Genomic DNA, 57,137 nt, shown 5'->3' with positions numbered 1-57,137 from the left:
TGCCATAAAGCTCCTTAAGCTACCTTAACCATTGCACTTGAAAACAGATCACGTGTATCTAGCCAGCTATTTACTTTTACAACTGTGTTCCCCGTTTCTTTTTCAAGTTCAACAGCAAATGGAAAGTCATTTCCGCCTTCATAAATTTTATCACCAAAGAATGTAATAGGGCCTTGGTATTCTTTACGTAGCACGTTTAAGATCTGGCCTTTATCATTCCCCTCTTCAGAAATATCGATAGAAATCTGGCCACCGATTGTAATTGAAAGCTCTGGGAACGCACGGCGCAATTCATCTGCAATATGTGTACGTTCTTGTGCTATATCTTCAAATTCTACATAAGCTGCACGCTCTTCTGGGTTGGCGTTCTTACCAACCGTTGAAAAACACACCATTGTTGTGCGGTCTTGAATGTGATCTCCCGTACGTACTTCATACTTACTCGCTTCAAGCTGGCTTTCCAGCATAGATTTCAAACCTTCAGGCCATGTAAATGTGCGCTGGTATTTCATTTCACCATTCACCCACATTTCACCACCCATAACAGGAAAAAGCGCATAAGCGCCCTCTAAAAGATCAGCAGGAATTTGCGTTTTCATCTTCTTCAAATCACTTCCAGATGCAAATACGTATGGGTTATCGCCCACATACTCTTTAAAAAGAGCCGCCATTTCATCTGTCATTGTAAAGCTAGACTGAACAAGCGTGTTGTCCACATCAAATACGTACATCATTACATGTCCCTTTCATCAGGCGCGCGTCCAAGAATTGGAATGCGCACTGTTTGTGCTGGTGCATTTTTAAACTCAAGTGTCACAGGCACTTCTGCACCAATTGTTAAGGCGTCTTTTACACCTTGAAGCATAATATGTAAACCATTCTCATTCATGCTCACAAAAGAATTCGTTGGAATTTTCACCTCAGAAACAGGCTCAAGCATACGGCGCCCAAATGCGCCAAGCTCTGTTCTTTGAAGGCTTGCTTCTCTCCCCGCAGGAATAGACGCCCCAACAAGCGTTAAATCTTTATCACCCATATTAAGGAGATCCATTGAAACCACACCGCTCAAACCATGTTCTGATGGCTTCAACCATGCAGCACGTACATCAATTTCTGCAAATGCAGGTACCGATACAAACAAAGAAAGAGCAAGAATTAAACGCATCCGCAACCCTCCCCACATCCTTGCACACGTGGCAACTTGTGCTCTTTAAGGTTTGCCAGATACGTATCCATCATCGCAACATTGTTTTCTGCCATCTCATGCAGAAAATCCCATGTGTAAATCCCAGTATCATGACCGTCGTCAAACACGAGTTTCACCGCATATTGACCAACAGGCAAAACATTCAAAATTTTCACGTTCTTCTTCCCGTAAACAAGGCGCTTTTGGCCAACGCCATGGCCACGCACTTCTGCAGATGGACTTTCCACCCGTAAAAGCTCAGAAGGGAGAGCAACCTCTCCCATACCATCAAAACCGACCCTCAATGTTTTCTTATCAGCTGTCACTGTCAAACTTGTTGGTGCCATCATTACTTTTTCCCTTTTTGCCAAGGTTCAGATTCTTCAATCAACATAACAGGCACGCCATCCCTTATAGGATAAGCGCAACCTGCTGAAGGACTTATAAGACGATTGTTTTTTGAGTCATATTGAAGCCTACCTCCTGTTTGCGGACAAACAAGGAGCTCAAGAAGCTTCCCGTCGACACCGTGAACCTTCCGAGAGGAAGACTTAACCGGCATACCCGCTCTCTTTTTTCTCTTGGCGGCGTTTTGCCTCAATGCAAAGTGTCGCAATCGGACGCGCCATCAAACGACCAATACCAATTGGATCACCCGTTTCTTCGCAGTAGCCAAATTCACCATCCTCAATACGCTCAAGCGCTTCATCAATCTTGTTGATGAGCTTACGCTCACGATCACGTGTACGTAGTTCAAGGGTTTGCTCGTATTCAAGAGAAGCTTGGTCGTTAAGATCAGACTCAATCGTGCTGTTATTTTGAAGCTCTTTCATTGTCTCTTCAGACTCTTTCAAAAGCTCTTCACGCCACTTTAGGAGCATATCTCTAAAAAATGCCGACTGACGAGCACCCATGTACTCCTCGTCTTCAGTTGGCGTGTAACCTTCTGGGTATTCTTTTTCAGTTGCTTTTGCTGCGGCTTCAGCCATGTGTTTCCCTTTCTTAAAGTTCGGGCTTCTTATTATTAGTGGCGCTATTTTAGCGCAACTCTTTACCTTAGGCGAGTATAAAGAGTGATTTTACTTTGAGAACCTATCTGCAATAATATCTGTTGCATTTACAATAGCTTGGCTAAAGTGCGGCGCCCCCGTGCTATGAGATGCCGCTTGAACTTCTACTAACGTGCCCCCATGCCAAGCCTTTGAAACATCAAAAGCAGCCTTTGGTGGGCAGCACATGTCAAAGCGACCCTGAACCACAAAACCTTGTACATTTTTCAGCTTATCCATATCACGCAGAATTTGGCCTTCTTCAATAAAGAAGTCGTTCTGATCATAATGCGCAAACAAACGGTTCATTGTCACACCCGCAAGCACATCTTCCTCTTCCATCATTTCAGGATCAAAGTCACTAGCTTCCATGTTCATACCACAAAGGTGCCATTTACTAAACGCATTACTCACCTCAACCTGACGGGCCTGCCCCCCATTTAAGAGACCATCAATGACAGCCTGCCTTGTGCACCCTTCACCACCCTTTAGTACAACAGATCGAAATTCTTCATACTCCGCAGGGTAAATATAGTTTTGCCCTTCGCCGTTCATCCATTTGCTTGAAAACTTATCTGCTAAAAAGACAGCAGAAATCACAAGAGAATCGCTCACACTTGTATATGTTTGCGCATAAAGGAGCGCAAGTGTACTGCCCCAACTACTGCCATATACATGCCACTTATCAAAGCCAAGATGTTCACGAAGCTTTTCTGCATCAGCAAGCAGACGATCTGTTGAGTTATTCTCCAACTCACCAGATGGCAAGCTCTCCCCACAGCCACGCTGATCAAACTGAATAACATGATACTTTTCAGGATTAAAAATTTGCGCATGCTTAGGCTTGCTCTGACTACCAGGGCCACCATGGAACACAATAACAGGAAGACCATCTTTATTGCCTGACTGGGTGTAATAGATTTTATGCCCCTCACCTACATCTAAATACCCAACCTTAAATGGTTCAGAAAGTGGGTATAGTCCTGTCGCAAAGTCTCTCATCATTTTTCTTCTCCTTAAGCTGCGGCTAGCAGGATAGCACAGGACACAAAAAACTTGAGTAAAAGAATCTGATTCGGCATATTGAAACCGTGCGCGCCCTTAGCTCAGCTGGATAGAGCGTAGGCTTCCGGTGCCTGAGGTCATGGGTTCGACTCCCTTAGGGCGCACCACCAATAATGAGGAATAAAGATATGGCTGAACCAATTAAAGCAACAAATAAAGACGTAACTGAAGTAACAACAAAAAAAGTTCACTGTGACGGTCCTGAATTTAGCAAGCACCCTCGTGTTTACCTCAACATGGGTGACGAAAACACTGTTGTCTGCCCTTACTGCAGTCACGTATTCAAACTTAAAAAGTAGATCTTAAAAAGAATTTCCAGATAGTACTGATAAAATAAACTTATCCGCATCTTTAAGCGGGTAAGTTTGTGTACCTAAACGACGACCATTCAAAAAGTACGCATTCGGGCGGCGCACTTTCACAGCTTCAGCCAAATGAATATCCTTTTGCAAATCACGAATCATTAGACTCATACGCTCAGACATCATCACGCGCTGTGCTGCAAGGTCCAGCCCAGCCTCTTCAAGGTACTTGACGTAATCCCCAGGAAGAAGATCACCTTTATGGTTTAGAATCATAGGGAAGAAGCGCTGAAACACGCCACCATTCCATGCCATTTGCATAAAGATTCCCCCTCGAAACTCATCTGTTTCTTGAGGTAAGAATTTCAATACAAACCTTGAGGCATCACGATAAATATCAACTTGTTCCATAAACTGCTTTAAACGCAACCTACAATCCAAACAATCCACATCTGTGAAAATGACAATTTGTGCAGCACTTCCGCCACGGCCTACAAGTGGGTTAAAACTCTCAACAGTGAGATTGACACGTTCCGTCAAATAACGTGGTTCAACAGCTGCAGAAACCGCTGCAGGATCATACTCTTTCATAGAGTGCTCAACATCAGGTGTTACACCCAATTTCTGCTGGGCAAGCATGGCCTGCTCTTTATTTTTACGCACAGTAATAGGATGTGTTTCCACCATACGATCAAACCCTAAAGGCCCAATCTCAGGTGTTGGAACATTCCAGCCTGGGTTCAGCATTGTTGCGATCTGCATGGCAGCCATCACAACAAGCAAAACACCCGCAAGTAAAAACAAAGGAAAGGAAGGTCTCATAGAACCTTCCTTTCCTTAAATGTATGCTGGAGCAATTTATATATCACTATACTTTTCTAGCATCTCATCTAACATTGATTTAAATGAGTCAATTGGCTGCGCCCCTGAAACACCTACACCATTAATCAGGAAGAATGGTGTTCCACTACCGCCGTGTTTGTGGGCCAGCGCAGAAGAATAATCGATACGCTGTTTAATTTAATCAGACTCACGATCTTTTTTTAAATTTTCAATATAAAGGCCTACAGCTTCAGCAGCTTCTATGTAAAGCTCTTCCCCTAGACGGCTCTGGCCATCCCAAATCTTGCTATTGTATTCCCAGAACTTACCTTGCAGATGTGCTGCACTTACTGCAAGCGCTGCATTGTAAGATTCTTCACTCAAAATCGGGAATGCTTTGTATGTAAATAGAACACGGTCTTTGTACTCCGCACGAAGCTCTTTTAGAGTATCTTGAACACGACGGCAGTACCCACAACGGTAATCACCAAACTCAATCATCACAACTTTGGCATCTTTAGGGCCAATTGAAGGGTCAACAGCTGCAGCTTTATGTGCATCCTCTAGACCTTTTTTCATTGTGTAACGTTGGAGCGTATTTGCAAGTAGCTCTGGGTTATTTTTAATAAAGTTTTCAATTGCTGCATCCATATCTGTTTCAGCATGCGCAGACGTAACAGGTGCACCTTGTGTTAGTGCATAAGCACCAAGACCACCAACAATCGCTGCGCTCCAAAGCCAAGCTTTCATAGAATCACTCTTTCTTGTTATTTAATAATTCGTATAATATTGTGCATATGCTTACATACCCCTGCAAAAAATTCAATGGATAAAGCGAATGAACACACAACCCTTAAACGTTCCTACACTGACTTCTGGCCACGCAACAGCCGAGGCAACAAAAGCATTCGCAGATACCACATGGCAAAACCACACACAAACTAGCCCTGATGCTTGGCGCATTCTGGATGGACACACTATTAGTAAAATCACATTTGGCACTCTTGGGTTTCATAAAAACACATCTCCTGAAAAAACAATTCTTCAAGCCATCACCTCTGGCTGCAACACCTTTGATTGCTCTCTCAACTTTTCTGAAAAAGCTGATCTTAAAGCCTTTGGAAATGCGTTTTCAAAATGCATAAAAGACGGACAAGCTCAACGCGACCAGTGTGTTGTTCTCAGTAAAATTCAAATGGCTCCTCTTGAAACCTTTCAAGCTTTCTATACGGAGCACCTCCAAGCCTTGAACATTGAAAAGACAGATTACGTTCTCATTCAAGAGCCTGAACTTCTTATTTTGCAAGGCCTCTCACAAGAGGACACACAAAACATTGCCCTTACTCTTTTTGAATGGCTAGAGACACTCGTGATCAAAGGGGACATTCAAGGGTACGGCCTTTCAAGCCAAACCTTTGGCGCTCCTACAGATATGCAGGCGCATACATGCCTTGCTACATATGCAGAGCTTGCCCGCACAGCAGCACAAAACGCATGGGGGCGCAAAAAGCGCAGTAGCTTTAAACTTATCTCGGCGCCATTTAACTTGCTTGAAACAGAACTCCTCACAGAAAAAAGCACCTGGGAATTTGATAAAACAGGCGAAAAGAAAGAGTGCTCAACACTCGATCTTGCCTCTCGCATGAACATTGGCGTTATTAGCCAACGCCCTCTAAACGTTTTACACCCACACCTCGGCGCAATTCGCCTCGTTGAGTTTCCAGAGAGCACAACTGAAACACCTGAACACATTTCAAACCTAGCAAATCAAATGCAAGGTCTTGCACACTACGCTCAAATTAAAGAGCACCTTGCAGGTCACCTCTCAGAAGAAGAGCAAACCTCTCTAGAGCGCACACTTCAAAACATCAACAACCAAAAAACAAAACCTCTGCAAGCTCACCTGAACAGTTTTGACGCAGAAACAACCTTCCATATTGCTTGTATTAATGCGCTTTGCAGCACCCCTGGTATCACAAGTGTTGCACATAGCTTTAACACCCCCTCTTACACTCACGACATTGCAAACCTCATGCAAAGCGCTGACATGCACTATATCCATGAAATCTTCACCCCTTTAAAAGAGACTAAATAGCCCCTATTTCACCCTGTGGATAAATCTAATTATTTTTATCATTAGACCTTGACGCTCACGCCAAAAACACCTATTTTCAGTGCTTACCAGCGTTCACAACATGTGGATAACTGGAAACACCTCACTCAAAAGGGCTACATTTGTACCCCCGGGTCACTGAAAGACCACAGACTCAAGTGATGGTACCGAGCCTTAAACACGCTCAAATGATATGAACCAACCTAAATAAAGGATGACACAAGATGGCAAACAGCCCACAGGCGCGTAAACGTATCCGCCAAACTGAAAAACGTACTGAACGCAACAAAATGCTTCGTAGCCGCATGCGCTCTGAAGTGAAAAGATTTGAAAAACTTCTAGACTCAGGCTCTGCTAAGAAAGAAGAAGTTGGCCAAGGCTTCACTAAGGTTATGTCTGAGCTTCACAAATCTGTAAGCAACGGCATCCTTAAAAAGAACACAGCGAGCCGTAAGATCTCTCGTCTTGCTGCACGTGTTCGCACAATGAATGCTGGCAAATAACTTTTAGTTATTGCAAACGCCCTAGGGGGTGGCGTAATACCCCCTACCTTTTACCTAGACGCTCTCTAGACAAAAAAACGAGTATTTTTTGTTTAGAGTAAAGAATTTTATTTTGAAGAGCGCTGAGTACCGCACCGTACTTGAGCGATAAGAAATAAAATCGATTTGCTTTAAACAAAACATATAACAAGGAGCGAACATGACCAACACCCTCTGGAATTCTGTCTGCGATACTCTTAAAACAGATGTCGGTGAACAGAGCTTCAATAGTTGGATCGCCCCTCTTTCTTTCTCTCCAGAACATTCCACACCTAACAGCGCAACACTTGTTGTTCCAAGTGGCTTTATGCGTAACTGGGTTGAGCGTCACTACGCCGACACTATTTCCTCTGCTTTTAAAAGCACTGCCGGTACAGATGTAGAAATTACATATGTTCTTAAAGGAGAGCTGAACACAGCTCCACAAGCACAAGCAACAAGCACACCCTCTGCTGCTCAAGCAACTGGTGCTCTTGCTAATGTTGCAGCCCCAACGTCACTTGCTGGCCAAAAAGATAGCATGCACCAAGGCACCCCTCTTGACCCTCGCTTTACATTTGACCGCTACGTAACAGGAAAATCAAACGAGTTTGCCTTTGCAGCAGCCAAGCGTATTAGCGAAACAGATGATACGCAGTACAACCCATTTATTCTTTACGGAGGCGTCGGCCTTGGTAAAACACACCTCATGCAAGCCATTGCATGGGAGAAGAAGCGCCTCAACCCAAACATCAACATTGTTTATGTTTCTGCTGAGAAGTTTGTAAACATGTTTGTAAGCGCCCTTCGTAACAAGAAGAACATGGAACCCTTTGAAAAAATGTTCCGTGATGCAGACCTACTCATGGTTGATGATATCCAATTCATCGCTGGTAAAGAGCAAAGCCAAGAAAAGTTCTTCCATACATTCAATTCACTAATGGATAGCCGTAAGCAAATTGTATTTACGGCAGATAAACCACCTGCAGAGCTTGATGGCATTGAAGACCGTTTGCGCTCTCGTTTTGCATGGGGCCTCACAACAGCCATTCACAAGCCATCACTTGAAACACGCATTGCGATTCTTGAAGAGAAGGCACAAAGCCTAAGCGTTGATCTTAAACGTGATGTCGCACACTTCCTTGCTGAGAAAATTGACAGTAACGTCCGTGAGCTTGAAGGCGCCCTCAACCGCCTGATTGCACATACACAACTGGTTCAAAAAGATATTACAATTGAAACCACACAAGAAATTCTGCATGACATTTTCAAGTCATACGAGAAGACGGTCACAATTGATGATATCCAGCGCAAAGTGACAGATCATTTCAACATTAAGATGTCTGAGCTTCTTGGTACGCGTCGTAGCCGCGCCGTTGCACGCCCGCGTCAAATTGCCATGTTCCTTGCTAAAAACTGCACAACCAAATCTTACCCAGATATTGGCCGCGCATTTGGTGGGCGTGATCACACAACAGTTATGCACGCCGTTAAAACAGTTGAGAAACTCATTGATACAGACCCAGCAGTCAAAGAAGACGTGAAACTCCTTGAAAAAATCCTGACAACTTCAGCGTAAATTTCACTCTCAAAAAAAATCATTCAAAATCACTAAATATTGCGTTTAGGTCTTTCGCATTTCGCTCATTTTGTGGTAGTGTGTTTTTGTTACAACAATAGAAAAACAACTCTTAGAGAAGGGTGAACATTAATGAAGCTTTCAATTTCACGCGAGACGCTGCTTAAAAACCTAAAGCACATGCAATCTGTTGTGGAAAAACGCACCAGTATTCCAATTCTTTCTAACGTTCTTATTAAAGCTGAGAACAACCGTCTGATGACAACTGCAACTGATAACGACATGACCGTTAAAGGTGGCGCAGAAGCATTTGTTGAGACAGAAGGCGCAACAACTGTAAGCGCTCACAAGCTTTACGAAATTATTTCTAAGATTCCTGAAGGTGTTATGGTGAACATGGAACTTAAGGACAACGGTGGCCGCCTAGCGATCACTGCTGGCAAAGCAAAGTTCTCACTTGCTTGCCTCAGCCCTGAAGCTTTCCCAGACACTGACACACTTGCAGACGGTGTAACATTTAGCATCCCTTCTGCAGCTTTCAAAAAGACACTTGGTAAAGCGATCTTCGCTGCATCAACTGATGAAACACGTCAGTACCTCAACGGTGTTTACATGCACGTGACTGATGACGAAGAGCCAAAGCTACGCTTTGTCGCAACAGATGGTCACCGTCTATCACGTGTTGAAATGGACCTTCCTGAAGGTGCTAAAGAAATGAACGCAACAATCCTTCCTCGCAAAACTGTGGGTGAACTTCGCAAGCTTTGTGATGAAGCGAAAGAAGTAACACTTCGCGTAAGCGACAAGAAGATCCAGTGTGAAACTGAAGTTGTAACACTCACATCTAAAGTGATTGACGGCGCATTCCCAGATTACGACCGTGTGATTCCTTACGGTAACGAGAAAGAGATGGATATCTCTCGTCAAATGCTTATGCAAGCCGTTGACCGTGTTGCGATTCTTTCTCACGAGAAATCACGCTCAATCAAGTTTAGCGTAAAGCCAAACAACCTTATGATTACAGCAAACAACCCAGACCAAGAGAATGCGGTTGAAGACCTGAAGGTTGAGTACAGCGCTGACGAAGTAAGCATCGGTTTCAACGCGAAATACGTAAGCGAAATTGGTAACCACATCGAAAGTGATGACGTATCATTCTTCTTCAAAGATGGTACATCTCCAGTTATGGTGAAAGATCCTGCAGATCCTTCAGCACTGTTCGTTGTTATGCCAATGCGTATCTAACGAGACCTATTTAAGATAGCCAGCCTTCGGGCTGGTTTTCTTTTATCCATACATAGCCCACACAAAAGCGCCCCTCATGGGGCGCCTTTATAAATAAGACGGCTTATCCAGCAGCCTTCTTAAGATCGGCATTTACAGCGTAGTTAAGTTTATGCTCAGATTTCAGCTCAGCCATCAGTACACGACGGTTATCAGCATCGGTTACTGTCAGCTTACTACCACCTTCAAGATCAAAACTATCTCCTTTATCAGGCACTTTACCAGCCATATGGAAGATCAGGCCACCCACTGTATCAAAGTCACGGTCATCACTTTCCAGATCAGGCGTTAGGTTTACACCCAACTTTTCTTCTAGCAGAGCGATCTCAAGCTTAGGATCCACTTTATAGATCCCACCGCCCATTGGCATAATCATAACAGGCTCAGGCGTCTCATGTTCGTCATGCACTTCACCTACAAGTTCCTCTACAATATCCTTCAGCGTAATAATACCTGTTGTTCCACCGTACTCATCAACCACAACAGCCATCTGTACATGGTTCTTCTTCATCAGGCCAAGCACCATGGCAATATCCATACCTTCTGGTACAAATGTTGTCATATGAAGCACCTTCTCAAGTGAGAATTCATCTTGCTTTTCAATAAACGGCAGAATGTCTTTAATGGTTACAAAGCCAAGCATGTCGTCCTTGTTACCTTCAATTACAGGCAGACGAGAGTGGTTGCACTCCATAAACACTTTAAGGACTGTTTTAAAGTCATCAGACTTATCAACCGTCACAATATCAGAACGCGGTACGCAAATGCTCTCCGCTTCAATTTCATCAAAGCGAAGTGCAGCAGCAACAAGCGCCTTTTCTTCATCTGTCAAAGGCTCACCATCATCATGGTTTACCGCAATATCGTTTAGCTCCTTATGAAGCCCACGGCTAAAGCGAGACATCGCCCAATCCGAAAACTTAGTCACCATACGATTAATCATGCTCCCGTATCCTTTTCTTCGTAAGGGTTTTTAATCCCTAATGTTTGTAGAAGTTCAATTTCAAGTGTTTCCATTTCAACTGCTTCTTCCTCTTCCTCATGGTCATAGCCCATCAGGTGAAGGTAACCATGTAGCATAAGGTGCACCATGTGCTCTTCCACTGGCTTAAGCTGCTCTTTTGCTTCACGCATCATGGTTGGGATAGACATCATAATGTCCCCCAAGTAAAGCTCTTCACCGTCACTCTCCCCATCCGGGAATGAGAGCACGTTGGTTGGTGTGTCCTTGCCACGAAACTCAGCGTTTGCTTCCTGAATGACTTCATCATCCACAAACTTAAGAGCGGCTTTATAAAAGATCTCTGAACCAAAGTAGCCATCAAGGGCAGCCAATGCTGCATCAGCACAAGCCTCGACTTCAATTTCTGTTTCTGTTTCTAAAAGAAGGTCTAGCGCGAAGAACCCGCGCCTTCGACTCAGCGGGTCAATATCGTCAGATGAATAAACGTCTGTCATTGCATTCCTAGGTTTCGTTATTACATGTAATTTAAAGTATTATGAACTTGTGCACAAAATTGCAAGCAAATTCATGTTATCTCCCTATATTCCCATAGACTTTTTGGGGCCAGCGTGGCATTGTTAGTGCTCCAATTTGTGAGCAGATAAAAGATAAGGAAAAAACTCATGCCGAAGCGCTACTACTTCACAAGTGAATCCGTTTCAGAAGGACACCCAGATAAAGTATGTGACCGCATTAGCGACAGCATCCTAGATGCATTTCTTGAAAACGAGCCAGAAGCTCGTGTTGCTGTTGAAACTCTTGTAACAAAAGATCTTGTTGTAGTTGCCGGTGAAGTTCGTGCAACCAAAACGCCAGATTATGACACTGTTATTCGTAATGCGATTCGTGAAATCGGCTATGTTGGTAAAGATAACAGTGACTTTAACGCTGACACCGTTGAAATCATCAACCGCATCCACTCTCAATCTGCTGAAATTGCACAAGGTGTAGATGAAGGCGAAGAGAAAGAAGAAGGGGCTGGTGACCAAGGCCTTATGTTTGGTTACGCATCAAACGATACAGAAGACCTTATGCCCGCGCCAATTTACTATGCCCACAAACTGATTCGCCGCATGGCTGAAAAGCGCAAGAACGGCGAAAAGCGCCTTGGCCCTGATGCCAAATCTCAAGTGACATTTGTTTACGAAGATGGCAAACCTGTTGCTGTTGATACAATCCTTATCTCTCACCAGCACATGGATGGCGTCACTCAGGCCGATGTAAAATCAATTGTTCTTGAAACGATTGATGAAGTCATCCCTGCGAAATTTAATCCACGTGAAGCACAAATCTTTGTGAACCCAACAGGTTCATTCAACTACGGTGGCCCAGGTGCAGATACAGGTCTGACAGGCCGTAAGATCATCGTTGATACATACGGTGGTATGAGCCGTCACGGTGGGGGTGCCTTTAGTGGTAAAGACCCTACTAAAGTAGACCGTAGCGCTGCTTACATGGCACGTTACCTTGCTAAAAACATCGTTGCTGCTGGCTTTGCTGACTGCTGTGAAATCCAGCTTTGCTACGCTATTGGTGTTGCAGAGCCTCTCGCAATCTACCTTGATACATTCGATACAATGAAAGCCGGCCTTTCACATGACGAACTCATTAAGGCGATCCGTGAAACGGTTTCTCTTACACCAAAAGGGATCCGTACACACCTAGACCTTAACCGCCCAATTTACACACAAAGTTCTTCTTACGGTCACTTTGGCCGCACACCTACTGAAGCAGGACACTTCAGCTGGGAGCGCACAGACCTTGCAGAAAAACTTAAAGCTGCTGTAAAGGTTGCCGCTTAATGACATCAGATAAACGTCTCGTTAAAGACGGTAGCGCGCGCTCATTTGGGCGCGTTGCAAGCCGCATGAGTGTAGAAGCTCAAGAAAAGCTAGAAAAGCGTATTGAGCCTTTCCTGTTCGACCCAAAGAAGCTTCCTAAAGCTGAACGTGTCACACTTGAAATTGGCATGGGGAATGGCATGCTTCTATTTGAGCGCGCAAAAGCTAATCCAAATGAACTTTTCCTTGGTATTGAAGTCTATAAGAACGGTCTGCGTTCTCTTGTTTCCAAATGTGAAAAAGAAGGCGTAACCAATCTTAAAATTTCAAACCAGGATGCACGTGAGATTCTAGACGAGCTGCCTACAGGCAGTGTTGACCAAGTTTGCCTGCTTTACCCAGACCCATGGCCAAAGCGCCGCCAACATAAGCGTCGCATCGTCAACCAAGATTTCCTCAAAGCGGTTTACCGTGTCATGAAAGAGGATGGAGAATACTTCATGGCAACAGATATTCCATCATACCTGCACCACATGATTGCTCACGTTCATACATTTGATCTCTTGGAAGCGCCAGCAGTGAAGCCACAGGACTGGGCCACACCACCAAAATGGTGGATCAGCACTAAGTATGAGCAAAAAGCTTATAAAGAAGGTCGCTTCCCATGGTACCTCACGTTCCACAAACGAGAGATCACCTCTTGAAGATCATAAAAAACTCCCCATATATAAATAAACAAGGGGAGTTTTTTATGGATATTTCACAATTCACACAGCCACAACGAACAAAACGCTTTCATGATTCATATGGTTGGGATGTTGTTCAAACCGATGTTTACTCTGTTGAACATATGGATGATGAAGAACTGAAACAAGCTGTTGTTAGTGATCTCCTCACGGCAGGCTATGATAAAGACTCTGGCGCAGGCGAAATGCCGCTCACAGAGGAAGATGTTTCCCGCCTTGTTCAAGACCCTCAGCAAAAAGAGCGTGTCACACAAGCCTTAAATTCTCCAGAAGTACAAAGGCTCCTTGATTCAGAGCTTTTAGAAGCAGGCCAATATGCCATTAAAAATACGACAGCAACTCTGCAAAGAGCCATGGATTATTGCGGCGTGTATGTCATTGACAGTGATGAATACGAATACCCTGACGGACTTATTACTGGAGGTCCTATGATGGAAGCCTACAAAGATGTCATTGGTGACCCTGAAGAAGCTCGTGAAGCCATAGCAGAAGATATTATAGATGCATTAGGTGACGAGCTCGATCATTCACGCTAAACTAGCTGCATAACAATGAGAAAGTTTAAGCTATGCCGATTTGGCTTGCTGTCATGCTAGGTGGTGCCATTGGTGCTCTTGGGCGCCATAGCCTTAATACCATTATTCCAACACCTGCTTCAGGCTTTCCCCTTGCTACCTTCCTTGTAAATGTACTTGGCGCCTTTCTACTTGCTTGCCTGGTTGAATACCTTGCCCTTAAAGGCTATACCTCCCTACCTATGAAAGCCTTCCTTGTGGTTGGGTGCCTTGGTGCCTTTACTACTTTTTCAACATTTACAATGGAAACATTCCTACTTCTAGAACGCGGGGATTATACTCTCAGTCTTATTTATGTTAGCTTTTCCATTTTTGGAACACTCACCTCTTTTGTATCAGGGCTTTGGATTCTGCGTTTCTTATTGACTTAGTATACAGCGCAGGTTAATTTCTTTTGAAATCATACCTTTCTTTCCTCTTCTTTGCATAAGGCCTCTAAATGCTAACAGTCTTTCTGTTTATTTTGAGCGCAACTGGTGTCGTTATTGGCGCAGCCTTACCTTTAATGGGAGGCAGCCATTTTGTGCATAATCAAATCATGTTGCTATGCATTGCCATTGCAGGTATAGCCTTTTTAGGCCTTCTTGTACTGAGCACATTGACCACCCTCCCTTGGTGGGTTATTGTCTTTGGCCCGTGTGCGGCCGCTCTCACCACTCACGCATGGATATGGATTTCCTTGCGCTAACTTCCCCCTTAACCTCTAGGAGTTTTTCCCATGGAAGCAACTGGCTTCATTTTCTTTCTCATGGTTCTGTTCAGCCTTGCCGTAACCGTTATTGCATCATTCGCCATGATTGATGAACACGATACCGGCGTAGAGGGTTTTAAACCTCTTGGAACCTTTATCATGAGTATGATTGTTGGCATCATTGTGATGTTCTTCTTTTCAAGCTCTGCATGGTGGTTGTTTGTTTTTGGCCCTGGGGTTGCCGTTGTGGCTGTAAACCTGATCCTTGGCTTGTTCAGAAGCAAAAGCTAACCCTGATCTTGCCGCCGAAAAATCGACATTAAAAAGCCCCGCAGTTGCGGGGCTTTTCATTTATGGAATTGTGCGCTTATGCGTCTGGATTTGTAGCTTTTTCAAGCTCGTCCAGCTCATCTTTCTCACGTTTGTCTTTTGCTGCACGCTCAAGGTCAGCAACAGATTTTTCAATCTCAACAATTTCGTAAGCTTCAATGATATCACCTTCATGTACGTCATCAAACTTCGCAAGTGTAATACCACACTCGTAGTTCTCAGCAACTTCCTTAGCATCATCCTTAAAGCGCTTCAGGCCATCAATCTGACCATCTAGAATCACTTTACCATCACGGATCAGGCGAACCTTACCGTCACGGCGCATCACACCAGACGTTACCATACAACCAGCAATCTTCGTCTTACCAGCTTTGAAGATCTGACGGACTTCAGCCTGACCAATCACGTTCTCCATTTCATCTGGAGAGAGAAGACCTGCCATAGCGGCTTTAATGTCATCAATAAGGTTGTAGATCACGTTGTAGTAACGGATATCAATCTTTTCACGCTCTGCAAGAGTACGCGCTTGTGGGTTTGCGCGAACGTTGAAACCAACAACCGCAGCGCCAGCCGTCTGTGCCAGAGTAATATCCGTCTCAGTAATAATACCAACGCCACTGTGAACCACTTTCACTTTAGAGTCTGCTGTTTCAAGCTTGTTCAGCGCATCTTTAATGGCTTCTACAGAACCCTGTACGTCACCCTTAAGAACAACGTTAAGAATTGTATCTTCACCCTCCTTAATACGGCCAAACAGAAGATCCGTTGCAGATGGGCCAGCTGCAGCAATCGCTTCGCGGCGTTTTTCTTCACGGAAGTCAATAATTTCACGGGCTTTACGCTCATTCTCAACAACCACAAACTCATCACCAGCTTCAGCTGCCGCTTGAAGACCAACAAGCTCTACAGGTCTTGCAGGCTCAGCTTCTTTAACAGCGTTACCTTTATCATCAAGCATCATACGTACACGACCTTGTACCGTACCCATGACAAAGATGTCACCCTTCTTCAGCGTACCACCTTCAACAATCACCGTTGCCACTGGACCACGACCTTTATCAAGGCGAGATTCAATCACAATACCGTTTGCACGGCGGCTTGGGTTGGCTTTCAGGTCAAGCATATCAGCTTGTAGAAGAACCATTTCAATCAGTTCATCAAGGTTTGTACGTTGCTTGGCACTAATTGGCACACATACGATGTCACCACCAAAGTCCTCAGGAATAAGGTCATGGCTGAGAAGGTCTTGCTTGACACGGTCAACGTTTGCATCAGGCTTATCAATCTTGTTAATCGCAACAATGATTGGCACTTCTGCACTCTTTGCGTGGTTAATCGCTTCAATCGTTTGAGGCATAATACTATCGTCTGCCGATACAACGAGAATAACAACGTCCGTTACAGATGCACCACGCGCACGCATAGCAGTAAAGGCTTCGTGTCCTGGTGTATCTAGGAATGTGACGTGCTTACCAGCTTTTGTTTTCACCTGGTAGGCACCAATATGCTGTGTAATACCACCGGCTTCACCACCTACAACATCTGTTGTACGTAACGCATCAAGAAGCGTTGTTTTACCGTGGTCAACGTGACCCATAACTGTCACCACTGGTGGGCGACCTTTTAGGCTCTTCGCATCATCTTCAAATGTTGTTACTTCTTCTTCAAGAGCGTCATCGCTTACAGTTGTGTAACGGTGACCAAATTCTTCAACAATAATCACAGCTGTATCTTGGTCAATGCTTTGGTTCTGCGTCACCATCTGACCCATCATCATAAGCTTCTTCACCACTTCACCAACTTTCTCACTCATACGAGAAGCCAGCTCTTGCACTGTAATATTTTCTGGAATTTCTACATCACGGATTACCTTTTCACGCTCTTCCTGAACCACAGGGCCAGCGTTCTTTTTACCGCGACGTTTTGAATTAGGGATTGTACGGAAACGCTGGCCTAGACCACCTGTGTAAGCTGCACGGCCTGCACGCTTTTCAGATTGCTTTGGTTTACCTGAAGATTTACGTGTATCTTCACGCTTCGTTTCACGCTCTTTTTGCGCTTTCTCTTGGCGCACAGCTTCAAGAGCCGCTTCTTCTTTCGCAATACGCTCAGCTTCTTCCTTAGCAAGGCGATCTGCCTCAAGGCGTTTTGCCTCTTCCTCTTCACGACGCTTCGCTTCTTCAGCTTGGTCCGCTTTCATTTGAGAAAGCTGCTCAGCTTGCTTACGCTCTTCTTCGCGACGCTTCTCTTCTTCAGCAGCGTTTTTCTTCGCTTCTTCAAGTGCCTGAGCACGACGCGCAAGTTCGCTATCTTCTGACGTATCAATCTGTGCCGCAGCATCAGACCCTTCTGCAGGTGTGTTAAAACGACGACGACGTACCTCTACAGCAATCCCGCTCTTTGGTCGTGATTGACCACCACCCACACTGAGAGTTCCTCCCAGGCTTAGCGTTCCTGATGTCTTTGGTTTATCGTTCGTGTTGTCTTTATCGCTCATATGTCACCTCTTTTGTGTCTGTTGCCACTTTACGTAGCGGCGAATTTCAGTGCGTGCACTTTTTGCTTTAAAGCTAAGGCCGAGTACACTGCACTCCCCAAAGCCTAGGCATTCGCCAAGTGCATCTTTATCTAGAAGGTGGAAAACGTCAAGTTTTTCCGCCCATTTTTGGGAAAGGCGCTGTACGCTATTCCCTGCATTTTCTGCAATTATGACAAGAGCCACACCCCTGCCAGATTTAAATGCAAGATCAACTTCATCCTGCCCCACAATAATATGACCTGATTTACGGGCCATACTAATGGACTTCTTCACTTTCCCTAACAGAAAGCCATCCACTTTATGGGGGAGAGACTCTCCTTTTTCAAGGCTCTCTAAACACGCCCTGTTCAAGCACACATGTACCCCCTCAAAACCGTGTCCACTATGTGCTGGCCAATACGTGCCAGCAGGATCTTTGATAAGCTCTATAAAAGCAGATGCCCCGCACACCGCGCAGTTTTGAGCGATTGTACGGGGCACCAACTTGTGAGTCCTTATCTACATCGTTACAGGGGACGCTTACGCGTGCGCCGCTGTTGTTGATGCTTCATCCGCAAACCAGTGTTTGCGTGCTTCCATGATCATGCCTTCAGCTTTTTTCTCTGTTAGCATTTTCGCAGGAAGCATCTCAAGAAGCTCATCTGTCGCAAGCTCACCAAGGTCGTCACGTGTTGTGATTTCCTTTTCAGTCAGCACTGCAAGAAGCTCCTGCGTCATGCCTTCTAGGCTTTCAAGAGTTTCTTCAGATGTCTTAAGCTCAGTTTCAGCTTCTTCTTCGCCTTCAAACCAGTGCTTACGCGCTTCCATAATTAGCGCTTCAGCTTGAGATGTAGACAGCATACCTGATGGAATCATTTCCATAAGCTCATCTGTTGCAAGCTCAGCGAAGTCATCACGTGTTGTGATGTTCCCTTCAACAAGCGCCTGTAGAATATCTGGAGACATGCCTTTAAGTTCTGAAAGCTCAGACTCAACACCTTTTTTCTCCATTTCTTCTTTCAGAGCATCTACAGATGCCTGCGCACGACGTTGAAGTTCGCTCGCAATACCTTCATCAAAGCCTTCAATCGCAGCAATTTCATCTACAGAAACAAGGAGAAGTTCATCAGCGCTACGGAAGCCTTCAGACATAAGGATTTGAGAAATGTTCTCATCTACATCAAGACGCTTAATAAAGCCCTCAGTAATAGATTTTGTTTCTTTCTCACGACGCTCAGACTCTTCTTGCTCAGTCATAATATCGATGTCCCAACCTGTTAGGATAGAGGCTAGACGTACGTTCTGACCACGACGACCAATTGCAAGGCTTAGCTTGTCTTCTGGCACAACCACTTCAATGCGGTTTTCATCTTCATCAAGGACGACCTTGCTCACTTCCGCAGGAGAAAGAGACTGTACAAGGAACTGTGCTGGGTCTGGGCTCCACTGAATAATATCAATGCGCTCACCTTGAAGTTCGTTTGTTACAGCTTGTACACGTACACCACGGATACCTACACATGCACCAACTGGGTCCATGTTGTGGTCATGTGATTTTACAGCGATTTTCGCGCGGAAACCTGGGTCACGTGCAACGTTTACAACTTCAATCATACCGTTTGTAATCTCAGGCACTTCCTCATTGAAAAGAGCCTTCATGAACATTGGGTGTGAACGAGAAATAAATACCTGCGCGCCACGTGGGTTTTGCTCTACTTTGTAGATGTACGCACGTACACGGTCGTTCTGACGGAATGACTCACGTGGGATCATTTCTTCACGTGGAAGGAACGCTTCACCACGGCCAAGGTCTACAAGAATACCACGGTGATCTGTACGCTTAACGATACCACTGATAATCTCACCTTGACGGTCTTTAAACTCTTCGTACTGCTTTTCGCGCTCAGCGTCACGTACCTTCTGGAAGATCACTTGCTTCGCAACTTGTGCAGCAATACGACCAAAGTCCATTGGAGGCATATCTTCTGAAAGCTCATCACCAATCACGGCGCCTTTTTTGTGCGCTTGTGCAGCAGCTTCAGTCACTTGAATATCGTTCTCATCAAGTGGCTTGCCTGATTTACGATCAATCGCAAGGCGCATTTCTGGCTCGCGGTTTTCACGGATTGCAAGACGAACTTCATCCTCGCTTACGTATTCCATCACACGCTGAACAACCGTACGTACTTTACGTAGGGCCACATCACCTGTTACAGGATCTAGCTTTGCACGGATATCAAGGTGCTGACCGTATTTACGGCGAGCAGCCATTTGAATCGCGTCTTGCATTGCGTCCAAAATCATTTGTTTATCGATGTTTTTCTCGCGGGCAACTGCGTCCGCAACTTGGATAAGCTCTAGCGCCATGTCCTTAGTTTCCTTTTTCGGTTAAGGGTTTCATCAACTCAGCAAACTGCTCTTTAGAAAGAGCAACTTGCGCTTTATGCACGTTGGTGTAATCAAAAGAAACTGTCTCGCCTTTTGATTCTTCCGTCACAGTGATAGTGTCACCATCAATGCCGTCCAAAATGCCAAAAAATGTTTTGTGGCCGTCAACAGCGTCTACAAGAGACACCTTAATACGGTCACCTTTGTACCAATCAAAATCATGTGACAGCACAAGTGGGCGTTCCACGCCTGTGCTGCTCACTTCAAGTTCGTAAGCTGTGCTAATTGGGTCTTCTACATCTAGAATCACAGAAACTGTGCGCGATACTGCTGCACATTCATCCACATCCACAGATACACGGTTTTGTGCCGTGCATTCTAAAGGTTCAATCATAATTTGTAGCTTGTTTGATTTATCGCCACCGCTTAACTGAACACGTACCAAACGTAGGTCCATCGCCTCAATATCAGGGGCGATCATATCCCAAATTTTTTGCTCAACTGGTTTTAATGTCATATCTACTTTGTCTTACCTAAATTCATATAAAAAAATAAGGCCTCGCGCCTTCCCATCTTTCCACCAACACTGTCGGATTTGTGTGCCGCGGAAGGCGGCTGAGGAGAGTAACTCTCCATCACTGGTTGGGAATATAGGAGGGTTTTCTTTTAAATGCAAGGGGAAAGGCGAACTTTTCAGCAAAATAATGCAGCTCCCCCTTGCAAGGCGTATACATTTCACTATATATAGAACGGAAATAGTTAAAGGATTTAAACAATGAAACCACAAACAGATCGCCAAGTCCGCGTGAATGAACTGATGAAAGCCGAAATTGCAACGGCTCTAACGCGTAATGATTCAGGCAACCCTATTGTGACACAGGCAATGGTCTCAGTCACAGATATGGATGTGGCACCAAACCTTAGAACAGCCACTGTTTACGTGAGTGCCCTGGACCCGTCAGTAGACAAACAAGATCTTGTAAAAGCACTCAACAGCGATGCTTACCTGTACCAAAAGGCACTTGGTCGCCTACGTATTAAATATATTCCTAAACTAAAATTTGCCTTTGATGAAAGCTACATTATGGCACAAGAAGCAAGTGAGCGTATCCGCAACCTTTCGGGACTTGAAAGCTAATTTTTTCATTTTTTATTCTCCTAGGGGTTGAAAATGCATTCAGCCCTTCCCATACTTATATTACAAACACAGCCCGTGCTACTAGGCATTGAGTATCACACGTGAAGGGCAACTTTTGACAAATGCCAGGAAACCATTGCGGTAGAATGTCCTACCACATTGGCGGGAAGCCAACCCATCCTGCATTTATTTTCAAGGCGATCAAAAGTCGCAAAAAACCACCAAACTTGGCACCATGTATTTTCATGGAAGGTCTGGAGGTTAAAAAACTACCGGTGCAGAGAGGCTTCACACCTCAGAACCACCATAACTTGGAGAGGTCATTCCTTTTCAAGATTTAGCAGGGGTCCAAACTCTGCATTTTAAAGGCGAAAGCCTAATCGAAAAAAAGCGACGCGAGGATTCTGTCCTCGCGTTTGCTTTTCATACACTACTTATATTTTGCTTCTACAAAGTAAAGCCCCTCAGCCGGCATTGTTATGCCGGCTTTTGTTCGGTCTTTGCCGTCTAGAATTGTTTGCATAGAGTTTTCTGGAAGTTTACCACGGCCAATATCAACCAGTGTTCCACATATGATACGCACCATATTGTACAGGAAGTGATTGCCTGCGATACGAACATGAATTTCATCATCATGCTGAGTCAGCTCAAGTTTTGTAAGATTGCACATTGGCGTAGATGATTGGCACCCTGCTGCACGGAAGGCACTAAAATCTTTCTCACCAATGAGGCACTTAGCCGCCTGTTCCATTTTTGAGAAATCAAGCTTATAGAGCACATGTGCTACACGCCCTTCACGTACAGGAGAAGGCTGGCGCCTTGTATAAATTTTGTAAATATACTCACGCTCGTAACATGCCCTTCGCGCATGGAAGCTTTCATCTGTTTCATCAATACGCACAACAGCAAGGCCTGGGCGACAGAGATGATTGAGCCCACCCATCAGCTTATACGTGTCCACATCCTCTTCCACATCAAAGTGCACAACATTCCCAAGTGAATGCACACCACGATCCGTACGACCACACACAGATGTTTTCAGTTCATCCAGTGAAAGAATGGTTTTCAGACCATCTTCAAGCGTACCTTGAACGGTCCTTAAAGGTGGATCTGTTTGACGTTGATAGCCGTAAAAAGCTGTGCCGTCATATTCAAGTGTGAGTTTTAGGCGTTTCACACGCTCTCTCCCGCCTCAATTGCAAAACCATTCAGAAAGTCCGCGGCACTCACAGCCTTTTTACCTGCACGCTGAAGCGTTACCATACGAACAGCACCTTCTTTTGCTGCAATTATAAAACCATCTGCTTTATTTGCATAAAGAACTGTACCTGCTTCACCAGCCCCCTCTACGGGTTCCGCCATAAGCACTTTTACTGTTTCGCCCTTTAGGCTCATCTGTGCAGACGGCCAAGGTGAAAGGCCTCGAACACGCTGGCAAAACTCATTTGCTGTCATTTCAGCAATGTTAAGCTCACGAATGGTATTGATATCTTCACGGCTCCACTTGCTGGCATAAGTTTCACCTTCTTCCATTTGTGGAACAGCCTCTAAATTTTCTAAGTCACGCACAACAGTCAGAAGATGTCTTGCTCCTTCTTCAGCCATCCAGTCATGGAGCTTACCTGTCGTAATATCTGCTGGTAGGTCATAGTATTCACGCAAGTACACTGCACCTGTGTCCATACCTTTATCCATATGCATAATGCAGCAAGCTGTTTTGGTATCCCCTTCAAGAACTGTAAAGCCTAGTGGATTCGCCCCACGCCAACGTGGCAAATCAGAAGGGTGAATATTCAAACATGTGTAACTGTTTACAACGACCTCAGGAAGTAAGAGGCCATACGCCGCCACACACACAACATCAGGGTTTAACTCTTTAAGGGTTGCTTGCGCCTCTTCACGAAAACGCTTTGGCGTAAATACAGGAATACCGTGTTTTTCAGCTAACGCATGCACAGGCGTCGGCATTTCCTTATGGCCACGACCTGCTGGCTTAGGGGGTTGGCTAAACACACCAACAACATCAACATCTGATGCTGCAATCAATGTTTCAAGAGCAGGTACTGCAAACGCAGGAGAGCCCATAAAGACAATTCTTTTATTTCCCATAAACTTTATTCCCTACCGGTTCAAAAATATAATTAAAGATGAATTTTTATTATTTTAAAGGCACAGAAGGCAAAACGCCTTTTAGCCTGAAAAAATCATAAAAAGTCGCTTTAACAGCAGCTGCAGTCTTCGCCGTGCTTCTTGTAATACTGGATGCCTTGCTTTTTCTCTTTCGTCAGCTTCTTCATCACACGCTCACGCTTCAGGCGAGACACGTGATCTGTAAACAGCACGCCATCAAGGTGCTCAATTTCGTGCTGAATGCAAAAGCTCATAAGACCATCAAACTCTTCCACATGCTCTTTACCTGTTTCGTCTAGATACTTCAGCTTAATTGTATTTGGACGCTCACGCTCTTCAAAGAAACCTGGAATGCTCAGACACCCTTCATCATATACAAACAAGTCGTCGCTCATTTCAATAATCTCAGGGTTCACAAACTTATAAGGCTTACCTTGCTTAATCTTGCCTTCGTCGTCCAGTTCACCAACATCCGCCACAAAAATACGCATCGTTTCACCCACTTGAGGGGCAGCAAGACCTACACCACCCGCATGGTACATCGTTTCCATCATGTTATCCATCAACTCACGCATCTCATCTGTGATGGTTTCAACAGGGGTGCACATTGTTTTCAAAACAGGGTGCGGGGCAATAACAATATCTAAAACAGGCATTTTCTAATCTATCTACTCTTGATTGACAATCTCAGTAACTCACTGTACTTATGTTCTCGATATTTACATCTTTTTTCTCTTTTTCTCAAGCTTTAAGGAGCATCCCATGAGCAACAAACCTTTTGACCCTGCCGCACAGCAAGCTGAATTCGAAACGCGTGTTCGGGCACGTGAACGTAATTTCCGTCAAAACGGCATCACATCCCCAACCGAGCTGGTTACACCTGAAATGCGCGAACGCATGAACAACCTGCGCGCATGGATCAATGCTGAAAAAGCCAAGCTTGGCTAAACCGATTTAAAAAAGCCGTCTCAATTTTGAGGCGGCTTTTGCTATACAAAAAATGAAATGGGCGCTGCTAATGCAACGCCCACTCCTACTCCGATTTATTTACCAGCAGGCTTGATTTTGCCTTTTGCCAGCGCTTCCTTGGCTTCTGCCGTGCTCATCCCCGCATAGGGGTTTTTTGTACGGCCAGTACCAGGCTGAACATAGCCAGATTTGCGCTGCGGGCGCTGCCCATTGCCATCGCGCTTGCCCTTTTTCGGGGCTTTGCGCTCGGGCTCTTCAGCAGTGAAGTTCGGGTCAGCCGACCATTGCGGATACGAACCCGACTTCGGCGGCCAGATGCCAGCGTCCTTCAGTGCGGCCTGCGCAGCTTCGTTTTCCAGCACCTGGGCCGGAACGACAACCACTTCAGCGCCACGCTGTTGCGCACGTTCAGCGATGAACTTCGCCATTTCCGAAACCGCTTTCGCGCTACCATGAACCAGAACCTGACAGGCCCGTTTCTGATAGCGAGTTGCGAAGTGCGTCGGACGACGCTCCTGCTTTTTCTGCTGCGGCTTGCGATTGGCTTGGCGATCACGCTTGGCTTGCGCCTTTGCGATACGCGCCTCGGCAGAGTTGCCAATGGCGGCCTGAGCTTTACGCTCAGCAACCAGCTGTGCATCCAGAGCTTCGCGGGCAGTGGTGTTGGTCTTGGTAGTCATGGCAGGATCCTCCTTAGCCATAGAAATAGATGCGACAAATCAATGAGGGAACGCATCATGTAAAAAGCCTCTCCCCAGAGGCAGAAGGGTCTTCGATTGAGACCACGTGAAAACGGAATACTTGGTTTGCCAAAAGCAAACTTTGATAAGTCCGCCACATGGCCTCGTAAAGATTTATAGGCCTCCCAACAAAACAGCCCCTCATAAAACTGACAATTTTTGCATACAAGGATATAATGGAAGCATGTTAGATACATATACCATTGACTCTCTCAGCCTATTTGGCCTGATGATTCTTGTTTGTTATGGCTATCACCTGATGGGGCTCGCCATTTTAAAACGTGGCCGCACCGTAGATGTTGCACTCACAACCCCACTATCCACCATTGTTGCTGGCATGGGCGTATATCTCCTTATTGCCACTCCTATGATTTACAGTGGACTACCAATTGCCCATAGTTTTTCTAGCTTTATCTTTCTCGCGCTTGTTTTACTGATTACATGCAGGCGCGGTTTAAAAGCTGTTCCAGAAGCCAAAGAAATGAACCGTGTTCTCTTTATTTTACTGGCTCTCACCCTCTTCCCAACATTAGCGATTATATCTCAGGACGCTGTGACTTCTGCCAATGAATGGCAATACTGGCTTATCCCCAACCTTATTCAAACTGAGTACAGCACCCTCCCTGCCGCTTATGATATTCCTGCGTGGCAAAGCACTGTTCTCCAGCACCCTCCAGCTTGGTATAGCGTACCAGTATTAGATGATATGTTTGGACGCTTTAAAGCAAGTCAGTTCGCGCTCTCTCTTAACCTTATTCTCTGTATACTCGCCCTTATTAGCATGGTCAGACTCTGCGATCTGCGCGTTAGATGGAGTAATGTTGCTGTTGTCACTGGTGGGCTTGCGCTCAGCTTTGTACTTTTAAGCCCAATGATCTCAACAGGAAAAATTCTAGAATTTCAGCCAAGCATTATTGCGGCCTGCGCCCTCCTCGCGCTATGCGCCCCACTCCTTAAACATGGTGAACTGCCTTTTAGAGGACAAGCTGGCCTGACAGCTTTTGCAGCGACACTCCTTACCCTTGCTGCGCCAGAAGGCATCTTTTACGTTGGTGTAATCAGCCTTGTTTGGATTCTACGTTCCATGAAAGAAACAAAGATGAAACGTGCAGGCTGCATCCGTGGCGGCATCTTTATTTTAGTTGCTGGTGTTTTAGGTATGAGCATGAACCGTCAATTTGTTTCAGGGTACTGGCCTTGGGAATGGCAAAGCTTTATGACACCTTCTGTAGAAGTCTTAAGCATTATTCTCATCACTATGACACTTATGTTGGTTTGGTTTGTGCTTAGCCTTCTTGGTCGCGCATATAAACCTGCAAGCCTTCTTCTTACACTCGCGTTAAGTATTGTATGGCTTCTTCTCTTTATTAGCGGAAAGCCTGTAACAGAAGCTGTCCTTGGCTTTGTTCTATTGGTTCCGTTTTGGCAAACAGCTGTGCACTTATACAGTACGTCCTCTTATGCACGCACTACGTATAACAGCCCATGGGCATGGGGCGGCGCCATGATGGGCCTTGCCTTTATTGCGCAGGTTCTTTATCTGCCATACACGCAACACACACACCTTCCTAAGGAGAACCATATTCTCAGCACGCTCAACAAATCTCCTGTGCAGAAAATTGCAATCTGGGACAAAACCGAAGTGAATAACTATGGCCGTTGGCTGATGATGAAAAGCGATGGCAGTATCAACTATATTGATGCAAGAGACTGGGCCAGAGAAGCTCCCCGTGCCCAATTTAGAGCCTATCTACAACAAAAAAATGTGGACCACCTACTCATCACCACACCTGACAAAACCATTAGTAAACTGCTTAAAACAGCCCTTCCGCAAGAGCATGTGTACCTGCTTAGAGTGGATGAGTCTAAATTCACCCCTGTCGCAACAAGCTTGAAAAAGTAGTAAAAAAGTACCATACTTTAAATATGTATAAGACATGGATCAACGTATTAACACTCTTTGTATTGCTACTTAGCAATACGTTAAGCTTTGCTCAACCATGCTCTGAAGCACGCATTGCAACTGAAGCAACAGTTGCGGCTGATATGCCAGATTGCCATCAGGTAGCAACAGATGAACAAATCAGCCATGCACAAACATTGTGTAATATTCAATCCCTTGCAGAAAAAGGCCTAAGTGACGGTACGCTTCAAACTCTTGAACTGCCAGATCTGCCACAAGCAATTATGCATGCTCCACAACAATGGGGTGAACATACATCCTCTAAGGGTGCAAAACTTGTTCTTGCTGCAGATAGCATTGATATTCACGCCCCTCCAATTTATCTCACAACACAGAGATTCCGTATCTAGCCTCCCCTGTTTTTAGTCTTTTAAAACAAACTTAAACAGGATTTAAACCTATGAATAAAACAAAACTATGTACCTATGCGCTTCTTGCAAGTGTTGTAAGCCTTAGCGCATATGCTCGCCCAGTCTCATACCCTGGCGGCTGGACTGTCATGCAAATGCATGACGCTGATCGCACATCACTTCATGTGCATTACTCACCAACGTTTAAAAAGAGCATTGGTGTACGTTACGAAAATCAACAAGATGACAACACACACCTTGGCGGTATCCAAGTGAATCACCTGCTCAAGCGCATCAATAAAAAAGGATCTCAGGCCAATTTTTACCTGAAAACCTTTGCAGGCATTTCTTCTAAAGAAGCCGATATTGATCCAGCAGGTAGCCTTGCCTTTGCCACGGATTGGGAAACCAGACGTCACTTTGTCTCTTATGAAGCTCACGTTGAAGCTGTGGCCACAAAAGGCAGCAGTTTTCACCAAACAGGCCGCATTGGTATTGCGCCATACATTGGTGACTACGGTGACCTACATACATGGCTGATGCTGCAAGTAGACCACCGCCCAGATGACATAGACGAAACCTTTACGGCAACGCCACTGGTGCGTTTCTTTAAAGGCAGAGACATGCTTGAAGCTGGCGTACAGCTTGATACCGGCAAAGCCATGCTGAACTACATTCACAGATTTTAAAAAGGATAAATACTCATGAAACTTAAAACACTTATTATGACAACAGCTCTCCTGCCTATGGCTTCATTTGCAGATACTAAAATTACAATTGATGTCAATGGACTGGTTTGCGACTTCTGCGCCCAAGCCGTTGAAAAAGTCTTTGTAGAAGAAAACGGTGCTCACCACGCAAAGGTAGACCTTGATAACGGCGTTGTAGAGCTTTGCTTTGCTGATGGCATTGAAATTATGTCCGATGAGCGCCTCACACAAGAAATGACTGATGCAGGCTACACAGCGACAGCCATCCGTAAAGAGACTGGAGAGTGCAATGAAACCCATTAACCTAAAAAGCTTAGGGTTACCCACTCTTAGTTTGTTCACCTCTACAGGAACCTTGGTGTGCTGCGCACTCCCTGCCCTGATGGTGACACTTGGAATGGGAGCAACTCTTGCAGGGCTCGTTAGCACATTTCCATGGTTGATTGCTTTGAGTAAATATAAAGGTGCCGTTTTTGGAGGTGCGTTTGTGATGCTCTGCCTTGCAAGCCTCATGCAGTACAAAGCGCGCAATGCACCTTGTCCTGCAGACCCAAAACAAGCTAAAGCCTGCGCAAGACTTAGAAAGATCAGTATTGCCATACTGATCTTCTCTTGGGTTGTGTATAGCACCGGGTTCTTCTTTGCCTTCCTTGCTGCAAAGATTCTCCTGTAATCAAGCCCTAAAAAAGCCCCTCACTTGAGGGGCTTTTCTTAATTCGACTCTTATAGAGCTGCTTCAAAGTGCTTAGACACAACGTCCCAGTTCACAACGTCCCACCATGCGTTCAGGTAGTCAGGACGACGGTTCTGATACTTCAAGTAGTACGCATGTTCCCATACGTCGTTCCCAAGGATTGGTGTTCCTTTGACAGGCGCCACATCCATAAGTGGGTTATCTTGGTTTGGTGTGCTTGTAATTTCTAGCTTGCCATCTTTTACAATGATCCATGCCCAGCCAGAACCAAACTGACCAACACCAGCAGCGTTAAATTTTTCTTTCATAGCATCAAAGCTACCAAAAGCATCGTTAATAGCGTCAGCAAGAGCAGCTGAAGGTGCACCACCAGTACCTGGAGCCGTCATCAGGTTCCAGAAGAATGAGTGGTTCCAGTGACCGCCACCGTTGTTACGTGTGCCTGTGCTGTAGTTAGAGATGTTCTTTACGATATCATCAAGGCCTTTACCTTGAAGCTCAGCATTTGCATCTACCTCACCATTCAGTTTATCTACGTAAGCTTGGTGGTGCTTAGAGTGGTGTGTTTCCATTGTTTTTGCATCAATCACGGCGTCTAGCGCGTCGTAAGCATATGGAAGGCTTGGTAGCGTAAATGTGCTCATAGTTGGCATCCTCTTTTTAAATCTTAATTTGCACACCAGAGTATGAGGGACAATTAAAAAAGGGTCAATTGATTGACCCTTTAAATAGTACATTTTTTGTATCGTTTAAACTTAGTGTAGAGAATCAGCCGTTTCTGTACCGTTGATCTTACCACGCAAACGCAGACGCTCTTCTGCTGACTCAGGGTCAAAGCCAAGTGCTCTTTCCCACTGCAGCATCGCTTCAGAGTCACGACCAAGCTTTTCATACACATCACCAAGGTGGGCATTAATTGTCGGATCTGTTGGCTCAAGCTCAACAGCGCGTTCTAGGAAGCCTACTGCTTTGTCATACTCACCCATGCGGTAGTACGCCCAACCTAGGCTATCAATAATCGAACCATCATTAGGCTTCAAGAGAACAGCCTTCTTGATGTAATCAAACGCTTCATCAATATTCTTGTTCTGATTCACCCACATGTAACCAAGATAGTTCAGAGCCATTGGGTTGTTAGGCTCCAATGAAATTGCTTTTTGCAGATCTACTGCGGCTTCATCATATTTACCAAGACGCTCAAGGCTTGCACCACGTGCAAAGAAAAGAACGGCATGGTGGCGCTCAGGTTCTTCAAGGTCACTGAGGAGTTTTGCAAACTGCTCAATTGCTTTCGGATAATCACTCATGTCGTAATACATTTCAGCAAGTGCACGTGTCACAAGAGGAAGCTCTGGGCGTTCCTGTGTAAGTGTTTGCAACATTTCCACAGCATCTGTTTTCTCTTCTCGCGAGAATTTAGATTCTGCAATACGGACTTGAGCTGCTAGGTAAGCACGGTCACCTTTTTGGATTTTGCTGTAGTAAGCAATCGCCTTTTCAGGACGACCTGATTGCTCCTCAACAATACCAAGATAGAAGTTTGTAAATGGGTAGCTCGGATCTAGATAATCCGCCATATGCATTAGTTGACGACCCGCAAGGTCCATACCTTGAGACACCATAAGCGTTGCAAAACTAAAGAGAACATCTGCCATATCTGCAGCAAGTTGCGCATCCACAAGATCAGGGCCACTGCCTTGACCAAGACGCTGCATTGTTTGGTCTAGCAGCACACTATCAGGGTTATTCATGTTGAACTGGTTGTACATTTCAACAGCAGTTTCTTTATCGCCTGTACGCTCAAGTACTGAGCCAAGGCGTAGCACTGTAAACAGAGATGAAGCATCTTGTGCAAGAGAAGCAATGTATGCTTCACGTGCATTTTCTAGTTCACCAGCACGCTCATAAATACGCCCCATATGGAAAAGCTTTTGCGGTAGAAGCACTTCATGCTGTTTAAAGCCAGCAAGGTCTACCTGAATATCAGAAACAGATGTACCATCTGCGTAATCAAGATAAGAACTCATGAGCTTAAAGTGCAAGAGACGCGGTGAAGTTTCTGTCGCTTTATCGACATGCAAACGCGCTTTTGTCGTGTTACCAAGCTTCACAGCTTCGCTGGCCAGTAGAATATGACCGAGTGGCGGTATCTCTTGCACACCGTCCATTTTATTCAGAATAAACAGAGCATCTTCAATATCACCGTTAGCAAGAAGTGTTGTAAAAGCGGCCTCGTTAAGAGCAAGGTCTCCTTCAGAAACACTCGCACTTTCTTTATAAAACTGAGCAGCAGCCTCTAGGTCACCACGAGACTCAGCAATACGTGCTTTTAGGTAAGCACCAGCCGCAGCAATGCCCGGCTCCCTCGGTGCAGGAATATCAACAGCATCCTTTGAATATCCAAAGGACAGCGCATCATGCTCTTTAGTTAGCGTGCACGCAGTAAAAACAATAAGCCCTGCTGCACTTCCAAGAATTGCTAAACGCAAGCTCACTTTGACGATTCCTTTCATATCACTACCTATTTTGAGTTCTTAAGTTCTTATGATGCACGATCCAAGCCGATTTTGCCTATCATTTCAGACAAATGAGCATAAAAATCCATATTGACCCACAACCATTTGTGATATTCACGCCACCATCTCACAGGTTTGAAGCCACCAGAAACAGGGTATGGGATAGCAAAATCTTCTAGGCCTTCCGCTTTCAGCAAAAGTAAACTCCGTGGCATATGATAGCGGTTTGTAATAAAGACAAATGGCTGCGCCTCTTCTTCATATCCAAGCCAAAGTGCCGTATTTACGGCGTTTTCCTTGGTTGTTTGTGAAGCATAATCCATATCAATGTCCGCAAGACCAGTCCCATCAGGCAGCACATCTTCTATAGAGACCTGTGGGTTTACCCCGCTTAAAAACACAGTACCAGCATAGCCATAAGCCAAAATTTCCCTCAGTGCATAAATGCGCTCAGGCTGACCTGTAAATAAAACCAATTGTTTTTCATTTTTAACTGAATTTGCTGTCAATTCTGGTGTTAAAAACACCTGACTGAGGAAAATAATCCCTGATATGGCGTAAAAAGAGAGCAACGCCACTGCGCAGAAAATGAGACACTTAGATCTCAGTTTCAAAACGATTTTACCATCTGTTTCATTGTGTGATAGGTCATGAATAGTGCCACAACAATAAGTCCAACAGGTACTAGCGCAGCTGCAATCCAAACCGATGGCTGCATGTAGGTGACAAGCTCAGGAAGACCAATCATTGTCATAAGCAATGTAAGAACAATAATCGCTGTTGAAAATAGCCACCCGAGAGACGCGCGCAAAAAGACTTGGTTTAGAATCAAACGCGTCAAAAAGCTATCACTTGCCCCCATGTATTGCATCATTTTAAGGCTCTTAGATTGGCCACGTACACCTGCACGCACCACAAGTGACACAACAAACGCAACCACAGCAAACACAACCAATGAAAGCGCAAGTGTTACCCCTTGAGTCGCACGAACTGCACGCGCCACACTCTCAAGCACTGAGCGTGCATCGTCAATTTCAGCCGTTGGGAAAAGTTCAAGAACCTTGCCATCAAACTGCAAGCGGTTTAGCTCTTGCGTCACGTTAAATTCAACCACTTTAGGTACAGGGAAGCTTTGCGCATTATCAAAGTAAGGCTCAAGAAGCGCACGCGTTTCTTCATCTGTGAGAACTTTTGATGAATCGACGCCATCATACGTATTGAGCACTGTAAGGTGTTCTTCGATTTCTTTTCCTGTCACATCTGTTGAAAGGTAAAGCGTCAGTTGGCTACGCTGTTTAAGCTGCCAAGCCCCATATACATTTTCAAGCGTAACCAAACCAGCCGTACCAATACCGCACACCCATCCAAGGATAACAATAAGAATTGTAAACGCACGAAACACGCGGTCTTTATTGAGCGAAAGTGCTTTTCTCGCAGAAGCGTCAAAGGTTCCAAAAATCATAAAATCTGCTTTGCCTTAGGCTGTTCTTTTTACAGTTTGTTCAGGTACTTTTTTAATAATGTTGCCACCACGCAAGTACAAACGTGGATATGGGAAGGCTTTAAGAATCGCTGCATCGTGCGTTGCAATCAGCACTGTTGTTCCATGCTTATTCAGCTCCGCAAATAGGTACATAATACGACGCGCCATTTCATCATCTACGTTACCAGTTGGCTCATCCGCAATCAGGAATTTTGGACGCGCAACAACAGCACGCGCAATAGAGGCACGCTGTTTTTCACCACCTGAAAGCGTTCCTGGATATGCATCAAGGCGATGAGACAAGCCCACCCAATCAAGAATTTCATCAACACACTTTGTTTGCTCCGGCTTAAGAGGCCCATGAAGACTCAGTGGCAGAGCAACGTTTTCACGTACCGTTAAATGTGGCAGAAGGTTATCATCCTGAAACACAAGCCCCATCTTACGGCGCATCATAGACACTTCATCACGGTCTAACGTCTTCGTGTTACGGCCAAACAGAGTGATGTTGCCAGCTGTTGGCAAAAGGTCCATGTACATCAGTTTAAAAATACTGGTTTTACCCGCACCTGAGGGGCCTGTTAGAAAATGGAATGAACCAGACTCAAGCTGAAACGACACATTGTTGAGTACGCGTGTACTCTTACCATATTCAAGCGTCACGTTATCCAGCTGAATCATTTATATATCCCGTTATTTTTAAACCGCTCACAAGTATCTTTAGCCTGCAAGAATTCATTTCAATGTATTCATGACTGCTTCTAAATCACTTATTTCGAGGTTGCTTTTGCCGTGTTTTCATTATTTGAGAATACAAGGATGCCCCATTCATCGCAGTGTATTTAATGATACCTAAAAGTGCAAGAGCGTTTCAACAAATTATAGAGACAAACCCGTTTTTGTTCCAGTTTGTGTAAAGTGCAACACCCATCTTAAGGAATCGCAAAAAATTTTCTCAAAGGCATCCCATTAAGCCAAAAATCATGTATCATAAAGATCATGATTATTACGTGCCCCAACTGTAGTTCTCGCTTTAAAGTGAACCCTGACACATTCCCTGCTGAAGGGCGTGATGTACGTTGTGGCAAATGTAAACACCAATGGTTTGCGGTAAGCGAGCCTGAAGATGTCCTTCCTGAACCAGATACAGATGCACCAGAAGAAACGGCTGCACCGGCTGTGCCAGAGCGTGCACCATTCCCGCAAGCTCCTCTTCCACCATCAAATCCTCTGGTTGATGAACCAATTGAATCGGCTCATGATCGTCGTGTTCGCATGAAGAAAAAAGCAATCCTGAAATCAACTGGTGCCATTTTGGGAGCTATCCTAATTATGTTTGCGATTCTATTCGCACTCAAAGGCCCTCTTACAAAGATGGTTCCTCAAACAACTGCCTTCTACAAAACGTTTGGCTTTAGTGTGTCTGAAAAAAATAAAGTGGTTCAATCAGACGTCTTCCAGATTGGTGCGGTTGAGCGTACTGTTTCTAAAGATGGTGAGCTCACTGTCCTGACTTTCCAAGGTAAAGTGACCAACCGTAAAGACATGTCCCTTACAGTACCAAAGCTTAGCGTCACACTCTTTAATGCATCTGGTGTTGCCATCGATGAATGGGTGGCTCAGGTTGAAAAAAGCCCACTTGGTGCAGGTGAAAGTACATCTTGGGTCTGCCGCTTCTTTAATCCAAACCTAGAAGATATTGATGCGTACACGGTTCAATTCAGACCGTAACCCTTGACATTCATACTCCTTACTTCTATATAGCCCCTAAACCTACTCTCTCTTTACGTTTCTCTAGCTCCCAAAAGGAACATTATCATGACAACTCTCTCTCAAGGCGCTATTCATGCAACCATTGAAGGACACTGCCTTTATGTTGAAGAACGTCCCGAAACATTTTCCGAGCACTTCAAAGCTGCTGTAAAAATGTTTGCAGGCAACATCGAGAAAGGCGCACAGCTGATCAGCCAAAACTGCGGCATTGCCAGTGAAAGCGTCACCAAATGGGTAAACGGCGAAGCCACCCCTGATTATGACGCGGCAAAAGATGTGTGCATTTTCATGCGTCACCACATCGCCCGCTAAACGACATTGAAAAAGCCTCCCAACTGGGAGGCTTTTTCATAGAACGTAAAGTGTGAGGAATAACTTTTCTAAATTTTAACTGAATGAGCGATGTGTATTAAGTAATACATGAGCGAAGCACAGATGAAAGATAGAGAAGTTAGAACCACACGAACTTAGTATGAGCGCTCAGGCTGAATGTAATCTGCTGGTGGTTGAACATCAGCACGCTTACCGCAAGCTGTTACTGTGAACACAAGCGCTATAAAAGCAAGAACCAAAAGATGCTTCATTAAAACTCACCCTCACCAGAAACTGATTTCAGGTCAAAGTATAGAGAACGAGCATCGTCTTTGTCTCGTGGACGGCTAGGGATAATACTGTTCCCTAGGCCTGCCGCAGGAGAAATTTCATTTAGGTTCATGATATCCATGATTGGGTCAGATGTTGCTGGCTCAAAAGAATCAATTGAGCGACCTTCAATAGGATCCATAGCAAAAGCGGCTGTAGAAGCCATTAGAAAACTCAGTGTAAATAGAATGCGCACGGTTATACCCTTTCGTTTGCATACAACAATGTAGGATAAAAACACCCCATGTCAAGAGACACGGGGTATTTTTTGATATTATTCTGAAATTACAATCCTCTAAACGCCTGCGAAAATGTGATTTTACCAATGCATGCAGGCGCAGTGTATAAAGCATACATAAGCCGAATCCAGCAGGCAAAAGCGCATTTGCAGCAGTGTTTAGATATTGTAAGGCGTGAAAATATCGTTAATTTGCTGCGTTACGCGCACAAAAGTCGTACGTTTTGTAAGTTCTTTCAAACGTTCAGCCCCTACATACGTACATGTACTACGCACACCGCCAAGGATATCTTGCATTGTGCCTGATACAGGACCTCTATAAGGAACGTTCACACTTTTCCCTTCAGATGAACGGTAAGATGCGACGCCACCCATGTGCTTCTTCATCGCTTCTTCACTACTCATACCGTAGTAACGCTTCACCTTACGGCCTTCATGTTCAAAGATTTCACCACTTGATTCATCATGGCCAGCCAACATACCGCCAAGCATGACAAAATCAGAACCGGCAGCAAACGCTTTAGCGACATCACCCGGCACGGTACAACCCCCATCACCACACACAAGGCCTTTTAGACCATGTGCTGCATCTGCACATTCAATAATGGCGCTAAGTTGAGGATAGCCACACCCCGTTTGACGACGCGTTGTACATACACTCCCTGGACCAATACCCACTTTAACAATATCCGCACCTGAAATAATCAGTTCTTCAACCATTTCACCTGTGACTACATTACCGGCCATAATGATCTTATCTGGGTATGCTTCACGTACACGGCGCACAAAATCTACCAAGTGCTGGCTGTAGCCATTGGCAATATCAATACAGATATTCGGGCAATCCGCTACTTTCATAATTTCAGACATTCTTTCAAAGTCCGCATCAGATGTACCGCTTGAAACAAAGACACGCTCAAGAACATCTGGGTTTTCCTCAGCAAAAGCTTTCCACTCATCTACGCTATAAAATTTATGAATTGCCGTGAGCACACCAAATTGTGCCAGTGATTTTGCCATGTCGAATGTACCGGTATGATCCATGTTCGCAGCGATAATCGGTACGCCACTCCATGTACGGTTTGAATGCTTCATTTTGAACTCGCGCTCAATTTCCACATCTCTTCTTGAGTTAAGTGTTGAGCGCTTTGGACGAATCAACACATCTTTAAAGTCCAGTTTTACCTCTGTTTCAATACGCATCTCAGCGTTTTCCTTCTTTTCCTATTTACAGTCTGGGTCTGGTGGAAAAATCGCTTCAAGAAACAAAGCACTTCTTCCTTATAGATGGTACAGAGCTGAAAATATTTGTCACGTAAAAAGATCATAAACCTCAGACAAATAATGAAGATAACCTTGACAAACCGCATACAACTCTCTACATAGAAAGCACTTTTGCGTAGAAATGCGCAATTGGGGAGGCAAAACCTGCCTTCAGGAATTGATGAGTAACTGCGTCAAGGAAAGGAAAAAACCTAATGACACACACAATTACTGCGAACTCTCGCAAAGTATTGGGCACAGGTAGCGCACGCGCTGCACGTAACACAGGCATGGTTCCTGCTGTTGTTTACGGCCCATCAATGGACACACTCAACATTGAAGTTAAATCTTACGACCTTATGATGGCTATGAAAGCTGGTAAGTTCTTCACAACTCCACAAAGCCTAAAGCTTGATGGTAAAGACATGCAAGTTCTACCACGTGACGTACAACGCCACCCAGTAAGCGAGCAAGTGATCCACATCGACTTTTCTGACTTCGATCCTGCACGTGAAGTACGTGTTGCTGTACGCATTAAAGCGATCAACGAAGAGCAGTCTCCAGGTATCAAGATGGGTGGTGTACTTTCTTACCTACGTAACGATATCGAACTTATTTGCCGTGCGGACAGTATTCCTGACTTCATCGAAGTTTCTGTTGCTGACCTTAAAGTTGGTGAAAGCGCGAAAGTATCTGGTGACGACCTTCCTGAAGGTGTACGTCTAACTGAAGACCGTGAATTCACTGTACTTAACGTTCTTGCAACTCGTACAACTAAGGGTGCAGACGCTGAAGAAGAAGTTGAAGGCGAAGAAGGAGCTGAAGGTGCTGAAGAAGCAACTGAAGGCGCTGACGAAAGCTCTGAAGCTTAACTTTCGCAGACAGGAGAGCATATCTAACATGAAACTCATTGTTGGACTTGGTAATCCTGGCGAAAAGTACTCAGATACGAGACACAATGTCGGCTTTATGGCGGTGGATTTTATCCATCGCCATTTTGCCTTTGGTGCTTGGAAAGAAAAGTTTAAAGGTGAGTTTGTGAAAGGCAGCATTGATGGTGAAGACACCATCCTTCTTAAGCCTTACACATTCATGAACCTGAGCGGTGAAAGTGTCGGCGCTGCCTGTAAATTTTTCAAAATTAAGCCTGAAAACGTTTATGTCATTTACGATGAACTTGATCTGAAACCTAACCAGATCAAACTCAAGCAAGGCGGTGGTGCCGCCGGCCACAATGGCATTAAGTCTCTTGACCAGCACTTAAGTGGCAAGAACTACCACAAAATGCGTATTGGTATCGGCCACCCTGGCAACAAACATGAAGTAAGCGGGTATGTGCTACGTAAAGCCCCTGCTGATGAATTTACCCAAACTGAAAAAGTGATTGAAACATACATGCCTCGTTTGCCAGCTCTTCTGTCTGGTGATGGCGCAAAGTTTTTAAACCCTAACGAACCTCTATAGTTCATTTATTAAATAAAGGAATCCCCTATGGCGCGCATGAAAACTGCTATCCTTGGTGCAACAGGCCTTGTTGGCCGCGAAATTATCCGCCTTCTAGAAGACCACACACTGTGTGCTGGTGACCCAATCTTTCTAGCAAGCACACTCAGCGAAGGGGAACAGCTTCCATTCAAAAATGATGACGTTCCAGTACAAGCCGTACAAGGGTTTGACTTCTCTGGTGTAGAACTTGTGTTCTGCGCTCTACCAGAAGACGCTGCCGTAACAGCGATTGAAGATGCAGTAAAAGCTGGCTGTAAAGTGATTGACCTAAGCGGTATTACACGCAAAACAGGTGCACTACCAATTATTCCTGAGCTCAACGCTTCTGCCCTACAAAAAGTAGCGACATCAAGCGGTGCCGTGTACTCACCAGAACCAGCTGCTATCCAGTTAGCCCTTGTTCTTAACGCACTCAAAAGCTCTGTTCACACAAAAGATATTCAAACAACTGTGCTTTACGGTACAGGCCGAAGCGGTACAAAAGCTATGGACGAACTTTATCAACAAAGTATTGGCCTTGTTGGAGGCGCTGGCGCTGAAGGTATGATGGGTGAACTCTTCCCTGCACAAATCGCTTTTAACTGCATTCCAATGGTCGGTAAAACTGCGGATGGTGTGCAAACGTCTATTGAAGAAGCTGTTAAGCATGATGTTCTTGCCTTTGCAGGCGTAGAGCCGATTGTCACAGGTATCACAATTCCAAGCTTTGTTGGCTGCTCTCAGTCTGTTGTCATCAAAACAGATAAACACCTGATGCCTGGGGATGTGCGTAACATCCTTGAAGGCAATCCAAGCCTGCGTGTGATTGATGATCTTGAGAAAGGTGAAGTCTCTACACCATTCGGCTCAGCTGAAACAGATCCAATCTACATCAGCCGCATCCGTACAGGTAAAGACTACATCCAACTCTGGATCAGTAGTGATACTCTTAGAAAAGGAAGCGCCCTCAACGCTCTGCAAATTGCAGAAGCCATTGCCGCTTAAACTTTTCTTTTTCATTTTATATCTATCTATTGACACACTGTATACCGAGCGTATACAGTGTGTTTAATTTTTAAATCTGCCTCTCTTTTACTGCGGATTTATCCGCTCCTCTCTGTAATGGAGTCTTCCAATGACCCTCCCACTTCTCTCCCTAAGCTCTCGCACCTTTGGTGCAGACTATACCGAATCCTTTCACCGCATTGGTTTTGGTGCCGTCACTGATCATGGCGTTCCTTACGAACTGATTTACGATACCGAAGAAATGGTACGTAAATTTTTTGAAATGGACCAAGCCTTCAAGGCCCAGTTCCCTGCTGACCCTGTCACAGAGGTCGGCTGGGTTGGCCAGTCTGGCAGCACACTCGGCAAAAAGGTCGACCTGAAAGAATTCATGGTCAACCGTCCATTCATGCCCGGCGTACAACTGCCGACTGACCCGAGCTTTGATTTGTCCATTCTCAATCAATATGCTGCCGAACAACAGCGTGTTGGCCTTGAGATTGTCAGCCGTATTGAGCCTGTGGTCTCACAGCATGCGCCGCAATTTAAAGATATTGCGAACAGCCTGCGTGACAGCAGCCCCACCACCCAACGCGTCAACTATTTCCCTGCTTACAAGGAAGAAGATGACGATGGTGCGGTACCGGCAGCGGGCCACCGTGACCTTGGTTTCTTGACCATCCTGTCACCGGCACGTGAAAAAGGCCTGTGGGCATGTGATCGGACTCATGATCGCGAAAGCGCTCTGAAAGAAGAAAACCACATGTATGTGCCGGCTTTCAACCCGGGCACTGACGAGCACTTCTTTGTCACCAACATTGGTGAAGTCTGCAGCCTGTTCACAGGCGGCCAGTATGACTTCATCACTGGACAAGTTGTGCCTGATGGCTACCTGCCTGCAACATGGCACGGCGTTGACAAACTGAAGCGCTCCAATGCTTCTGCTGCTCGGATTTCCATTCCGATGTTCATGCACCTGAAACCTGGCACACAGCTGGTTCGCATCTCAGATGAACAGCTGAATAGCGTCGCTTCTGACCCGCGCTTGAAGGATCCTCTTTTTGCAAAACACAAAGAGACCATCCTGAAAGCTGTGCAGGTTTGCCGTGACCATGACGGCTGGCTTCTGGCTGGCGTTCTGGTTTGGAACCGCTTGGCTCGTCACGGTACTGGCAAAGCGCTAGAGCTGTCGTAAATCGATTTTGAAGATCGCCCTCTTTGGGGCGATCTTCTTTTTTGCTTGCAGCTCTTTTTATTTTTGTTACAATTGTTCCAACATTTCGAACAAAGGAGATAAACCATGACAGCACAACCCGTTTCAACAGATGCAAGCCAAGACGCTTGGCTGAACAAGCTTTTTAAAGAAGCGCGCACACACTTCAAATGGCAAGAAAAAGACGTTCCAGAAAGCCTACTTGAGGAACTTTTTGAACTGGTGAAAATGGGTCCAACAAGTGCAAACTGCCTTCCTCTGCGCCTTGTGTTTGTAAAAACACCTGAAGGTAAAGAGATGCTGAAAGAATCACTCATGGAAGGTAACATTGAAAAAACAATGACGGCTCCTGTTACTGCAATTGTGGCTTACGATACAGAATTTTTTGAAGATGCGTCTAAACTTTACCCGCACGCAGATACGAAGAGCTGGTATGAAGGCAAACCAAAATTTGCAGAAAAGACAGCCCTGTTTAACGGTACGCTTCAAGCAGGCTACATGATTATGGCTGCACGCAGCCTTGGCCTAGACTGTGGTCCTATGACTGGTTTTTCAGCAGATAAAGTGAATGAAACCTTCTTTAAAGATAAACCAAACTACAAAGCAACAATGCTCGTCAACCTTGGTTACGGTGATGCTAGTGTGCTTCACCCAAGAAGCCCTAAACCTGACTTTGGAGACTACTGCCAAGTGGTATAAACGCCACTTCCTCCTTTATGAAAAGCCACAGACTCCTGTGGCTTTTTCTATGAACGTTATATGAACTCTTGATTTGGCGCTTCTTTGCGTCATAATAAATGCTATGACTGGTGGCGAAAACATTTTGACAATTAAGCAACTCATGGAAGAGGAACCTCTGACTGATGAGTTTAGCGTTAATAAACCTCAAATTTCGCAAGAACTTAAAACGCTTATTTTGATTGAGCATCAAAACACAACGTTTAAAAGTGGTGAACGTGTTTACCACGCGACAGATGCCCAACAGCAAATCGCAAAAAAAGCCAGTGACCGTAAATGGCACTTACTTATGAAACACCGTCATGCAAGAAGCTTTGCCCTAGAAGAGCTCACGTACCAAGAGTTTAGAAAACTCTACACAAAAGACCTTCCAAGAGAACACTCTCTTGCGAAAGATGTCACAGAGGCAGTACGAAGCGCGATTAAAGCCCTAAAACAAGAAAAATAAGGAAAAGACCCCATGCCTGCTAAAAAGCTCAAATACGCTTACTACCCAGGATGCGCAGCCAAGCAAATCCAAAAAGAAGCTGATTGGTCTGCTCGTAAAATTTCTGAAGAGCTCGGCATTGAACTGCACGAAATGCATGCAGCAACATGCTGTGGTGCTGGTAACCTACAAGAACATGACCCTGCTGCTGCCCTTGCCATTAACGCACGTATCTTTTCTCAAGCAGAAGAAATGGGTATGGACATCGTAACCATTTGCAACACATGCCTGCAAACATTCCGCTATGCATATGCGCGCCTTCAAGATGAAGAGATTCGCGAAAAAATTAATAACGTTCTTAAAAAAGCTGGCGTTAAGCCCTTTGAAAACAAGATTGAGCCAAAACACCTCATCTGGGTTCTTGTTGAAGAGCTTGGTGCTGATAAGCTTAAGAAACATATTTCAAACCCTCTCAATGGCATGAAAGTTGCGCCATTTTACGGCTGCCACTCTCTACGTCCACGTGATGTATTTGATGGTAAAGGTGGCCAAAAACCTCAATACCTTGATACACTTATTGAAGCCATTGGTGGTGAAGTGCTCGACTATAACGGTAAGGATAAATGCTGCGGGTTCCACTACATGCTCCTGAATGAAAAAGAATTCCTTCGCATGTCAGGTGGCCATAGCCTTGAGGCTAAAGAAAAAGGCGCTGATGTCATGGTTTCTCCATGTACGCTTTGTGATATGGCTGTTGGGGCTTACCAGTCTCGTAGCGAGAAGGCGATGGGCGTAAATATTAACTTGCCAGAAATGAGCATTCAGCAATTGATCGGTGTTTCTATGGGTCTAGACCATAAGGAACTAGGGTTACATCGTTTGCACCAAGATCCACGTGCAATGATGGCAAGCTATGGTGTACATAAAGATAGGTAATAATTCCATGAAACAACTACTAATACTCACTTTTCTATGCACGGTTATCGCACTCTTCCCAGAGATCGCGTCTGCAGCAGACGAAGCTGAAAAACACATTGAGATTGATGGTGAGATTACAACCTTTGTAGAACGCGCCCTCAATATGATTATTGGATTCTTAGGAGAGTTCCTTACACTTGTTGGTGAAACTGTCGCAAGTATTCTTGGCAGAAACTAATCCATATAAATAAAAAGCCCCGCAAGTTGCGGGGCTTTTTATTTATAGATATTTACTTGCATCCGCAATATAACCTTCAAGGGCTGAGGCTGCAGCCATCGCAGGGCTCATCAAGTGAGTTCGCCCACCCTTTCCTTGCCTACCTTCAAAGTTACGGTTACTGGTAGAGGCACAACGCTCCCCTTCACCAAGCTTATCCGCATTCATTGCCAGGCACATGCTGCATCCAGGTTCACGCCACTCAAAACCAGCCTTAATGAAAATTTTATCCAACCCTTCATCTTCTGCCTGTTTTTTTACAAGACCAGAACCAGCAACAACAAGCGCTTGAACGCCTTCTGCCACATGGCCACTTGCTGCAACCTTTGCCGCTTCGCGCAGATCTTCAATACGGGCATTGGTACAGCTCCCAATAAAGACTTTTTCAATCTTAGCATCTGTAATCTTTTGCCCAACAGTGAGCCCCATATATTCAAGCGCACGCTCTTCTGAAGCATCCTGCGGTGCAGGTACAGTCCCATCAATATCAATCACTTTTTCTGGGCTTGTACCCCATGTTGTGAGGGGTTTGAGTTTTGAAACATCAATTTGTACCTCTTTATCAAAAGTGGCATCCACATCTGTTTTAAAGCCTTTCCAAACCTGTACAGCATCTTCAAACTGCTCACCCTTAGGAGCTTTAGGCGTATTTTTAATATAATTATAAGTCGTTTCATCTGGCGCAATAAGGCCTGCTTTGGCACCAGCCTCAATACTCATGTTACATAGCGTCATACGGCCTTCCATTGAAAGCGCCTCAACCGCCTCACCGGCAAATTCCATCACATAACCCGTTCCACCCGCAGTCCCAATTTCACGAATCATTGCTAGCGCCATATCTTTGGCATAAACGCCTTTAGGCGGAGCACCTGTAAACGTAATGCGCATGTTTTTCAGCTTCTTTTGAGGGAGTGTCTGTGTTGCTAAAACATGCTCAACCTCACTGGTTCCAATACCAAAAGCAAGTGCACCAAAAGCACCATGGGTTGAGGTATGGCTATCTCCACAGACAATTGTTGTGGCTGGAAGTGTAAACCCTTGTTCAGGACCGACCACATGCACAATCCCTTGGCGTAAATCATCCATGCCGTAATATTCAACACCAAACTCTTCTACATTTTCTTCGAGAGTTTCAACTTGAATACGAGAGGTTTCATCTTTAATACCTTGATGGCGATCAGGTGTTGTTGGCACATTATGGTCCACCACAGCGAGCGTTGCTTTTGGATTTCTCACCTGCCTACCAGCTATTCTTAACCCCTCAAAGGCTTGTGGGCTGGTCACTTCATGCACCAAGTGGCGATCAATATAAATAAGCGGCGTTCCATCTGGAAGGGTATCGACTACGTGCTCAGCAAAGACTTTATCGTAAAGGGTCCATCCGCTCATTCTTATTCTCCTGTTTTTAAGCAAACTATATACTTTAACGCTGCGCTCAGCCTTTCATAAAGGCGTGGCTTTTCTTAGCTTTCGCGCGCGGCAGTCGCAATACATGCTTCTGCATAGCAAGTGTGCGTTTCACTTACTTGCTATTAGTGTAGAAAAGAAATCGAGAAAATACAAAAACTTCCTTTACTCACACTGGTGTATACGATAAAGTATACAGTTATATCAATCTATCTTTCTTCATGTTTTGCGCTTTTGCGCATTCAAGCGTGGTCAGAAATGCTATACTGCCCCACGCAAAAAACACAATAGGAGAACAAGATGTCTAACCATCCTGTTTTTGAAATCAAAGACCTTCAGGTTGGCTTTGCTCACCCTGCAGATGCATCAAAGACGCTTATTGCTGTCAATGGTGTATCGCTGGAAGTGAACAAAGGTGAAACCGTTGCCCTTGTGGGTGAATCTGGTTCTGGTAAATCAGTCAGCGCCACTGCTGCACTGAACCTGCTGCCAGGTGTCACACGCATTGTCGGTGGAGAGATTACCCTTAACGGGGAAAAAATGGTCTCAACCGATGAAAATGGCAAAGTTTCTCGCATCAGCAAGCAGCAGCTTCGCTCGATTCGCGGCAACCACATGTCTATCATCTTTCAACAGCCTCTAGGCTCGTTTAACCCTGTGCAAACAGTCGGTAAACAAGTTTCAGAGATCCTGAACATCCACCAGCCTGAACTGAGCCGCTCGCAAAACCGTGCGGAAGTCATTCGTCTGTTTGACAAAGTTCAGTTGCCTGATCCTGAAAGCCGGTACTCCATGTACCCGGGCGAACTTTCTGGTGGCCAACTTCAACGTGTGATGATTGCTATGGCCATGGCCAATAAGCCTGACCTTCTGATTGCAGACGAGCCGACCACGGCTTTGGACGTAACAGTACAGGCTGAAATCTTGAAGCTCATGAAAGAGCTACAAGAGGAAACTGGTATGGCGATCCTGTTCATTACCCATGACCTCGGTGTGGTTAAAAGCATCAGTGACCGTGTCTACGTTATGCAGGCACAATTTGCTGATTCTGGTATGCCCACTGGTGGTGAGATTGTGGAACAAGGTGATACAGCTACTGTCTTCGCCTCTCCCCAGCACCCGTACACCAAAAAGCTTCTCAACGCTGTTCCGAAAGGAACGGCAAAGCCTATCGCAGATGATGCGGAAGTGCTTTTGGAGGCAACGGATATCAAGGTGCACTTCCCGATTCGCAAAGGTGTGTTGCGTCGCAAAGTTGGTGCGATTGAGGCAGTAAATGGCATCAGTCTTACCCTGCACCGTGGCGAAACTATTGCCGTTGTTGGTGAATCTGGATCTGGGAAATCCACACTTGGAAACGCGCTTCTGCGCCTCTTCAAGGATGGTAAGGATGCTGAACTGGACGGTAAGGTTGTGCTGCAAGGTACTGACATTACCCCACTGTTCGGCAAACAAATGCGTCCGTTTAGAACCAAATTCCAAAAAGTGTTCCAAGACCCTGATGCGGCACTAAGCCCGCGGATGAGTGTCCTCGACATTATTATGGAAGGCCTCGCAGTTCATGGCAAAGCAAACAAAGCCGACATGGAAGCACAGGTGAAAGCAGTTCTTAAACGTGTGGGCATGCCAGCGCAAGTGGCTGACCGCTATCCGCATGAGTTTTCAGGCGGACAAAAACAACGCATTGCCATCGCTCGTACCATGGTCCTTGAACCGGATGTTGTGGTACTCGACGAACCAACCTCAGCTCTTGATATGACCATTCAAGGCCAAGTGATTGAGCTCCTTCGGGAGATTCAAGAACGTGAAGGCCTTGGCTATCTTTTCATTACCCATGACCTTAAACTGGTCAAGGCGCTTTGTCATAAGGTGATCGTGATGAAAGATGGACAGGTTGTTGAACAGGGCACTGTTGAGGATGTGTTTGCCTCTCCACAACATGACTACACAAAGGCGCTTCTCGGAGCTGCTTTTGGTAATGTCACATTGCCAGCTTAAGGAGTACATCCCATGGCACTGTTAAACTTCTCGCCCATTGCTAAGCGCAGATGGGCAGCCTTTAAGGCACACAAGCGGGGATACTTCTCCGCTTGGGTGTTCTTCCTTGCGCTGTTCCTTTCGCTTTTCGCGGAAGTGATTGCCAATGACAAACCCATCCTGATTCTTCATGAAGAGGGTGTGTTTGTTCCTGTCTATAATGACTACACTGTCGGTGATTTTGGTGTTGATGACGGGCCGCGCTCTAGCGTCACTGTTGACTATACCAACAAAGAAATCTTTGATCGTGTGGTTGGTTCAGACGAGAACGCGACGGTCATCTGGCCGCCGATTCGTTGGCACTTCAGCACTCAAGACCTAAGCGGTAACAATCCCGCTGCACCGTCGAGCGAACATTTGCTCGGCACAACGGATAAAGGGTATGACGTCGCCGCTGTGGTGATTTATGCCTTCCGTGTCAGTGTGCTCTTTGGTCTCGCTCTTGCGGTCGCCTCTATGAGCATCGGTGTAGTGATTGGTGCAATTCAAGGCTTCTATGGTGGGTGGATTGATCTTATTGGGCAACGCCTGATTGAGATTTGGTCCAGCATGCCGAGCCTCTATGTGCTGATCATTGTCTCTGCGAGTATTGGTCTGCAAGGCTTTAACTTCGCAACACTTGCAACATTGCTACTGATCCTGCTGGCGTTTAGCTGGACAGGTGCTGTTGGCGCTGTACGTGCAGAAGTTCTGCGCACCCGCAAAATGGACTATGTCCAAGCGGCGCGTGTGATGGGTATGAGCGAAAAGCGGATTATGTTCCGCCACGTTCTGCCAAATGCTCTTGTGGCAACCATCACCTTCTTGCCTTTCAGTATTGCAGGTTCTGTCACCGCTCTGACTAGCCTTGATTTTCTTGGATTTGGTTTGCCTCCGGGCTCGCCGTCTCTGGGTGAATTGATGCTACAGGGTAAAAACAATCCAGACGCCATTTGGCTCTGGCTGACAAGCTTTGTCGCACTGATGCTTCTGCTCAGCCTGCTCATGTTTATGGGTGAAGCTGTACGTGATGCATTTGACCCGCGCAAAACGCTTGGGAAAGGAGCATAAATCATGCTGGCATATATTATCCGCAGATTGCTGCTTATCCCTGTCACCCTTCTGGTGATTCTTGCCATTACCTTTACCGTGGTGCAGTTTGCGCCAGGTGGCCCTGTTGAGCAAATCATTGCTGAACAGCGCGGCTTTGGTGAAGGCGCGACCGACCGCTTTACAGGCGCCGGTGGTGATGCAGGAGCGGGCACAGGCGGCGCAAATCAAAATGGTTCAAACTCTGGCGGCTACCAAGGCAGCCAAGGGATTGATGAAGAGTTCAGAAAGCAGCTTGAAAAGCAGTTTGGCTTTGATAAGCCTGCCCATGAACGCTTCTTCACCATGGTGCGTGACTACCTCACCTTCAACTTTGGTGAGAGCTACTTCAAAAAGCGCTCGGTTGTTGACTTGGTGGTTGAAAGACTGCCGATCAGTATCCTGCTCGGTATGAGCATGCTGCTTCTTACCTATGCGATTTCAGTGCCCCTCGGCATTGCAAAAGCAGTGAGAGCTGGCAGCCGCTTTGATACATGGTCAGGCGTTGTGCTGATTGTGATGTACGCTGTTCCAAGCTTCCTCTTCGCGGTTGTTTTGCTTCAAACTCTTGCAGCAGGTAGCCCGTTTGAGATCTTCCCTGTTCGTGGCATTGAAAGCAACGGCTGGGACGGTTTTGGTATTTGGGGCCGCATTACAAGCCTTGCATGGTGGCAAGACGCCATTATGCATATTGCACTGCCGGTACTGGCGATGATGATTGGCGCTTTCACAAGTGTTACTCAGCTGACCCGTAACTATTTCCTTGAGGAAATGACCAAGCAGTACAGCATCACAGCGCGTGCAAAAGGCCTGAGCGAACGTGGCGTTCTTTATGGACACGTGTTCCGCAACGCAATGATCGTGATCATTGCCGGTCTGCCGGCCGCATTCGTGGGCGCACTCTTCACAGGTTCACTCCTGATCGAGGTTGTGTTCTCCATTGATGGTCTGGGCAAGCTTGGCTACGAAGCCGCGCTGAACCGTGACTATCCGGTCATGTTTGCAACGCTATACATCTTTACCCTTATCGGGTTGGTTCTCTCCCTTGTGAGTGACATGATGTACGCTGTGCTTGACCCGCGCATCGACTTTGAATCGAACTAAAAAATGATCCTCTCCCCGCATACGGGGGGAGGATTTTTTGTTTATGAAAGAAATGTTTACATACGGTATACAACCATGGTAGAATTGATGAATTATAGAACTCTGTTTCACCGTTTTTCTCTAGGAGCTATTCCTATGCTCAAAACGACTCTTACGGCCTTGGCCCTCTCAGTCACTGCACTCAGTGCAGCTGCTGATGAGACTTTGCCATGGCAACACGCCCTCTCTCTGTATGGCGATATCAAATACGAAGAGGGTTTCACCCACTTTGATTACGTAAACCCCAACGCACCACGCGGTGGTATTTTGCGCCAAGGTGTGCAAGGTACATTTGAAACGTTTAACTCGTTTTCAAACACCCGTGACAGTGCAGCTGCTGGTATTGGCCTGCTTTATGACAGCCTCCTGCGCACCTCAAGCGACGAATCCATGACAGGTTACGGCCTTCTGGCGTCACGTATGAAGATTGCAGAAGACCGCTCTTTCGTGATCTATGAGATTCGCGAAGAAGCCCGCTGGCATGATGGCGAACCCGTAACCGCACATGACGTTGTGTTTACGTTCAACTACCTGCTTTCAAGCCATGCCCCTCCGGGATATGCGAGCTACTACGGCGCCATTGATTCGATCGAAGAGATTGATGAACGCACCGTCAAGTTCACCTTCAAAGAAGGCTCGGCTCGTGAAATGCCAATCAGCGTTGGTACCCAAGGCATTCTGCCTTCTCACTATTGGGAAGCGTGCGTTGCTAAAGGTGACCCCAACGCAGAGGATTATGAAGAGGCCTGTGACGGACGTGATCTGTCTCGACCTGTTTCTACCCCTCCCATTGGTAGCGGCCCCTATCGCGTTCGCGTGAAAGGCACCAACGCCAATACGGGTGATGTTGTTTATGATTTCGCCATGGGGAACTATGTGACCTATGAGCGTGTCCGTGACTACTGGGGTCAAAACCTGCCCGTCAACCGCGGCATGTTCAACTTTGATGCTCTGCGCTTTGACTACTTCTCAGATGCTGACATCCTGCAAGCCATGTTTATGAATGGTGTGTACGATGTTCGCCTTGAGAACAAAGCACAGAACTGGGCTGAAAAGTACGAAGGCGAACGCTTTGACAACTTGCAAATCCTCAAGGAACGCATTGAGACCTATCAGGTTGAAGGCATGCAAGGGTTCATCTTTAACCTGCGCCAAGAACGCTTCCAAAATTTGAAGCTTCGTCAGGCCATGCAGTACATGATGAACTTTGACCAGATGAACCGCAGCTTCTTCTACGGCCAGTACGAGCGTAAGTGCTCTTACTTTGGCAACTCGCCAATGATGGCCGAAGGCGCACCTTCAGATGCTGAAAAGCTGCTGCTGGATGAACTGCGTGAAGCACACGGATCTGACGCTGTGAACGATGCGGCTTACGGGGAACTTTGCAACCCGGTCAACATCGATACAATGAGTGAAGCTGAACGCCAAGAGGTGGTTTTTGCCCTGCTTGAAGAAGCTGGCTACACATACTCGGACGGCGCTCTGCGTGATGCAAACGGCGAGCAACTTAGCATTGAACTGCTGATTGTAAGTCCTGCATTTGTCCGTATTGGACTTCATGTTCAAAACCTTATGGAAGCTGTCGGTATTGAACTTCACGTCACTCAAATTGACTCTGCGCAATATGGCCGTCGTGTGTATGGTGGCGAATTTGACATGATCGTCATGAGCTACCGTGCCTCAAGCAACCCTGGCCCTGAGCAGTATAACTCTTGGTCTACCCGTGCAGCAAATACTGAAAACAGCGGCAACTTCATGGCGGTTCAAAACCCTGCTATTGATGAAATGCTGGACCGTGTTGTGGCCTCACAAACTCGCGAAGAGCTAACGGCAAATGTCCGCATGCTCGACCGTCTCCTGCAAAGTGGCTCCTACGCCATCCCGCAGTGGGGAATTACGGTTGACCGCATCGCTTTCTGGAATAAGTTTGGTTATCCCCTAACAGAAACTGGTGAGCGTCCGTATGTGGTTGGTGGTTCAAGCTACATGACATGGTGGCATGATGAAGATCGTGCTAAAAATGTTGCTGAAGCTATGCAAAGCAGCCCTCTTGAAACGTTCCCTTATCTGGGGAATGACACATCTCAAGAGATTCAGCTGATTGCCCCTGTGGAGTTTAGCTGGACATTCTGGCTAGCGTTCTCAGGCATTATGCTTGCCCTCTTCTTCACGGTTCGTAGTTGGACACGTATTGAAGAATAAACGATTTAAAAAGGCTGCCGAAAGGTGGCCTTTTTTCTTCTCGCTTTTCAGGGTATGATGACCTCATGAGACATTTATTTTTTACACTTCTAGCTGTCGTTATGCTTATTGAATCTAGCCTTGCGCAAGGTGTTTCTTTTAATGACGACATGTCGATTCAAAAACCAACCTTTGGCCACAAGGCCATGGTGGTGACTGCTGAGAAAAACGCTTCTGAAGTTGGGGTGCAGATTTTAAAGCAAGGCGGTAATGCCGCAGATGCTGCTGCCGCAGTTGGGTTTGCCCTTGCCGTAACACTACCACGTGCAGGTAATCTTGGCGGTGGAGGTTTTGCCCTTTATTATGACGCACAGGCAAAAGACATTAAAGCCCTCGACTACCGTGAAGTGGCGCCGTCTCGCTCAACTGAAAATATGTACCAACGCAGAGACGGTACAGTTGACTCCAAAAAATCTCTTCATAGCCTCCTTGGCACAGGAGTTCCAGGAACGGTTTCAGGTCTACTTAACTTACAAGAAAAATACGGCCGCCTGACCCGTGAAGAGGTCATGGCACCTGCCATTAAACTTGCAGAAGAAGGCTTCCCTGTTTCTGAATCTCTCGCCCTCTCTCTTTGGGATCACCGTAAGCGCCTGCAAAAAAATCCAGAGACAGCTCGTACATTCTTTAAGACAGGTGGGCGCCCATATGCACCAGGTGAAACGCTTGTTCAGCTCGATTTGGCCAACAGTCTAAAACTTATTTCAATTTACGGTAAAGACGCTTTCTATACAGGCCCTATTGCAGAATCTATTGTAAATGATATGCATACCCATGGCGGCATCATTACCAGAGAAGACCTGCAGAACTACAAACCAGTTTACAGAGACCCTCTTGTGGGTCGTTACCGCGGTTACCAAATTGCTGCTATGCCTCCTCCAAGTAGTGGCGGTGTACATATTATTCAAATGCTCAACACCCTTGAAAACTTTGACCTCAAAACCAAAGGGCATAATAGTGCCGCAACTATCCACATTATGGCTGAAGCCATGAAGCGCGCTTACGCAGATAGAAGTAAATACCTTGGAGACCCTGATTTTGTAAGCATGCCAATTGATAAAATCACAGCTAAAATTTACGGCCGCCGTATTGCAGAATCTATCTCACCAAACAGCGCAACACCGTCACGTAATATCTCTCCTGGTGATCTGTTTAGTGTTCCAGAAGAAAGTCCACAAACCACACACTTCACCATTATGGATGAAGATGGCTCTATTGTATCAAACACCTACACCCTGAACCTTTCATACGGAAATGCCCACGTAATTACAGGTACTGGTATCCTTATGAACAATGAAATGGATGATTTCAGCGCTCGCGCTGGCGTGCCGAATGCTTATGGCCTTATTGGTGGTGAAGCCAACAAAATTGAAGCCGGCAAACGCCCTCTCTCATCAATGACACCTGTCATTGTTTTCAAAAATGGTGAAGCCGTTTTGGCAACAGGTAGCCCGGGCGGTGCACGTATCATTACAACGGTTCTTCATGTTCTCGTGAATGTACTTGAGCATGGCATGAACATCGCAGATGCTACAGCAGCACCACGTATCCACCACCAATGGATGCCTGATGAACTGCGTATTGAACAAGGCATTAGCCCAGACACACAAAACCTTCTAAGAAAGCTTGGCTATACCATTGCTCTTAAACCACCTTTCGGTGCAGCGATGACACTTGCAAAAAGCTCTCTTGGCGTATATGGTTACGCCGATTCACGTCGCGGTGATGCCTATGCGGCGGGATATTAAAAGCTAGCTTTGTTTTTTAAAACGCTGGCACTCAAACAAAGTGAAAGACTCTCATACCTTTATTATGTGTGAAGAGCGTTAAGAAATAACTTAGGAAACCCCATGAAAAAAACACTCATTCTTGGAAGCCTTCTTATTGCTCCTGTGGCGCAAGCAGAACTTTCTGATACATTCAAAAACAGCCTAACAGCTGCTTACAACACAGGCGACAGCTACGTTTTTGAAACAGTTAAAAACAGCATTACAACTGAAACAAACATTTCTGATGTTGAAGCATTCATCACAACACTGGCAAAGCCAGTAGCTGTGGAAACAGAAGTTGTTGCAGATATCGAACCTGCTGCAGGCCCAGAAAAAGTTTACCCGAACTCACTTATGGACGGCTGGTCTGGAAGTGTTGAGGGTGGTTTTTCACTTTCATCTGGTAACACAGAAAAGCGTAACCTGAATGCAAAAATCTCTGGTAACCGCGAAGGTGAAAAATGGTTCCAAAAAGGGAGTGTAGAAGCACGCACAACACACGAAGACGATGTGCGTACTGAAGAAGAATACCGCTTTAAAGGTGAAATTGGCCGCAAGCTAAGCGAGATTGACTATGTATTTGGTCAAGCAAGCTACGTGATCGATCCGTTCTCAAGCTATGACTGGCGCCTTGACGAAGTTGTCGGTTACGGTCGTTACTTCATTAAAGAAGAAGACATGACACTTGAGGGTAAAATGGCGGTCGGTGGACGCCATTCTCAGCCAAACCAAAATGGTGCAGATCGCGAAGATGAACTTGTTGCAAAGCCATCTCTTGCATTTAAATGGAAGATCAATGATGCACTGACTTTAAGTGAAGACCTTTCAAGCACAATTGGTGACGAGCTTGTGGTGACAGAATCACTCACATCCCTCACAAACAAAATGACAGAAAAGCTTTCTCTACGTGCAAGCCTACATGCAGAACACACAAACAAAGTTCCTGCTGGCACGAAAAAGCTAGATACCGTAACAACCCTAAACGTTGTTTACGATTTCTAATTTAAATCACTGGATTTAAATGACAAAAAACTCACCAACACGGTGAGTTTTTTGTTTGAGGCTTGATATAAACTTAATATAGAACCACTTTGGTTTCATTTCAAATAAAAAATGGTGCAACTGTGCCATAGGCACCCCGCAAAAGAAATCACCATGCTAGTCACGCCCCCTTTTTTAGATTAGGATATATCCAGCTTGATAATAATAACGTAGTGAAACTGGTAGAAATATGGCGACTGAAACAAAAAAAACAGCGACCAAAACAGCAGCAAAGAAGACAACAACTGCTAAAAAAACGGTAGCAAAGAAAACAACTTCAGCTAAAACAACTGCCGCGAAGAAGACGACAGCAGCCAAAAAGCCTGCAGCAAAACCTGCTGCTAAAAAGGCACCTGCCAAAAAAGCGACTCCTGCTAAGAAAACAGCAACTAAAGCAGCTCCTAAAAAGACAGCAGCTAAAACTACGACTAAGAAAACAACTTCAACTAAAAAAGCTGCACCGAAAAAAGCCCCAGCTAAGAAGGCAGCTGCCACGAAAAAGGCTGCTCCTAAAGCTTCTAAAGCAAAATCTGTAACATTCCGCATTAAGCGTGGTGAGCAGGTTGATGGCGTATTTGAAGCACGCCATGAAGAGTTTAAAGTTGAGTACGATGACTCAACAACAATCCTACAAGGCCTTGAAAAAATTAAAGGGGAGCAAGATGGCTCTCTCACATTCCGTCGTTCTTGTCGCGCATCTATTTGCGGAAGCTGTGGTATGTTCGTCAACAACCGTTCTCGCCTCGCTTGTAAGACAAAAGTAAAAGACATGGTAAACGGCGTTGATGGCAACATGAACGTTCCAGCAAGCGGTGCTGTCATTGAAATTGAAGCACAGAAAAACCAACCTGTTCTTAAAGATCTCGTTGTTGATATTCAGCCATTTTACAAAAAAGTAAACAACATCACACCTTTCGTTCAAGAAGGTTCTGAAACAAATGCAGACGTTGATAAAACATCATTTGAGCAAGTGAACATGGTGAGTAACTGTATCATGTGTGGTGCTTGCTACAGTGACTGTACTGCGATGGTTGAGAACCCAGACTTCCTCGGCCCTGCTGCTCTTGCAAAAGCTTTCCGTTTTGTTTCTGATCCTCGTGAAGGGCAAAAAACAGATCGCCTGAAAGAGCTTTCTGAAAAGAATGGTATTTGGGATTGCACGCGCTGCGGTATGTGTGTTGATGCCTGCCCGAAAGGCGTTGCCCCAATGGAAGCCATTGTAAAACTTAGAACACGTGCTATGGGCTCTGGTGTAACCAATAACCCAGGTGCACGTCACGCAATGGCCTTCAAAAAAGACATTGCAACATGGGGCGTTCTTAATGAGCCAATTATGCTTCTAAAAACACTGCGTCATAACGTCATTAAACAAGCAGGAAATGCATTGAACCTTGTTCGTAAAGGTAAAATCCCTAACCCGCTTCCATTTGACCACAAAACAGAAGGTCTAAATGAAGTACGTGACATCTTCAAAGAGCTTGAGAAAAACCCAATTGATGTGGAAACACGCGCAGAAGATACAGGACCAGGCGCAGGTTAAACCATAGATAAAACCTTAAAAACAAGCCCTCACGGGGCTTGTTTTTTAATATATTCACCCCCATACCTTAATGTACAAACAATCTGAAACTTTCCCATATACCGGAGCACTATCATGCTGTCTCAGCTGAACTCTCTCACCTTGAACCAGAAAATTGCTGTGAGCGCCACAGCTATTGCGGCCAGCATTTTTCTGATCACCGCGGTCTGTTTCCCTGTCAAAGCCGTTGAAGCTTTGCAGTTCACAGCATGGGTCGTACTGATTTTTCTTGCCTTTGTCTGCAATATTGCGCAAGGCCTGAAGGATAGAAATACCCTCGGTGAACTCACCAAGATTGGTGGTGGCACAGATTTCAATCCATGGAACTACCTCCTGGCGCTGCAAGCACTTATCACCATGGTGCTTGGCATCTGCACGTTTCTAGCTTTCAGTGAAGGCTTGCAAACAGTTCTGCAAATGGGCTGGATGACCACAGGAACTGTTTGGCTCGTCACTGCCCTCTATTCCTTTGGTGTACAGGTCCCGCGCTGGCTGAGCAAAACACCCATCAATGGCTAATCGAAAAAATGTTAAAGCAAGCCCTTCCAGGGGCTTGTTTTTTATTGTACACACCCCTAAAACAGGGTATAACCAAATGGAATATAAAAGACAGAAATATAACCCCGCGCTCGGTGCTTGGACGATGAGGCACCTGAATATCAAAGGATGACGCAGACGAAAGGGGTCTGAGCGCACAAAACAAGGATAAACAGTTCATGTTTACAGTTTACAAAAAAGAGTTTGATCTCGGCGGTCGTACTATGACCATCGAAACGGGTAAAATTGCCCGTCAAGCAGACGGTGCTGTGACAGTAACATACGGTGATACCGTTGTTATGGCGACAGCATGTTTTGCTAAAGCTCCTAAAGCTGGTGTGGATTTCTTCCCACTTACAGTTAACTATCAAGAAAAATTCTATGCGGCAGGCCGTATCCCTGGTGGTTTCTTCCGTCGTGAAGGCCGTCCAACAGAAGTTGAAACACTAACTTCTCGTCTGATTGACCGCCCAATTCGTCCTCTATTCCCGAAAGAGTTCAAGAACGAAACACAAGTTGTTGTCACCGTTCTTTCATCTGACGGCGTAAACGGTACAGAATCTCCAGCGATGATCGCTGCCTCTGCTGCCCTTACACTTTCTGGCGCTCCATTCATGGGCCCAATCGGTGGCGTACGCGTTGGTTACGTTGATGGCGAATACATCATTAACCCAACACCTGAGCAACAAGCTGAATCTGCTATGGAACTTTCAGTTGCTGGTACACAAGAAGGTGTACTCATGGTTGAGTCTGAAGCTAAAGAGCTTAGCGAAGACGTTATGCTTGGTGCTGTTGTTGCAGGTCACAACGCATGTAAAGATGTTGTTGATGCAATTATTGAACTTGCTGAAGTTGCTGCAAAAGCACCTTACGAAATGCCTGAGCAAACTGACCTATCATCAATCGCTGATGACATTAAAGGTGAGTTTGGCGGAAGCATCATCGAAGCTTACGGCATGAAAGAAAAGCAAGACCGCCGTGCAAAACTAGACGAAATTAAAACAGCCGTTAAAGAGAAGCACATCACTGAAGACACTGACGAAGGTACTGCTGTACGTATCGCCGGTATGGTGAAAGACCTTGAAGCTGACGTTCTACGCGGTGACGTTCTTGAGAAGAAAGTACGTATCGATGGCCGTGGTACAACTGATATCCGCCCTATCGTTTGTGAAGTAGATATTCTTCCTCGCGCACACGGTAGTGCCCTATTCACACGTGGTGAAACACAGGCCATTGTTGTTTCTACACTTGGTACAGGTAAAGATGAGCAAATGATTGACGCAATGGACGGCGAATACTTCGACCGCTTCATGCTTCACTACAACTTCCCTCCATTCAGTGTTGGTGAAGTCGGCCGTATGGGTGGTACTAGCCGCCGCGAAACGGGTCACGGTAAACTTGCACGTCGTGCGATTGAGCCAATGCTTCCTAGCAAAGAGGACTTCAACTACACAATGCGTGTGGTAAGTGAGATCACTGAATCTAACGGTTCATCTTCTATGGCGACAGTATGTGGTACATCTATGGCTCTTATGGCCTCAGGTGTTCCTATGGCGCGTCCAGTAGCTGGTATTGCTATGGGTCTTGTTAAAGAAGGCGACGATTACGTTGTTCTTTCTGATATCCTTGGTGATGAAGACCACCTTGGTGACATGGACTTCAAAGTAGCAGGTACTGAAAACGGTATTAC

Annotated in this window: 64 protein-coding genes and 1 tRNA gene (1 of these 65 running past the window's edge); 38 read left to right on the top strand and 27 right to left on the bottom strand. The window is 45.6% G+C overall.

What is annotated here, in order from left to right; translation table 11 throughout:
- From VX730_04130 to pip, 7 genes are all read right to left on the bottom strand, one after another.
- Positions 1-6, bottom strand: the 5' end (the start) of a protein-coding gene (locus tag VX730_04130; protein MEC9291570.1) for an ATP-binding cassette domain-containing protein. It extends 897 nt beyond the left edge of the window; the window shows 6 of its 903 coding nt (coding positions 1-6); its start codon is at positions 4-6; its stop codon lies beyond the left edge, outside the window.
- An 8-nt stretch (positions 7-14) separates the two neighbouring features.
- Positions 15-734, bottom strand: a complete 720-nt coding sequence (locus tag VX730_04125) for an HAD-IIB family hydrolase (GenBank protein MEC9291569.1) — start codon at positions 732-734, stop codon at positions 15-17.
- Positions 734-1,165: a copper chaperone PCu(A)C gene (locus tag VX730_04120; GenBank protein ID MEC9291568.1), complete on the bottom strand. Its 432-nt coding sequence runs from the start codon at positions 1,163-1,165 to the stop codon at positions 734-736. The genes VX730_04125 and VX730_04120 overlap by 1 nt, the downstream gene beginning before the upstream one ends.
- Positions 1,156-1,536 (bottom strand): DUF971 domain-containing protein, encoded by a 381-nt coding sequence (locus VX730_04115; GenBank protein MEC9291567.1) that lies wholly within the window; start codon positions 1,534-1,536, stop codon positions 1,156-1,158. The genes VX730_04120 and VX730_04115 overlap by 10 nt, the downstream gene beginning before the upstream one ends.
- Positions 1,536-1,748 carry a Trm112 family protein gene (locus VX730_04110; GenBank protein ID MEC9291566.1) on the bottom strand — a complete coding sequence of 71 codons (213 nt, stop codon included), beginning with the start codon at positions 1,746-1,748 and terminating at the stop codon, positions 1,536-1,538. Before VX730_04110 ends, VX730_04115 begins: the two co-directional genes overlap by 1 nt.
- Positions 1,738-2,175: an RNA polymerase-binding protein DksA gene (gene dksA / locus VX730_04105; GenBank protein ID MEC9291565.1), complete on the bottom strand. Its 438-nt coding sequence runs from the start codon at positions 2,173-2,175 to the stop codon at positions 1,738-1,740. Before dksA ends, VX730_04110 begins: the two co-directional genes overlap by 11 nt.
- Before the next feature lie 90 nt (positions 2,176-2,265).
- Complete coding sequence (gene pip / locus VX730_04100) at positions 2,266-3,240, bottom strand: prolyl aminopeptidase (protein MEC9291564.1); 975 nt, start codon at positions 3,238-3,240, stop codon at positions 2,266-2,268.
- 90 nt (positions 3,241-3,330) lie between these two features.
- Here pip and VX730_04095 point away from each other — a divergent pair.
- Both VX730_04095 and VX730_04090 read left to right on the top strand, forming a co-directional pair.
- Positions 3,331-3,407, top strand: a tRNA-Arg gene (locus tag VX730_04095).
- Positions 3,408-3,428: 21 nt separating this feature from the next.
- On the top strand, positions 3,429-3,599 hold the full coding sequence (locus tag VX730_04090; GenBank protein MEC9291563.1) for a zinc-finger domain-containing protein: 171 nt from the start codon (positions 3,429-3,431) through the stop codon (positions 3,597-3,599).
- A 3-nt stretch (positions 3,600-3,602) separates the two neighbouring features.
- Here the strand turns inward: VX730_04090 and VX730_04085 are convergent, their stop codons facing one another.
- Positions 3,603-4,424, bottom strand: a complete 822-nt coding sequence (locus tag VX730_04085) for a hypothetical protein (GenBank protein MEC9291562.1) — start codon at positions 4,422-4,424, stop codon at positions 3,603-3,605.
- A 198-nt stretch (positions 4,425-4,622) separates the two neighbouring features.
- On the bottom strand, positions 4,623-5,174 hold the full coding sequence (locus tag VX730_04080) for a thioredoxin domain-containing protein (protein MEC9291561.1): 552 nt from the start codon (positions 5,172-5,174) through the stop codon (positions 4,623-4,625).
- Positions 5,175-5,262: 88 nt separating this feature from the next.
- Between VX730_04080 and VX730_04075 the strand changes: the two genes are divergently transcribed.
- The 4 genes from VX730_04075 to dnaN all read left to right on the top strand — a co-directional run bounded on the left by VX730_04075 (position 5,263) and on the right by dnaN (position 9,882).
- Complete coding sequence (locus tag VX730_04075) at positions 5,263-6,519, top strand: aldo/keto reductase (GenBank protein MEC9291560.1); 1,257 nt, start codon at positions 5,263-5,265, stop codon at positions 6,517-6,519.
- Between the two features lie 242 nt (positions 6,520-6,761).
- The gene (gene rpsT, locus VX730_04070) at positions 6,762-7,040 is read left to right on the top strand and encodes a 30S ribosomal protein S20 (GenBank protein ID MEC9291559.1); all 279 of its coding nucleotides are present in this window, start codon (positions 6,762-6,764) and stop codon (positions 7,038-7,040) included.
- A gap of 199 nt (positions 7,041-7,239) precedes the next feature.
- The gene (dnaA, locus tag VX730_04065; GenBank protein MEC9291558.1) at positions 7,240-8,637 is read left to right on the top strand and encodes a chromosomal replication initiator protein DnaA; all 1,398 of its coding nucleotides are present in this window, start codon (positions 7,240-7,242) and stop codon (positions 8,635-8,637) included.
- Between the two features lie 132 nt (positions 8,638-8,769).
- Positions 8,770-9,882 (top strand): DNA polymerase III subunit beta, encoded by a 1,113-nt coding sequence (dnaN, locus tag VX730_04060; GenBank protein MEC9291557.1) that lies wholly within the window; start codon positions 8,770-8,772, stop codon positions 9,880-9,882.
- Between the two features lie 103 nt (positions 9,883-9,985).
- Here dnaN and VX730_04055 read toward each other — a convergent pair whose 3' ends face one another.
- Entirely contained in the window at positions 9,986-10,864 is an 879-nt protein-coding gene (locus VX730_04055) for a hemolysin family protein (protein MEC9291556.1), read from the bottom strand.
- Entirely contained in the window at positions 10,861-11,379 is a 519-nt protein-coding gene (ybeY, locus tag VX730_04050; protein MEC9291555.1) for an rRNA maturation RNase YbeY, read from the bottom strand. Before ybeY ends, VX730_04055 begins: the two co-directional genes overlap by 4 nt.
- 168 nt (positions 11,380-11,547) lie before the next feature.
- On the opposite strand from ybeY, the gene metK reads away from it, so the two are divergent.
- The 6 genes from metK (at position 11,548) to VX730_04020 (ending at position 15,008) form a co-directional block, all read left to right on the top strand.
- Positions 11,548-12,726 (top strand): methionine adenosyltransferase, encoded by a 1,179-nt coding sequence (gene metK / locus VX730_04045; protein ID MEC9291554.1) that lies wholly within the window; start codon positions 11,548-11,550, stop codon positions 12,724-12,726.
- Positions 12,726-13,409 carry a tRNA (guanosine(46)-N7)-methyltransferase TrmB gene (gene trmB, locus VX730_04040; protein ID MEC9291553.1) on the top strand — a complete coding sequence of 228 codons (684 nt, stop codon included), beginning with the start codon at positions 12,726-12,728 and terminating at the stop codon, positions 13,407-13,409. The genes metK and trmB overlap by 1 nt, the downstream gene beginning before the upstream one ends.
- 47 nt (positions 13,410-13,456) lie before the next feature.
- Positions 13,457-13,987 carry a hypothetical protein gene (locus VX730_04035; GenBank protein MEC9291552.1) on the top strand — a complete coding sequence of 177 codons (531 nt, stop codon included), beginning with the start codon at positions 13,457-13,459 and terminating at the stop codon, positions 13,985-13,987.
- A 32-nt stretch (positions 13,988-14,019) separates the two neighbouring features.
- Positions 14,020-14,397, top strand: a complete 378-nt coding sequence (locus tag VX730_04030; protein ID MEC9291551.1) for a CrcB family protein — start codon at positions 14,020-14,022, stop codon at positions 14,395-14,397.
- A 68-nt stretch (positions 14,398-14,465) separates the two neighbouring features.
- Positions 14,466-14,714 (top strand): hypothetical protein, encoded by a 249-nt coding sequence (locus tag VX730_04025; GenBank protein ID MEC9291550.1) that lies wholly within the window; start codon positions 14,466-14,468, stop codon positions 14,712-14,714.
- A gap of 30 nt (positions 14,715-14,744) precedes the next feature.
- Entirely contained in the window at positions 14,745-15,008 is a 264-nt protein-coding gene (locus VX730_04020; protein ID MEC9291549.1) for a hypothetical protein, read from the top strand.
- A gap of 76 nt (positions 15,009-15,084) precedes the next feature.
- On the opposite strand, the gene infB is transcribed toward VX730_04020, so the two are convergent.
- The 4 genes from infB to rimP are packed head-to-tail and all read right to left on the bottom strand — an operon-like array spanning position 15,085 to position 20,470.
- Positions 15,085-17,544 (bottom strand): translation initiation factor IF-2, encoded by a 2,460-nt coding sequence (gene infB / locus VX730_04015; GenBank protein ID MEC9291548.1) that lies wholly within the window; start codon positions 17,542-17,544, stop codon positions 15,085-15,087.
- Positions 17,545-17,547: 3 nt separating this feature from the next.
- Positions 17,548-18,066, bottom strand: coding sequence for a hypothetical protein (locus VX730_04010; GenBank protein MEC9291547.1), 519 nt, complete (start codon positions 18,064-18,066; stop codon positions 17,548-17,550).
- Between the two features lie 39 nt (positions 18,067-18,105).
- Positions 18,106-19,932, bottom strand: coding sequence for a transcription termination factor NusA (gene nusA, locus VX730_04005; protein ID MEC9291546.1), 1,827 nt, complete (start codon positions 19,930-19,932; stop codon positions 18,106-18,108).
- A 4-nt stretch (positions 19,933-19,936) separates the two neighbouring features.
- Complete coding sequence (gene rimP / locus VX730_04000; GenBank protein ID MEC9291545.1) at positions 19,937-20,470, bottom strand: ribosome maturation factor RimP; 534 nt, start codon at positions 20,468-20,470, stop codon at positions 19,937-19,939.
- A 258-nt stretch (positions 20,471-20,728) separates the two neighbouring features.
- On the opposite strand from rimP, the gene VX730_03995 reads away from it, so the two are divergent.
- Entirely contained in the window at positions 20,729-21,091 is a 363-nt protein-coding gene (locus VX730_03995; GenBank protein MEC9291544.1) for a ribosome-binding factor A, read from the top strand.
- Between the two features lie 430 nt (positions 21,092-21,521).
- Here VX730_03995 and truA read toward each other — a convergent pair whose 3' ends face one another.
- The 3 genes from truA to def all read right to left on the bottom strand — a co-directional run bounded on the left by truA (position 21,522) and on the right by def (position 23,877).
- The gene (gene truA, locus VX730_03990; GenBank protein MEC9291543.1) at positions 21,522-22,268 is read right to left on the bottom strand and encodes a tRNA pseudouridine(38-40) synthase TruA; all 747 of its coding nucleotides are present in this window, start codon (positions 22,266-22,268) and stop codon (positions 21,522-21,524) included.
- Complete coding sequence (fmt, locus tag VX730_03985) at positions 22,265-23,200, bottom strand: methionyl-tRNA formyltransferase (protein ID MEC9291542.1); 936 nt, start codon at positions 23,198-23,200, stop codon at positions 22,265-22,267. Before fmt ends, truA begins: the two co-directional genes overlap by 4 nt.
- 110 nt (positions 23,201-23,310) lie before the next feature.
- The gene (gene def, locus VX730_03980; GenBank protein MEC9291541.1) at positions 23,311-23,877 is read right to left on the bottom strand and encodes a peptide deformylase; all 567 of its coding nucleotides are present in this window, start codon (positions 23,875-23,877) and stop codon (positions 23,311-23,313) included.
- Between the two features lie 106 nt (positions 23,878-23,983).
- Between def and VX730_03975 the strand changes: the two genes are divergently transcribed.
- Positions 23,984-24,169 (top strand): hypothetical protein, encoded by a 186-nt coding sequence (locus VX730_03975; GenBank protein MEC9291540.1) that lies wholly within the window; start codon positions 23,984-23,986, stop codon positions 24,167-24,169.
- Positions 24,170-24,264: 95 nt separating this feature from the next.
- Here the strand turns inward: VX730_03975 and VX730_03970 are convergent, their stop codons facing one another.
- The gene (locus VX730_03970) at positions 24,265-24,870 is read right to left on the bottom strand and encodes a hypothetical protein (GenBank protein ID MEC9291539.1); all 606 of its coding nucleotides are present in this window, start codon (positions 24,868-24,870) and stop codon (positions 24,265-24,267) included.
- Positions 24,871-25,114: 244 nt separating this feature from the next.
- Between VX730_03970 and VX730_03965 the strand changes: the two genes are divergently transcribed.
- From VX730_03965 to VX730_03945, 5 genes are read left to right on the top strand one after another with little or no spacing between them, the layout of a single operon-like run.
- A complete protein-coding gene (locus VX730_03965; protein ID MEC9291538.1) occupies positions 25,115-26,833 on the top strand; it encodes a hypothetical protein in 1,719 nt (572 codons plus the stop codon).
- A gap of 23 nt (positions 26,834-26,856) precedes the next feature.
- Positions 26,857-27,243: a hypothetical protein gene (locus tag VX730_03960; protein MEC9291537.1), complete on the top strand. Its 387-nt coding sequence runs from the start codon at positions 26,857-26,859 to the stop codon at positions 27,241-27,243.
- A gap of 50 nt (positions 27,244-27,293) precedes the next feature.
- Positions 27,294-27,932 (top strand): hypothetical protein, encoded by a 639-nt coding sequence (locus tag VX730_03955; GenBank protein MEC9291536.1) that lies wholly within the window; start codon positions 27,294-27,296, stop codon positions 27,930-27,932.
- Positions 27,933-27,947: 15 nt separating this feature from the next.
- Positions 27,948-28,256, top strand: coding sequence for a heavy metal-associated domain-containing protein (locus VX730_03950; protein MEC9291535.1), 309 nt, complete (start codon positions 27,948-27,950; stop codon positions 28,254-28,256).
- A complete protein-coding gene (locus VX730_03945; protein MEC9291534.1) occupies positions 28,243-28,626 on the top strand; it encodes a hypothetical protein in 384 nt (127 codons plus the stop codon). Before VX730_03950 ends, VX730_03945 begins: the two co-directional genes overlap by 14 nt.
- Before the next feature lie 50 nt (positions 28,627-28,676).
- On the opposite strand, the gene VX730_03940 is transcribed toward VX730_03945, so the two are convergent.
- From VX730_03940 to VX730_03920, 5 genes are all read right to left on the bottom strand, one after another.
- Positions 28,677-29,291: a superoxide dismutase gene (locus VX730_03940; GenBank protein ID MEC9291533.1), complete on the bottom strand. Its 615-nt coding sequence runs from the start codon at positions 29,289-29,291 to the stop codon at positions 28,677-28,679.
- Positions 29,292-29,402: 111 nt separating this feature from the next.
- Positions 29,403-31,160 carry a tetratricopeptide repeat protein gene (locus VX730_03935; protein ID MEC9291532.1) on the bottom strand — a complete coding sequence of 586 codons (1,758 nt, stop codon included), beginning with the start codon at positions 31,158-31,160 and terminating at the stop codon, positions 29,403-29,405.
- Between the two features lie 29 nt (positions 31,161-31,189).
- Positions 31,190-31,672 (bottom strand): YdcF family protein, encoded by a 483-nt coding sequence (locus VX730_03930; GenBank protein ID MEC9291531.1) that lies wholly within the window; start codon positions 31,670-31,672, stop codon positions 31,190-31,192.
- Positions 31,673-31,773: 101 nt separating this feature from the next.
- Positions 31,774-32,625 (bottom strand): hypothetical protein, encoded by an 852-nt coding sequence (locus VX730_03925; protein MEC9291530.1) that lies wholly within the window; start codon positions 32,623-32,625, stop codon positions 31,774-31,776.
- A gap of 15 nt (positions 32,626-32,640) precedes the next feature.
- Positions 32,641-33,327: an ATP-binding cassette domain-containing protein gene (locus VX730_03920; GenBank protein MEC9291529.1), complete on the bottom strand. Its 687-nt coding sequence runs from the start codon at positions 33,325-33,327 to the stop codon at positions 32,641-32,643.
- Between the two features lie 318 nt (positions 33,328-33,645).
- Between VX730_03920 and VX730_03915 the strand changes: the two genes are divergently transcribed.
- Complete coding sequence (locus VX730_03915) at positions 33,646-34,377, top strand: MJ0042-type zinc finger domain-containing protein (protein MEC9291528.1); 732 nt, start codon at positions 33,646-33,648, stop codon at positions 34,375-34,377.
- Positions 34,378-34,464: 87 nt separating this feature from the next.
- On the top strand, positions 34,465-34,731 hold the full coding sequence (locus VX730_03910) for a hypothetical protein (GenBank protein ID MEC9291527.1): 267 nt from the start codon (positions 34,465-34,467) through the stop codon (positions 34,729-34,731).
- 271 nt (positions 34,732-35,002) lie between these two features.
- Here VX730_03910 and VX730_03905 read toward each other — a convergent pair whose 3' ends face one another.
- Positions 35,003-35,257, bottom strand: a complete 255-nt coding sequence (locus VX730_03905) for a hypothetical protein (protein MEC9291526.1) — start codon at positions 35,255-35,257, stop codon at positions 35,003-35,005.
- A 201-nt stretch (positions 35,258-35,458) separates the two neighbouring features.
- Positions 35,459-36,502, bottom strand: a complete 1,044-nt coding sequence (locus VX730_03900; protein MEC9291525.1) for a GMP reductase — start codon at positions 36,500-36,502, stop codon at positions 35,459-35,461.
- 275 nt (positions 36,503-36,777) lie between these two features.
- Here VX730_03900 and VX730_03895 point away from each other — a divergent pair, with 275 nt between their 5' ends.
- The 8 genes from VX730_03895 (at position 36,778) to VX730_03860 (ending at position 42,586) form a co-directional block, all read left to right on the top strand.
- Complete coding sequence (locus tag VX730_03895; protein ID MEC9291524.1) at positions 36,778-37,434, top strand: 50S ribosomal protein L25/general stress protein Ctc; 657 nt, start codon at positions 36,778-36,780, stop codon at positions 37,432-37,434.
- Positions 37,435-37,462: 28 nt separating this feature from the next.
- Positions 37,463-38,026 (top strand): aminoacyl-tRNA hydrolase, encoded by a 564-nt coding sequence (gene pth, locus VX730_03890; protein ID MEC9291523.1) that lies wholly within the window; start codon positions 37,463-37,465, stop codon positions 38,024-38,026.
- 27 nt (positions 38,027-38,053) lie between these two features.
- Positions 38,054-39,052, top strand: coding sequence for an Asd/ArgC dimerization domain-containing protein (locus VX730_03885; protein MEC9291522.1), 999 nt, complete (start codon positions 38,054-38,056; stop codon positions 39,050-39,052).
- A gap of 130 nt (positions 39,053-39,182) precedes the next feature.
- Positions 39,183-40,247, top strand: coding sequence for a 2-oxoglutarate and iron-dependent oxygenase domain-containing protein (locus VX730_03880; protein ID MEC9291521.1), 1,065 nt, complete (start codon positions 39,183-39,185; stop codon positions 40,245-40,247).
- A gap of 105 nt (positions 40,248-40,352) precedes the next feature.
- On the top strand, positions 40,353-40,964 hold the full coding sequence (locus tag VX730_03875) for a malonic semialdehyde reductase (GenBank protein MEC9291520.1): 612 nt from the start codon (positions 40,353-40,355) through the stop codon (positions 40,962-40,964).
- A gap of 103 nt (positions 40,965-41,067) precedes the next feature.
- Positions 41,068-41,451, top strand: a complete 384-nt coding sequence (locus tag VX730_03870) for a hypothetical protein (GenBank protein MEC9291519.1) — start codon at positions 41,068-41,070, stop codon at positions 41,449-41,451.
- Positions 41,452-41,463: 12 nt separating this feature from the next.
- Positions 41,464-42,366, top strand: coding sequence for a CoB--CoM heterodisulfide reductase iron-sulfur subunit B family protein (locus tag VX730_03865; protein ID MEC9291518.1), 903 nt, complete (start codon positions 41,464-41,466; stop codon positions 42,364-42,366).
- 7 nt (positions 42,367-42,373) lie between these two features.
- Positions 42,374-42,586: a hypothetical protein gene (locus VX730_03860; GenBank protein ID MEC9291517.1), complete on the top strand. Its 213-nt coding sequence runs from the start codon at positions 42,374-42,376 to the stop codon at positions 42,584-42,586.
- Positions 42,587-42,628: 42 nt separating this feature from the next.
- On the opposite strand, the gene leuC is transcribed toward VX730_03860, so the two are convergent.
- Positions 42,629-44,014 (bottom strand): 3-isopropylmalate dehydratase large subunit, encoded by a 1,386-nt coding sequence (leuC, locus tag VX730_03855; protein MEC9291516.1) that lies wholly within the window; start codon positions 44,012-44,014, stop codon positions 42,629-42,631.
- A gap of 318 nt (positions 44,015-44,332) precedes the next feature.
- Between leuC and VX730_03850 the strand changes: the two genes are divergently transcribed.
- From VX730_03850 to pnp, 9 genes are all read left to right on the top strand, one after another.
- Entirely contained in the window at positions 44,333-46,030 is a 1,698-nt protein-coding gene (locus VX730_03850) for a dipeptide ABC transporter ATP-binding protein (protein MEC9291515.1), read from the top strand.
- Between the two features lie 12 nt (positions 46,031-46,042).
- Positions 46,043-47,119, top strand: a complete 1,077-nt coding sequence (locus tag VX730_03845) for an ABC transporter permease (protein ID MEC9291514.1) — start codon at positions 46,043-46,045, stop codon at positions 47,117-47,119.
- 3 nt (positions 47,120-47,122) lie between these two features.
- Positions 47,123-48,241 carry a microcin C ABC transporter permease YejB gene (gene yejB, locus VX730_03840; protein MEC9291513.1) on the top strand — a complete coding sequence of 373 codons (1,119 nt, stop codon included), beginning with the start codon at positions 47,123-47,125 and terminating at the stop codon, positions 48,239-48,241.
- A 135-nt stretch (positions 48,242-48,376) separates the two neighbouring features.
- Positions 48,377-50,482, top strand: coding sequence for an extracellular solute-binding protein (locus tag VX730_03835; GenBank protein ID MEC9291512.1), 2,106 nt, complete (start codon positions 48,377-48,379; stop codon positions 50,480-50,482).
- Positions 50,483-50,547: 65 nt separating this feature from the next.
- The gene (gene ggt, locus VX730_03830; protein MEC9291511.1) at positions 50,548-52,269 is read left to right on the top strand and encodes a gamma-glutamyltransferase; all 1,722 of its coding nucleotides are present in this window, start codon (positions 50,548-50,550) and stop codon (positions 52,267-52,269) included.
- A 102-nt stretch (positions 52,270-52,371) separates the two neighbouring features.
- Positions 52,372-53,292: a DUF481 domain-containing protein gene (locus VX730_03825; protein ID MEC9291510.1), complete on the top strand. Its 921-nt coding sequence runs from the start codon at positions 52,372-52,374 to the stop codon at positions 53,290-53,292.
- A gap of 229 nt (positions 53,293-53,521) precedes the next feature.
- Positions 53,522-54,871, top strand: coding sequence for a 2Fe-2S iron-sulfur cluster-binding protein (locus VX730_03820; protein ID MEC9291509.1), 1,350 nt, complete (start codon positions 53,522-53,524; stop codon positions 54,869-54,871).
- A 114-nt stretch (positions 54,872-54,985) separates the two neighbouring features.
- Positions 54,986-55,429, top strand: coding sequence for a hypothetical protein (locus VX730_03815; GenBank protein MEC9291508.1), 444 nt, complete (start codon positions 54,986-54,988; stop codon positions 55,427-55,429).
- Positions 55,430-55,626: 197 nt separating this feature from the next.
- Positions 55,627-57,137: polyribonucleotide nucleotidyltransferase (pnp, locus tag VX730_03810; GenBank protein MEC9291507.1), on the top strand; the 1,511-nt coding region annotated here is incomplete at its 3' end.

This window comes from Pseudomonadota bacterium (genome assembly GCA_036141575.1).
Classification (GTDB): domain Bacteria; phylum Pseudomonadota; class Alphaproteobacteria; order UBA2136; family JAPKEQ01; genus JAPKEQ01.
This window is presented reverse-complemented; position numbering and strand designations above follow the sequence as displayed.

Coding starts and splice junctions, on each gene's coding strand:
- VX730_04125 (MEC9291569.1), bottom strand. CDS start 734: ATGATGTACGTATTTGATGTGGACAACACGCTTGTTCAGTCTAGCTTT.
- VX730_04120 (MEC9291568.1), bottom strand. CDS start 1,165: ATGCGTTTAATTCTTGCTCTTTCTTTGTTTGTATCGGTACCTGCATTT.
- VX730_04115 (MEC9291567.1), bottom strand. CDS start 1,536: ATGATGGCACCAACAAGTTTGACAGTGACAGCTGATAAGAAAACATTG.
- VX730_04110 (MEC9291566.1), bottom strand. CDS start 1,748: ATGCCGGTTAAGTCTTCCTCTCGGAAGGTTCACGGTGTCGACGGGAAG.
- dksA (MEC9291565.1), bottom strand. CDS start 2,175: ATGGCTGAAGCCGCAGCAAAAGCAACTGAAAAAGAATACCCAGAAGGT.
- pip (MEC9291564.1), bottom strand. CDS start 3,240: ATGATGAGAGACTTTGCGACAGGACTATACCCACTTTCTGAACCATTT.
- VX730_04090 (MEC9291563.1), top strand. CDS start 3,429: ATGGCTGAACCAATTAAAGCAACAAATAAAGACGTAACTGAAGTAACA.
- VX730_04085 (MEC9291562.1), bottom strand. CDS start 4,424: ATGAGACCTTCCTTTCCTTTGTTTTTACTTGCGGGTGTTTTGCTTGTT.
- VX730_04080 (MEC9291561.1), bottom strand. CDS start 5,174: ATGAAAGCTTGGCTTTGGAGCGCAGCGATTGTTGGTGGTCTTGGTGCT.
- VX730_04075 (MEC9291560.1), top strand. CDS start 5,263: ATGAACACACAACCCTTAAACGTTCCTACACTGACTTCTGGCCACGCA.
- rpsT (MEC9291559.1), top strand. CDS start 6,762: ATGGCAAACAGCCCACAGGCGCGTAAACGTATCCGCCAAACTGAAAAA.
- dnaA (MEC9291558.1), top strand. CDS start 7,240: ATGACCAACACCCTCTGGAATTCTGTCTGCGATACTCTTAAAACAGAT.
- dnaN (MEC9291557.1), top strand. CDS start 8,770: ATGAAGCTTTCAATTTCACGCGAGACGCTGCTTAAAAACCTAAAGCAC.
- VX730_04055 (MEC9291556.1), bottom strand. CDS start 10,864: ATGATTAATCGTATGGTGACTAAGTTTTCGGATTGGGCGATGTCTCGC.
- ybeY (MEC9291555.1), bottom strand. CDS start 11,379: ATGACAGACGTTTATTCATCTGACGATATTGACCCGCTGAGTCGAAGG.
- metK (MEC9291554.1), top strand. CDS start 11,548: ATGCCGAAGCGCTACTACTTCACAAGTGAATCCGTTTCAGAAGGACAC.
- trmB (MEC9291553.1), top strand. CDS start 12,726: ATGACATCAGATAAACGTCTCGTTAAAGACGGTAGCGCGCGCTCATTT.
- VX730_04035 (MEC9291552.1), top strand. CDS start 13,457: ATGGATATTTCACAATTCACACAGCCACAACGAACAAAACGCTTTCAT.
- VX730_04030 (MEC9291551.1), top strand. CDS start 14,020: ATGCCGATTTGGCTTGCTGTCATGCTAGGTGGTGCCATTGGTGCTCTT.
- VX730_04025 (MEC9291550.1), top strand. CDS start 14,466: ATGCTAACAGTCTTTCTGTTTATTTTGAGCGCAACTGGTGTCGTTATT.
- VX730_04020 (MEC9291549.1), top strand. CDS start 14,745: ATGGAAGCAACTGGCTTCATTTTCTTTCTCATGGTTCTGTTCAGCCTT.
- infB (MEC9291548.1), bottom strand. CDS start 17,544: ATGAGCGATAAAGACAACACGAACGATAAACCAAAGACATCAGGAACG.
- nusA (MEC9291546.1), bottom strand. CDS start 19,932: ATGGCGCTAGAGCTTATCCAAGTTGCGGACGCAGTTGCCCGCGAGAAA.
- rimP (MEC9291545.1), bottom strand. CDS start 20,470: ATGACATTAAAACCAGTTGAGCAAAAAATTTGGGATATGATCGCCCCT.
- VX730_03995 (MEC9291544.1), top strand. CDS start 20,729: ATGAAACCACAAACAGATCGCCAAGTCCGCGTGAATGAACTGATGAAA.
- fmt (MEC9291542.1), bottom strand. CDS start 23,200: ATGGGAAATAAAAGAATTGTCTTTATGGGCTCTCCTGCGTTTGCAGTA.
- def (MEC9291541.1), bottom strand. CDS start 23,877: ATGCCTGTTTTAGATATTGTTATTGCCCCGCACCCTGTTTTGAAAACA.
- VX730_03975 (MEC9291540.1), top strand. CDS start 23,984: ATGAGCAACAAACCTTTTGACCCTGCCGCACAGCAAGCTGAATTCGAA.
- VX730_03970 (MEC9291539.1), bottom strand. CDS start 24,870: ATGACTACCAAGACCAACACCACTGCCCGCGAAGCTCTGGATGCACAG.
- VX730_03965 (MEC9291538.1), top strand. CDS start 25,115: ATGTTAGATACATATACCATTGACTCTCTCAGCCTATTTGGCCTGATG.
- VX730_03960 (MEC9291537.1), top strand. CDS start 26,857: ATGTATAAGACATGGATCAACGTATTAACACTCTTTGTATTGCTACTT.
- VX730_03955 (MEC9291536.1), top strand. CDS start 27,294: ATGAATAAAACAAAACTATGTACCTATGCGCTTCTTGCAAGTGTTGTA.
- VX730_03950 (MEC9291535.1), top strand. CDS start 27,948: ATGAAACTTAAAACACTTATTATGACAACAGCTCTCCTGCCTATGGCT.
- VX730_03945 (MEC9291534.1), top strand. CDS start 28,243: ATGAAACCCATTAACCTAAAAAGCTTAGGGTTACCCACTCTTAGTTTG.
- VX730_03940 (MEC9291533.1), bottom strand. CDS start 29,291: ATGAGCACATTTACGCTACCAAGCCTTCCATATGCTTACGACGCGCTA.
- VX730_03935 (MEC9291532.1), bottom strand. CDS start 31,160: ATGAAAGGAATCGTCAAAGTGAGCTTGCGTTTAGCAATTCTTGGAAGT.
- VX730_03925 (MEC9291530.1), bottom strand. CDS start 32,625: ATGATTTTTGGAACCTTTGACGCTTCTGCGAGAAAAGCACTTTCGCTC.
- VX730_03920 (MEC9291529.1), bottom strand. CDS start 33,327: ATGATTCAGCTGGATAACGTGACGCTTGAATATGGTAAGAGTACACGC.
- VX730_03915 (MEC9291528.1), top strand. CDS start 33,646: ATGATTATTACGTGCCCCAACTGTAGTTCTCGCTTTAAAGTGAACCCT.
- VX730_03910 (MEC9291527.1), top strand. CDS start 34,465: ATGACAACTCTCTCTCAAGGCGCTATTCATGCAACCATTGAAGGACAC.
- VX730_03900 (MEC9291525.1), bottom strand. CDS start 36,502: ATGCGTATTGAAACAGAGGTAAAACTGGACTTTAAAGATGTGTTGATT.
- VX730_03895 (MEC9291524.1), top strand. CDS start 36,778: ATGACACACACAATTACTGCGAACTCTCGCAAAGTATTGGGCACAGGT.
- pth (MEC9291523.1), top strand. CDS start 37,463: ATGAAACTCATTGTTGGACTTGGTAATCCTGGCGAAAAGTACTCAGAT.
- VX730_03885 (MEC9291522.1), top strand. CDS start 38,054: ATGGCGCGCATGAAAACTGCTATCCTTGGTGCAACAGGCCTTGTTGGC.
- VX730_03880 (MEC9291521.1), top strand. CDS start 39,183: ATGACCCTCCCACTTCTCTCCCTAAGCTCTCGCACCTTTGGTGCAGAC.
- VX730_03875 (MEC9291520.1), top strand. CDS start 40,353: ATGACAGCACAACCCGTTTCAACAGATGCAAGCCAAGACGCTTGGCTG.
- VX730_03870 (MEC9291519.1), top strand. CDS start 41,068: ATGACTGGTGGCGAAAACATTTTGACAATTAAGCAACTCATGGAAGAG.
- VX730_03865 (MEC9291518.1), top strand. CDS start 41,464: ATGCCTGCTAAAAAGCTCAAATACGCTTACTACCCAGGATGCGCAGCC.
- VX730_03860 (MEC9291517.1), top strand. CDS start 42,374: ATGAAACAACTACTAATACTCACTTTTCTATGCACGGTTATCGCACTC.
- leuC (MEC9291516.1), bottom strand. CDS start 44,014: ATGAGCGGATGGACCCTTTACGATAAAGTCTTTGCTGAGCACGTAGTC.
- VX730_03850 (MEC9291515.1), top strand. CDS start 44,333: ATGTCTAACCATCCTGTTTTTGAAATCAAAGACCTTCAGGTTGGCTTT.
- VX730_03845 (MEC9291514.1), top strand. CDS start 46,043: ATGGCACTGTTAAACTTCTCGCCCATTGCTAAGCGCAGATGGGCAGCC.
- yejB (MEC9291513.1), top strand. CDS start 47,123: ATGCTGGCATATATTATCCGCAGATTGCTGCTTATCCCTGTCACCCTT.
- VX730_03835 (MEC9291512.1), top strand. CDS start 48,377: ATGCTCAAAACGACTCTTACGGCCTTGGCCCTCTCAGTCACTGCACTC.
- ggt (MEC9291511.1), top strand. CDS start 50,548: ATGAGACATTTATTTTTTACACTTCTAGCTGTCGTTATGCTTATTGAA.
- VX730_03825 (MEC9291510.1), top strand. CDS start 52,372: ATGAAAAAAACACTCATTCTTGGAAGCCTTCTTATTGCTCCTGTGGCG.
- VX730_03820 (MEC9291509.1), top strand. CDS start 53,522: ATGGCGACTGAAACAAAAAAAACAGCGACCAAAACAGCAGCAAAGAAG.
- VX730_03815 (MEC9291508.1), top strand. CDS start 54,986: ATGCTGTCTCAGCTGAACTCTCTCACCTTGAACCAGAAAATTGCTGTG.